Raw genomic sequence first — 56,934 nt, 5'->3', positions numbered from 1 at the left:
CTGCGGCGATGAAGGGAGCGCCTTCGCGCACGGGGACGTCGGGAAGCAAGATGCTGTCCGCGCCCGCTTCCGCAAACTCGGCGTAAAACCGGTCGAAACCGCGAGTGAAAGCCACATTGCCGTAGATGAGCATGCCGATGGGAAGCTCGGGAAATTCCGCGCGAATTGCTCGCACCTGTTCCAAAGCGGAATCTACGGTGGCGCCGCCATCAAGCGCCCGAAGGTGGGAGGCCTGAATGGTGGGGCCGTCGGCCACTGGGTCAGAAAATGGAACGCCGAGCTCCAATGCATTGGCTCCGGCCGCGACGACCGTTCGCACGATGGCCAGCGTGTACTCCGGCGTGGGATCGCCCAACATAAGGAACGGGACGAAAGCGCCCTCTCCCCTGTTGCGCAGTGAGCGGAATAGGTCTTCGTATCGGGTGCTCATTAGTTCTTCTCCTGGAGCTTAAATTCTGGGTGGTTCTCAAGGGTGTGGCGAACGTGGTCGATATCCTTATCGCCGCGGCCGGACAGGGAGACCAAGATGTTGATGTCCTCATCTTTCCGCTTCAAGGCGTAGGCCAACGCGTGAGAGGATTCGAGAGCGGGAATGATGCCTTCCTTAGTGGAAAGAAGCTGGAATGCTTCCAGTGCTTCGGCGTCAGTAATGCCGACATAGTGCGCGCGGCCACTGGCGTGTAAGTGCGCGTGCTGTGGTCCTACACCCGGGTAGTCGAGCCCGGCGGAAATCGAATAGGATTCCTCCACTTGGCCGTCCGCGTTGCGCATGAGATAGCTGCGCGCGCCGTGGAGGATGCCAACCGTACCGTTGTTGATGGTGGCACCGTGCTTGCCGGAGTCTAGGCCTTCGCCGCCAGGTTCGGCGCCGACGAGTTCCACTTCCTCTTCTTCAATAAAATCTGCGAACATACCGATTGCATTAGACCCGCCGCCGACGCAAGCCACGACTACATCCGGTAGCCCACCGGTGCGCTCAAGCATCTGGGTCTTAGCCTCTTCAGAGATGACCTTGTGGAATTCTCGGACGATGGTTGGGAATGGATGCGGTCCGGCCGCGGTACCGAGGAGATAGTGGGAGTCATGGAAGGTGGCGGTCCAGTCACGGAGGGCTTCATTCACTGCGTCCTTAAGAGTTCCGGGTCCGGTGTCGACGGCGACGACCTTCGCGCCCATGAGCTCCATACGGAATACGTTTGGCTGCTGTCGGGCCACATCTTTCGCGCCCATATAGACCACACACTCCAGATCCAGTAGTGCGCAAGCAAGTGCAGTAGCGGTGCCGTGTTGTCCCGCTCCGGTCTCGGCAATAATGCGAGTCTTCCCCATCCGCTTAGCTAGCAGTGCCTGGCCCAGAACTTGGTTCGTCTTGTGTGCTCCACCGTGAACGAGGTCTTCCCGCTTGAGGAAAATGCGCGCTTTACCCCCGAGGTTCCTCGCCTCTGCAATTGGCGTGGGCCGGCCGAGATAGTCACGCAAAAGTGTGCTTAGCTCTTTGCGAAATGCGGGGTCGTTTTGTGCGTCGACCAAGGCCTCCTCAAGTTGGTCGAGCGCCGGGATGAGGGATTCGGGGACGAACTGTCCGCCGAATTCGCCAAAGTATGCCGGAAGGAGCGTTTCACGTGAAACTGTCATCGTTCTCTTCTTTCTATGGGTGTGTGTAGTTCCGGATGGTGCTAAAGGCTTGGGCGATCAGTGAGGAGTCCTTGCGCCCAGGTGCATATTCCAGACCTGAATTGAGGTCGAGTCCCGCCGTGCCGATTGACAGTGCCTCTTCGAGGTTGTCAAGCCGGAGCCCTCCGGCGAGGAGGGATTTCTCCTTCACTTCATCGGGGATCGTCCGCCATTCAAAAGTGGTTCCCGTCCCTCCACTGCCGGAGTCGAGGACGAGGGCCTCTACTTCTGGTACTAGGTCCGGCGTTAAGGCAGCGAATTCAGAGTTATTCATGTCGATGGCTCGCCAAAGGTGAAGACCGTCAGCGACGCCCCGAACATCGTGAAGGAATTCCAGCTCTGCTTCCCTACTCCCTTGGAATGGGGCGTGAAGCTGGAGAACTTTGAGGCCGGGGATCCTGGCTAGGCTTCCTAGCGTCTCCAAATCCGTAGACCGCGTCACGGCTACGTACTCCAACTCTGGTTCCGCGGAAATGATGCTTTGTGCGGTTTCACGTGAAACACTGCGGGGCGAATCCGGCGCGAAGATGAGTCCCCCGTAACGGGCTCCAGCAGCGCGGGCTGCTTGTGCGGAGGAGGCGGTGGTAAGGCCGCATACTTTATTGGCGCCAAAGACGAGGTCCCGCGCCGCCCGATCGATATCATCCTGGGAGGTCAGCTGGGAGCCTACAAGGAAGGCATGTGCGTGGGCTGCTAACCGGCGGACGGTGGCGTTATCGCGGATTCCAGATTCGGAAACTATCACCTTTCCGTCTGGAACATGGCGGGCTAGGCGTTCGGTGCGCCCTAGATCGATGCTGAGATCGTGGAGGTTGCGGTTGTTGATGCCGATGATATCGACACCGAAATTCACCGCGCGATCCACTTCGTCCTCGGTGATGGCTTCGGTCAAGACGTCTAGGCCGAGTTCTTCCGCCAGTGCCTTGAGCTCACCGTAGGTGTCATCGTCCACGATAGACATCATGAGCAAGATGGCATCGGCGCCGTAATACCGCGCGGCATAGACCTGGATGGGATCGACAATAAAGTCTTTGCACAGCACCGGCACATGGGTGGATAGCGCGACGGTCTGCAAGTGGTCGTAGTCGCCGCCAAACCGATCGGGCTCGCATAACACTGAGATGGCGGAGGCGTAACGGGAGTAGATCCGGGCGATATCACCGGGCCGATAGTCTTCACGGATCATGCCGAGCGACGGCGAGGCGGACTTGCACTCCATGATGAAGCGGTTGGTTCCACGGAGGGCGTCGGCAAGCGAACGCTCCGAGCGTGGCACGCGAGCCAAGTCCACGTGGGACAGCCGCTCCCGGAGTGCGGGCAGGTGAGTGCGGCGCTGGGCGACGATCTCCTCGAGCACCGTAGGCAAAGTATTCTCCGACATTAACTCTCCTCCCCTACTGCATAGTTGGCGTTCTCGTGAAGGGTGAGCCACTGTTCAACAGTTCCGCTGCCGATCAGCTCCTTTGCGTGAGTGACCCCCGCCGCGATAGTCTCCTTGGTCCCGTTGAGGTAAAACATGGCGCCAGCGGTGGCGGCGATGGCGTCGCAATGGGCGGGCTCGCCGCGCCCGGCAAAGACCGCACGAAGGGCTCGGGCATTCGCGGCTCCGTCGCCTCCGGTCAGGTCCGTCAGCTCGTGGCGCTTGATGCCAAGGTCTTCTGGGGTGAGCTCATAAGTGACAGTCTCGCCGTCGTTGAGCTCCCAGGCCTGCGTAGTGCCGTGGGTAGCAATCTCATCGGTGCCAGCACCGTGGACTACCAAGGCGCGCTTTCGGCCGAGCTCCCGGAAGACTTCCGCGATGAGTTGGCCTTGGGCTGGGTTGGCGATGCCCATGATTTGGAGAGAGGGGCGTCCTGGGGACAGGAGCGGTCCCAGCGTATTGAAGATGGTGGGGATGCCTAGCGCCTTGCGCACCGGTTGTACGTGGGCGACGGCTGGGTTGTAGGCCGGGGCGAATAGGAACGTGAAGTTGGAAGCTTTAAATTGGCGCACTGCTCGGGCGGCGTCTAGGTCCAGTGGAATATTCAGGGCTTCGAGGACATCGGCCGATCCGGACTTGGAAGAGACCGAGCGGTTGCCATGCTTGATCATCTTCACTCCCCCGGCGGCGGCAACGAGGGAGGCGCCGGTAGTGATATTGATGGTATTCGCGCCATCGCCACCAGTTCCGGCCGAATCCATGAGTCCTTCTCCGGTGATGGGGAATGGATAGCCCACCTTCAAAAATGCTTTGGCCGCGCCGGCAATATCTGCGAAGGTCTCGCCGCGGGTGCGGATATGGGTAAGTAGCGCCGCGATATGAATATCGTCGTAGTCGCCCACGGCCAAAGGAGTAAATACTTCCATGGCTTCTTCGATGGTGGGCTGAGGGTTATTCAGGAAGGCTTGCAATGTACGTAGGGGTGCGTGATTCATTTTTAGTGCTCCGTATCCATAGTGGTGTGCGTAAATAGTTGATTAACGCAACGCTCGAGCATGAGCGGGCCGCGGGGCGTGAGGATGGACTCGGGGTGGAACTGGACTCCGAGGGCCCTACCGTCATCCGTCTCGGCCGCCATGGCTACCTCTCCGATGTCCGTGGACGTACGCGCGAGACAACGCATCCCCTGAGGGAGGTCCGTACATCCAAGGGAGTGATAGCGCGCCACCGGAACTTGCGTACCAAGGTGATCCGGTTGGTCCGGCTCGGTGTCGGTGGCAAGGCCTTGAAAGACGGGGTGCATTACCCCGGCCTCGGTAAGAGTCATCGGGACGGATTTCCCGTGTACGGGCCCGCACGGTTCGACTGCGCCGCCGTGGTGCTCGAGTAGCGCTTGGAAGCCGAGGCACACGCCGAGGATGGGGATGGTGCCTAGGGTGGCGTCGATAAGCTCCATCATGCAGCCAGCGTCCCGTGGGTGGCCGGGGCCCGGGGAAAGCACAATAATGTCGGGCTGCGCGCGCAGCACGTCGTGCACCGCAACGGTATTGCGAAACACGGTGGTATCGAAGCCCGCGAGGGCATCGACCAGGTTGTAGACAAAAGAATCGTGGTTACCCAAAAGAACAATATGCGGCGAACTCATCGCTGTACCTCCAATTCGGCTCCGTGTGCCATGGCAATGGCATGGAGCACGGCGTAGGCCTTATGTACCGTTTCATCGGCCTCGGCTTGCGGCATGGAATCCTTGACCACGCCGGCACCGGCCTGCACCACTGCGGTGCCGTCCTGGACGTAGGCCGAGCGGATGACGATGCAGTTATCCATGGCTCCATCGCCGCGCAGGTATCCCACCGCCCCGCCATAGGATCCGCGGCGCTTTCCCTCCGTGCGGCGCACCAGTTCGGTGGCGCGCAGTTTGGGTGCTCCCGTAAGCGTTCCCATGTTCATGCACGCACGGTAGGCATCGAGCGCATCGAAGTCCGGGTGGAGCGTCGCCGTGACGCGGGAGACCAAGTGCATCACTCGCGAGTAGCGGTCAACGTGCAGGAGTTCGGCCATCTGCCGGCTGCGGGGCACGGCCACGCGAGCGAGGTCATTGCGCGCTAGGTCTACCAGCATCGTGTGTTCCGCAATCTCCTTGTGGTCTGTGCGCATGTCCAGCTCGTTGCGAATATCCAGTTCATGGTTGATGCTGCCATCCGGGTTGAGCCCGCGCGGCCGAGTTCCGGCGATGGGATAGAGCTGGACCTGCCTATCTTCCGGCGTGAATTTGAGGTTCGATTCTGGCGAGGTGCCAAAGAGCTCATAGTCGGCACCGCGGACGTAGAACATATAGGGCGAGGGGTTGGTCTCGCGCAGCGCCCGGTAGGCAGCCAGGGCGTTGGGGCATTCCACGGTGAAGGCGCGCGCGGGCACTACTTGGTAGATATCGCCGGCGTGAATATTGCCTTTAAGCTTGTCGACGTCCGCCCGAAACCCCGCATCATTCACATCGGCCACCGCCCGGATCCTTTCCCTTTGCGGCGCCGTGGGACGAGCGGCGGCCGGCAGTGAGGCAAGATAATCCAACTCTTTCCGCAGGCGCTTGTCGTCGATGCCCCAGCCTTCTAGGTGCGCAGTCCCTTGTAGGTGGTCCACTGCGAGGACCGTTTGGGCTACCAAGAATTCATAGTCCGGGTAGGTGTTGGCCCCGGGCTTAACCTCGGGCAGTTCCTCAAAAGTAGCGAGGTAGTCATAGGCGAATCCGCCCCCAAGGAATGGCAATAAAGGAGAGGAATAGTTGGCTTCTAATTGCAAGAACCGCAAAATATCAGCGGTAGATTCGGCAAGGAGCCGCTCCCGCTCGTCTGGATGGGTGGACTGCGAGAACTCGAAAACCGCCGCGGTAGTTTCACGTGAAACTAGGCGATGGTGGAACCGGTCCTCGAGGGAAGGGAGGAGCGTCTCCCCTGCTTCCGTGAGAGCGCGTACCTCGATCCTCTGACCGTGGCACGTTACTTTCAGGGCCGCTTGGAGTACGGCGAGGCAATTGAGATTCTTCTTGGTCTCAATGTCCGCGCTTTCAAGAAGTAGGGAGTCGTGCGGTTGTGCGAGGGCGTCAAAGATTGCGGCTGCATCGCTGCCGTAGGAGATATCGCGAGTGGCGGTGAATGGCATTGCAGTGCCCTTTCGATGGGTGTGGGGAACGGGGAAACGGATAGTGAGCTTCCGCGAGCAGAGGCACTAAAACGCCAAAAGGCCCGCAGAATGCGAGCCTAAAAATGGGAGGTGGAATAAGGCCCGCGGGTTACGCGCGCCACCACCAAGCAGTAGTCATCTTCTTCATAACGGTCATACTAACCTAGATTTCTATAGTCTGGAAGGTAATCGATAAAAATATTCATCCTCTCCCCACCCTATGCGTTTGTGCCAGGCGCAGGACCAAGAAAGCCAGCTAAGAAATCGCGGTACTGTGGGGTGCATTCACGTAATGGAGAAAGGTGATGAATATGAGCATCGACCAAAAGGAACTACTAGCGAAGGTTCCCACTCAGCTTTTGATTGGCGGACAGTGGCGCGACGCGTCTTCCGGTGAGACCTTTGATGTAGAAAATCCGGCGACGGGCGCGACGATCGCCACGCTGTCGTCGGCGAATTCTAATGATGCGGTGGCTGCCCTCGATGCTGCCTGTGCGGCCCAAGATGAGTGGGCGCACACCACCCCGCGCGAGCGCGCAGATATTCTCCGCCGCGCCTTTGAATTGGTACACGAGCGTGCCGATGAGTTCGCTACCCTGATGACCCTTGAAATGGGAAAGCCCTTTGCCGAGTCCCAAGGTGAGGTCACCTATGGCGCGGAATATTTGCGGTGGTTTAGTGAAGAAGCCACGCGTGATTATGGCCGCTACTCCCCTGTCCCGGAAGGCACCTTGCGCATGGTTACCCGCCGTAAGCCCGTGGGTCCGTGCCTATTGATTACTCCGTGGAACTTCCCCCTCGCCATGGCCATCCGAAAGGTTGCCCCCGCCGTTGCAGCGGGCTGCACCATGGTCCTGAAGCCGGCCAAGCTGACGCCGCTCACCGCGCAGTACTTCGCGCAAACCATGCTCGATGCCGGCCTGCCACAGGGCGTGCTCAATGTTGTCTCCGGCAGCTCCGCGTCGGCCATTTCAGAGCCCTTGCTTGCCGACGCCCGCTTGCGCAAGCTCTCCTTCACCGGTTCTACCCCAGTGGGCAAAACCCTCCTGAAGGGTGCCGCGGACAATGTCTTGCGCACCTCTATGGAATTAGGCGGTAATGCACCGTTCATTGTTTTCGAGGATGCGGATATTGACCAAGCGGTTGCGGGAGCTATGGGCGCCAAGATGCGCAATATCGGCGAGGCCTGCACCGCGGCCAATCGCTTCTTGGTGCACGAGTCCGTGGCGGAGGAGTTTACGCAGAAGCTGGCAACAGAGTTTGAGAAGCTCGTCGTCGGCAATGGCATGGACGAAGGCGTGACGTGTGGTCCGCTGATTGAGGCTAAGGCGCTCGACAACGTCGCAGCGCTGGTTGAGGATGCGGTGGACAAGGGCGCGACCGTTGTCACCGGTGGCACCCGCGGCGAGGGCGCGGGCCACTTCTATGCGCCCACTATCCTGAGCAATGTTTCACGTGAAACTCGCGTGGCTCAGGAAGAAATTTTTGGACCGGTCGCGCCCATCCTTACCTTCAAGGATGAATCGGAAGCGCTAGAGATTGCGAACGATACGGAGTACGGACTTGCCTCCTATGTATTTACGGAGGACTCCGATCGCCTCTGGCGCGTTGCCGACGGCCTCGAGTTTGGCTTGATGGGATTCAATGCCGGCGTCATTTCCAATGCCGCTGCCCCATTCGGTGGAGTCAAGCAATCTGGTTTAGGACGCGAAGGCGGCGCCGAAGGTATTGAGGAATATACCTCGGTGCAGTACTTGGGTATCCGTGATCCTTATGCCGGTGCCTAGAGATTTGAGCGCTTAACAAAGCGGGGGAACCAGCCGGGTCTCCTTTTCGCGACCCGGCTCAAGTTACGGCGATTGCCGGTAGCCATCTGCACGAGGGCGGCGTCGATAAGAGTCTGGAAAGCTTTTCAATTAACTTTTGCAGGCTGCGGGGCGTATAGTGCCTCTCCGTATAATTCAATTTCTATTTCCTTCGTCTGCGATGCGCGGCCTTATGGCCAGCGCGTGGAGAAGGAATTTTCTTTTTGTTATTTGGAGTGAGTATATGACGCCTACAGAATCTGCAGCGGCTAAGCCGCCGCTGATTACGCCTACGTTTGTCCTCGCGTGGGTGGCTAATTTTTGTCAGTTCTTGGTCTTTTACCTGTTCGTAACCACCATGGCCCTCTACGCGGTAGAGAGCTTCGGGGCATCGGATACCGTGGGTGGTTTCGCCTCCAGTGCCTTTGTTTTGGGCGCGACGTGCATGCGCGTGTTCTCCGGCTGGATCGTGGACCGCGTGGGCCACAAAAAGGCGGCCTTGACTTCCCTGGCCTTCGTCACACTTGTAGCTGTGGCGTACTTTTTTGCGCATAATGTTGCGGTCTTGATTATCGTGCGAATGGTGCACGGCGCGGCCTATGCCTTGACCTCCACCGCACTTATGGCCGTGGCGCAGTCCGTTATCCCACACGAACGCCGTGCGGAAGGCACCGGATACTTCGCCCTGGGCACTACCCTGGCAACCGCGTTTGGTCCAGCTGTCGGCCTGTTATTGGCTAATAACATTGGCTACACCACGCTTTTTGCTGTCGCCCTTGGTGCAAATATTGTTTCCCTGATCCTGGCCTTGGTGCTGCGCTATCCGGCCGAGGTTTCCTCCGAAAAGCCGGCCTTTAGTCTGCGCAATGCCGTGCACCCCAACGTGGTTCCTATCGGTCTATTCATGCTCCTAGTCGGCATCGCCTACTCCGGCGTGGTGACCTACCTCAACGCCTACGCCCGCAAGGAAGACCTGGCCACCGGCGCAGGGCTCTTCTTTATCGGCTATGCGGTCACGATGCTCATCATGCGCTTCTTTTTGGGCCGTATCCAGGACCATAAGGGTGATAATGCCGTAATGTACCTCGGCTTGGCCGCCTTTGTCGTGGCCCTGCTGATCATGGGCTTCCCCACCAATGACGTCATGCTGGTGGTCGCGGGCGCCTGCACCGGCTTGGGGTTCGGCACCCTCAGCCCTGCTTGCCAAGCCATCTCCGTGCGCTCGGTGTCTGCCGCGCAGTTGGGCGCCGGTATCTCCACCATGTTCCTGCTCATGGACCTCGGCATTGGCCTGGCCCCGTTTGGCTTGGGCCCCATCGTTGCGGCAACTGGCTTTGACACGATGTATCTCATTCTCGCGGGTCTCGTGGTCATCGCCGCTATCTACTACTTCTTCGTGCACGGCCGCTTCCCTAAGGCGAAGGGGCACCATCTGAGCTTTGAAGCGGGCAAGTAACACAGCCACTGCCCCTCCTTCGCACTCAGCATGAAGAGCACGCCAGCGCTAAGCGCTGGCGTGCTTTTGTTTTGTCCGCACAACGGGCAAAAAGAGTGTGCTGGCCTCGCCGGTAAGCTAAAGGCGCTGACACAGCCTGCGGTTCCGGAAGTAGAGTATGCGTCGACATCCGCTGCGCATGGATGTGCTGATTAACGGTCCCATTCCCCTATTGGATGTTTGGGCTCATCGACTGCGGGTGCGACAACGGGACATTGCTGAGCTCGACATGGCGGGCTAAGAGCGCTTGTGTAACTAGGTGCGAAGCGAGTTCTGTTGGTGTGCGGGCAGGCAGCCAGCATCGATAACGCGTCGGGCAAGGGCGCGGTCGCCCATCTTGGCGGCAAAGGCCATGCGCATGGTGATGCCGTGGCTGGGCGGGGTCTCCAGCTCAATGGCGTCGCCGGGGCGAATGCGGCCGGGGGAAATGATGCGCAGGTAGGTGCCGCAGTCGCCACGCGCGGTCCAGCGCTTGAGCCAGCCGCGCTCCCCTAGCCAGCCGGCGAAGGTGGCACACGGTTGGCGGGGCACGGATACCTCAAGCACGGCGGTGCCAATGCACACGCGCTGATTGATGAGCAGAGCAGACAGATCGATGCCCTGCGTGGTGAGATTTTCGCCAAAGCCGCCGGAGGCCAGCGGGCGGGAAAGTTCGGATTGCCAGTAATCCAGTTCCTCACGGGAGTAGGCATAGACGGCCTTATCGTTGCCGCCGTGATGTTGGGTGTCACCAATTATATCGCCGCGCACGCCGGACCCATCGCCATAATGGGGTCCGGGTGCTGCCAGATCGATAAAGTCTTGCGGCTTTTTGTCGATGCCCGAGAACTCATGCCGCCCGCTCGGGTCCGGCCGGCGGACGGCGACATTGGTGGAGACGACCTGCATGCCTGTCACCCTAGCTGAGCGTGAGCGCCTCCGCGGTGAGAATATCGCGGTAGAAAAGCTGCGGGGCGAGGGAGACGGCCTCGGCGAGCTGCGGGAGGGCGTCGTCAAGCGTGGCGGCGAAAGCAGGGTCCGCCAGCTTGCCATTGGCCACACCGCGCGCCGTGATGGCAAAGACATAGGAAATAAACGGCATCCACGCGGAATCACCGAGCTCCGAATTGCCATCGCCAAAGGCGTCCAGCGCGAGCAGGGTATGTAGGACGGACTTATCGACGCCCAGCTGTTGCAGCGTCACCCGCAGCTGCATTGCGGTGCTACGCAGATTGGAAATGGTGCCCAGGCGGGTGAGTGCAAGGTCATTGGCAAAGCACTCGCGCAGTGCGGCGATGCGGTGGGCATCATCGCAGAGCTGGTCGCTGTCCGTTGCCGGCGTAGGTGCCTCGCCCGTGGCGCTCATCAACAGCATGGGGCGGGTGACATCGTCGACTCCGGTGGACGGCACGCGCGCGAGGGAGGCGGAGCCGTGGGCTTCGACATAGTCATAGGCGGCGTCGGCAAGCGCGGCCAAGAGCGAGGAAGGCTCGCCGGCCGGCTCCTCGCGGCGGAAGGTGCGGGAGACCAAGCCGGTGCGGACAAAGGCGCGCATGCGCTGCCCCGGCTCAAAGTCCGCGGCCATAAGGGCATCCATGCTGGCGCGCGGATCCGCCTCAATCTCCTTGATGATTCCCTCGAAGGTTTCTTTGGCCTTGGGTGCGAGGCGGCGCATGGCCGCGTAAGTGGGCCACATACCCTCGGTGTTTTCGGTTTCGCCGTCCTGGAAGATGATGAGGGCGCTAGCCGGCGGGTACTGCGGCGCGGCCAAGTCGCTGGCCGGCTCATCCTCGCGGAAGTCAACGATGAGGTGGCCGGCGTCCAGCAGCTCCTCGGGCAGCTCAAAGCCTTCTTCAGTCGGCTCTAGCGGCAGCCGCTCGCCCGCAGGGTTGCCCAGCGGCCACGCCCAAGCCAATAGCTCTACCTCTTCCTCGTGTGCCTGCTCGGGGATGAGGATGCCGTCCTCAATGGTTGCGCGGGCGACCAACGGTGCCTTGCGCACGGTGGCGATGGCGGCATAAATGAGGTCGCTGGCCGCGGTGGCCTCATATTCCATGACGCGACGCTCAAAGCTGCGCTTTTGGTGCGCTGCGCGCTCCTTTTCCGGCAGTCCTTCGAGGTATTCCTCATAGGACAACGTGGACCACAGGAGGTAGAGCTCCAGCGAGGTCTTCTTCGTCAGCGCCGACTTCAGCGCGCGGTTTGGTACGGACAGGCTGGTGGCCGCTTCCGTCGAGCCATTGGCGGTGACCAGGTCCCTAATCTTCTGGTTCTTGTCAATGACCACGAACTTTGCCAGCGGCAGTGGCTCCGGTGAGTGGATGGTAAAAAGTGCATCCGCATCGAGCTGGTCCGCCAGGATGACCTGCTTATCCAGGTAATCCACGGGCTCGGCCGCGGTACGTTTCACGCGGGTCCGAATCGTCGCCGGTTCCACCTGGAAGGTCAGCTCATAGCCGGCTTCACTGCCGACGGTCTCCTCGCGCACGCTCTCGTCCTCGCCAAAGACGCGCTGGCCCTTTTCCATCTGGATAGCCTTGCCCGGCGCAGAAGCCAAGGCATAGCTAAACGGCGAAAGGTTGCCCAGGGCATCGATAAAGCGGAAATTGGTGCCGCGCGGGCCCTCGTTCTTGGCACGCATGTGCAGCGACTCCGCAAAATTGAGGTACTGGATATCCACCAGTTCCTCGTCCTTGTACAGGGTGAAGCGGTAGCGGCCTACCCAGGGATCCTCGAAGGCGTCTGCGGGGAGCACCTCGTGGATGCCCTCCGGTAGTTCATCCTCCAGCACGGCCTCCTCTTCCCCACCAATGGGGACATAGGTCAGCTCCATGCTGAGATCCGTATTGGCGATGACCCGCGGGGACTGGGTATAGACCAGTTCGCCATCCAGGCCATGGGCATTGGGTAGCGTCTTTACAGCCATGTCCCAAGCAAAATCAGGGCTGCCGGAGACCTTGATGGTTGCGGATTCCTGGCGCGGGACCTCCACGGTGAAAGACTGGCTGACCTCTACCGGGGCGATAGTCCAGCCCTCCCATGCACCGTGTGGGCGAGCTTCACCGGCTTTAGCCTTGGCGATCTCGGTACCAGTGGGGGCGATGAAGGTATACGAGCCCTTAGATACCGCTGCGGTGGTATCGACCGGCCGATGGGTGGAATCGAGCAGCAATCCGCCATTGGCCACGCCGGCGAATTCCACGGTGTGCTCCTCAAAGGAGACGCTGAGGTGGCTAAAGGCACGTGGCATGCTGATCCACAAGCCGGGTTCCTCGCCCTCCACGTAGTAGAACTTGCGGGTGTCCTCGCCGCCGTCGAGCAGCTGTGCGGTCACGGTCCATTGGGGATCTTCTGGCTCATAACCTGCGGTTACGGCCGGTAGGTACAGCTCCAATGTGTCGGTAGCTGGGGAGAGGCGCAGGTGCGGGATCCCCTGAAATGCCGCTGCGTCTGCAAAAGATGATAGCTGGCTGCGAAACTTCTCCTGGCTCATTTACCCCAGCCTAGAACATTTTCATGCAGATCTGCATTTTGGCTGCGAGCGGCGGAAATGACGCGAAAACCGGGGGCGATTACGGCGGGGATTTTGGGTGTGCGTGCCCTGCGGAACGCGGAAAGCGTAGTGAACTACCCCGCTCCGGGATGCGGCTATTACACTGTGTGATTATGACTACCCAGAGCGATTCCACTTCGTACCGCTATACCCCGGAGCTGGCGAACCAGATCGAGAAGACCTGGCAGCAGTACTGGAAAGACAATGGCACCTTTAATGCCCCGAACCCGGTAGGCGAGCTCGCCACCGATGCGGGCGAGTTGCCTAAGGAAAAGCTCAATGTGCAGGATATGTTCCCCTACCCTTCCGGTGCGGGCCTGCACGTGGGACACCCACTGGGATATATCGCCACCGATACTTACGCCCGCTATAACCGCATGCTGGGCAAGAACGTGCTGCACACCTTGGGCTACGACGCCTTCGGACTGCCGGCCGAGCAGTACGCCATCCAGACCGGTACCCACCCGCGCACCACCACTGAGGCGAATATTGAAAACATGCGCCGCCAGCTGGGCATGTTGGGCCTGGGCCATGATCCGCGCCGCTCTGTGGAATCAACCGATCCGGAGTTCTTCAAGTGGACGCAGTGGATCTTCCTGCAGATCTATAACTCTTGGTTCGATGAGGAGCAGCAGAAGGCGCGCCCGATTGCAGAGCTCATCAAGGAGCTAGAGGCCAATAAGCGCACCACTAAGGACGGCCGCTACTACGAGGACCTCACCGAAGAGGAAAAGGCCGCGGCCATCGATGAATTCCGCCTAGTCTACCTGTCTAATTCCACGGTGAACTGGTGCCCGGGCCTGGGTACCGTGTTGGCAAACGAGGAGGTCACTGCTGAGGGTAAGTCCGAGCGCGGCAATTTCCCGGTCTTCCGCAAGAACCTCTCGCAGTGGATGATGCGCATTACCGCCTACTCCGATCGCTTGCTGGATGACCTGGAGCTTTTGGATTGGCCGGACAAGGTCAAGTCCATGCAGCGCAATTGGATCGGCCGTTCCCGCGGTGCAGAGGTTTCCTTCCCCGCCGAGGGCTACGAGATCGAGGTCTTTACCACCCGCCCGGACACCCTCTTCGGCGCCGAGTACGTGGTGCTGGCGCCAGAGCATGAGCTTGTCGACGCCCTCCTCTCCCCCATCCCTTATGACGATGACGTGGATGAGCGTTGGACCTATGGCCACGATGATCCGAAGGAGGCCGTGGAGTCCTACCGCACCGATATTGCTGCCAAGTCCGACCTGGAGCGTCAGGAGAACAAGGAAAAGACCGGCGTTTTCCTGGGTACTTATGCCACCAACCCGGTCTCTGGCAAGAAGGTCCCGATCTTCATCGCCGACTATGTACTGACCGGCTACGGCACCGGCGCCATCATGGCAGTTCCGGCGCATGACACCCGTGACTACGAGTTTGCGCAGGCCTTCGGCCTACCAATTACGGAGGTTGTCTCTGGCGGAAACGTGGAGGAAGAAGCCTGGACTGAGGACGGCGCGCTGGTTAATTCCTCCAACGACAAGGGCCTGGATCTCAACGGCCTGAACAAGGCTGAGGCCATTGCCACGGCCATTGAATGGCTGGAAAAGGACGGCTCTGGCCGGGAAAAGGTGCAGTATAAGCTGCGGGATTGGCTCTTCGCCCGCCAGCGCTACTGGGGCGAGCCCTTCCCCATCGTCTATGACAAGGATGGCTTTGCCCACGCCCTGCCAGAATCCATGCTGCCAGTGGAGCTTCCAGAGGTAGAAGATTATAAGCCGGTTTCTTTTGATCCAGAGGATAAGGATTCCGAACCACAACCACCGCTGGCAAAGGTGCGCGATTGGGTCGAGGTAGAACTCGATTTGGGCGACGGTCCACAGACCTATTTCCGCGATACCAACGTTATGCCGCAGTGGGCGGGTTCTTCTTGGTACCAGCTGCGCTATATCGACCCCCGCAATAATGAGGCATTCTGCGATATCGAGAACGAGCGCTACTGGACCGGCCCGCGTCCGGAGCAGCATGGCCGGCAGGACCCGGGCGGTGTGGACCTCTACGTCGGCGGCGTCGAGCACGCGGTGCTGCATCTGCTCTACTCCCGCTTCTGGCACAAGGTGCTCTTTGACCTGGGCTTTGTTAGCTCCCAAGAGCCCTACCGCCGCCTGTATAACCAGGGCTATATCCAGGCCTATGCCTATACGGATTCCCGCGGCGTGTACGTTCCGGCCGCTGAAGTAGAGGAAAAGGACGGCAAGTTCTACTACAACGGCGAAGAGGTCAATCAGGAGTACGGCAAGATGGGCAAGTCCCTCAAGAATGCCGTGGCTCCGGACGATATTTGCCGCGACTTCGGTGCCGATACCCTGCGCGTTTATGAGATGTCCATGGGTCCGCTGGATACGTCTCGCCCGTGGGCTACCAAGGACGTCGTAGGCTCCCAGCGATTCTTGCAGCGCCTGTGGCGCCTAGCCGTCAACGAGGACACCGGCGAGTTGGCGACTACCGACGCCGCCTTGAGCGAGGATGACCTCAAGCAGCTTCACCGCACCATTGCCGGCGTGCGCGATGATTACGAGAACCTGCGGCTTAATACCGTGGTGGCCAAGCTCATTGAGTACGTCAATTACCTGACCAAGACCTACCGCACCGAGGCCCCACGCGCCGCCGTGGAGCCGATCGCACAGTTGGTCTCCCCCATTGCCCCGCATATCGCGGAGGAACTGTGGCAGCGCTTCGGCCATGACGAGACCATCACCTACCAGCCCTTCCCCACTTTTGAGGAAAAGTACCTGGTAGATGATGAGATTGAGGTGCCGGTTCAGATCAATGGCAAGGTCAAGGCCCGCATCAACGTTGCCGCGGACGCGGACCAGGACGCGGTCTTTGACGTTGCTCTCGCTGACGCGAAGATTGCTGATTTGACCAGCGGAAAGGACGTGGTGAAGAAGATCTACGTTCCGGGCCGCATGGTCAACCTCGTGGTCAAGTAGTTACTCGTCCCAAAATTCCGTGGCGCACAGCGCAATGCCGTGCGCCCGGATTCCTTGGCCGACCTCCAGCTTTTCGTTCACAATCAGCGGTAGGCCGTCGAGGTCGCATACCCAAAACTCCCCCATGCCTAGCTCGTTGCTGTGCTTGGCGACGCCCCCAATAGTCCCCGCCACCTCCACCTGCGGGTTCAACATGCTGGGCTTTAAGTTCCGGTAAAAGCGTTCGGTAGCGGGCGAAGTGAAGGAAAACTCCTCTGGCTCCCCTACTTCGTAATTCAACGCCGCCACCGTCGGCCGCAATGTCCCCTCTAGCTTTTCTCCGCCGACCGGGTTGCCCGCCGGCAGCGCAAACGGTGCATCCGTAAGGGCCGCGAACCGCAAATCCCCCGTTTCTACAATGCCGATATAGGGCGTTGCCCGGTATATGGTCCCCGGCGTCTCTTCCCCACCGCGATACGAAGGAACAGCAGCCCATTCCCCTTCGTATTCCATCCCTGTGACCGCCATGCCGGACGGGTCCGCGTAGAAAATCACCCGATCGAATCCTGGCGCATCCCACAGTTCGTGTTCTGTCGGCAGCTCCGCAATGAGTTCATCTATATCTAAAAAGTCGAATCCGCACGTGCCAAATAGCTTATCCATGACCGCAATTCTAAACGCTTCGCTCCATTTGGCCGGTCGCGCTTAGTGCCCTTGCGGGCCAACTTTAATCGGCAAACCTCATCACCCATTCAATTTCTAACCTAAGACTATCCCGTTCTACATAGTGGAATATCTCTAGAGATAGCTATACAAAAGGAAACAAAATATGTTTTTCTAGCCAAATATGTTGGCTGATGAAATTGTTGTCTATGTATACCCACCCCGCAGGGAAGTAGTAGGAGTTGTCATATCAACCCATATGGCAACGATGAGTTGCTAGATCAACCTTGCTGTATAAACTGTTAAATACAACCGACTCTAGGAGGACGCGATGCGCTTGGAGCAGAGTGCAGCATGGGGCGACTTTGTCGCCATGCAAGAGGCGTTGCATGCGCGGCTGTCTGGACAGCTCCAGAGCGGCTCTAACCTGAGTGAAGCGGACTACGCGGTTTTGGCGGTGTTGCAGCGCCGTCGAAAAATTCATACGAGACCGCATGAATTGGCGGTGGAGCTCGGGTGGGAGAAGTCGCGATTGCATCGTCAGCTGTTGCGCATGGAGTCCCGAAAATTGGTTTCCAGGCGGGACGCGCCGGAGTTGGGAACTCGAGCTATTGAAGTCACAGTGACGGAAAAGGGAAGTGCCGCTTTCAGTGCAGCCATCGCGCGCCATACCGCCGCAGTCGATGAAATAGTAGTGAGCACCCTTAGTGACGAGGACCTACATACTTTGGGCAGGATCTCCCGTAAATTGTTGAGAGGGGTTGCTAAAAGCGGGGCTTCGGAAAGCTAGCTGTCCGCGCTGACCGGTGCATGTAAAAAGGCACCCGCCATAACAGCAGGTGCCTTACAAGATTGGCTAGGCGGGATCTAGGAAATCTTAAGAACGGTGCGTCCGTGGTGGGTGCCCTCGAGGAGGGACTTGGATTCTTCGACGACGTCCGACAATGGAATCGTATTGGTCAGGGACTCAAGGATGGACCGGTCCAGCTTGCGTGCGAGCAGCTGCCATGCGTTCTGGCGGTAGTGCAGCGGGGCGTCGACAGAGTTAACGCCGGCCAGGTGTACGTTGCGCAGAATGAAAGGCAAGACGGTGGTGGGCAGGTCTGGGCCGGCGGCCATACCGGTGGAAGCGACGGTGCCGCCCCACACGGTGCGGGCCAATACATTGGCTAGGACGTGGGAGCCGGAGGTGTCGACGGCACCGGCATAGCTAGCCTTTTGTAGTGGCTTTCCGGCCTCGGCGAACTCGGCGCGGTCCACAATGGTGTGGGCGCCAAGCTCGTGGAGGTACTGGGAGTAGTCATCCGGGCGGCCGGTCATCGCGTGAACCTCGTAGCCGGCATTGGAAAGGAGGTTTACGGCGATGGAGCCCACGCCACCGGTGGCGCCGGTGACCAGGACCGGACCATCGGGCAGCCCGCGCAGAGAATTAACACACAGTGCGGCAGTGTAGCCCGCGGTGCCAACGGCGGCCGCCTGCTCTGCGGTGAAGTCCGCGGGCAGGGCGACGGTTGCTTGGGAGTTGACGCGCTGCTTCGGGGTGTAGCCGCCGTGGCGGAATTCGCCGAGTCCATCGCCGAAGGAAGCTACCAAGGTGCCAACTGGGAGGCGCTCGACGCTGGATTCGGAAACCGTGCCGACCACGTCGATGCCCGGAACCAGCGGGCTGGTGCGCATGACGCCGCGGTCACCTGCGATAGCCATGGCGTCCTTGTAGTTCAGGGAAGAATAAGAAACATCAACGGTAAGGTCGCCCTCGCCGAGGAACTCCCCCTCTTCGAAGGAGGTCGTAACGGACTTATCTTCGTTGCGAGTTACTAGTAGCGTGCTCATGCTCACCATCGTACGTTAAATGTGATGCAGGGATTTAACAGCGAATATCACGGCGATTTTTCAGGCTTGCTTGTTAACTTGAACAACATGACGATGACTACGACATCCACCCGCATCTCGCGCCAGGTTGGGGCGCCGGGCGTGCCTGCCCGACCCACCCTGTGGCGCAATGCAGGTGTCGCCTGTGTGGTCGTTTTGATGGCAATCGCCGTAGCTACGGTGGGTAAGCCATTTATTGATATCCCCGGCGTGATCGATGCCAGTGCGCATGCTCGCCGCAGCCTCGATCTGCAGATGTTCAACGGCTTTAATAACCCTCATCCGTGGTGGGGTCCGTGGACCAATACCTTTGGCAATATCGCGCTGTTTATGCCGCTCGGGGCGTGCCTAGTGGTGCTGGGACAGAATTCACGGCGCATTCGCTTTGGCCGCGGTGGAACCATCCTCCTGGCAATGGTGCTCAGCCTGGGTATCGAAATTACCCAATACGTATTCTCGTTGGGATTTAGCGACGTCGATGACCTCGTTTTCAACACCCTCGGTGCGTCTGTGGGCGCGTTCTTGGTAAGCCGCAGTAGCGCGAAGGTCCAGCTGCGGACTGTACGCGTCATCGGGTGGTTTACGGCATTGAGCTTGGGTGCATTACTGCTTGCCGTTATGGCCGGGGTAGTTCTCTAGAAACTAGGCCTCGAGCGGTGGGCCTTAGGCTGGTTGGCGTTGCGACTACGCGCAACGTGATTCTCGTTCCCTATGTGCGGGAGAAAACCATCGATGAGCTCGCAGAAATCTATGCAGCGGCATGCGAGGCGATGTTGGCGGCGCGGCCTTAGGCAGATAATTCCACTCGGTGGCCCCAGTCAAACATGGTGGTGCCGGCATCGGTACCACTTAAGCCCTCGAACATAGCCAGGGGAGAGGTTGGGACCATTCCGGTGACCTGCGATACGCCGTAGTCTTCAACCAGTACCGGGGCTAAGGGAGTTGACGGACCCAATACGACATTGAAGGACTCGCGGGAGAGCTCGAGCAGGCGGGGCGCGGTTTTATTGACAAAGGCAGAGCCGGTAATAAAGACATAATCGCACTCGGGCAGGATGTATTCGGCGGCGGAATCGGGATAGTCGCCCTCATTGAGCGAGCGCTCTAGCATATAAAAATCCGCAGCCTGGTTGAGTGCCTTGGGCGCAAAAGGGAAGTGGCCGATGACCGCGACCTTCTTCCCGGCGACGGCGTTGCGGAAGGGATCGAAGATGTGGGGCCAGGGGGCGTCGGCAAGCGCAAAGCCATGCTCGTCGGCCACAGAAGGTGTGGCGTAGTAGGAATTTAGCGCGGCCATGCCGAAGGAAGCCTCCGAGAAATTCCAGCTCTTGGCCAGCTGGGCGATGGCGCGTAAAGGAACGCCGGAGTACTCGGCGCGCATCTGGGCCGGGCGAGAAGTTGCTGACATGGTCATGGCCATGCCGCAGCTAGGGCTTTCGTTGTATACCCGGGTCCACCGCGGGCCTTGGGCGGCGCGGGAGACCATTATGTCACGGGGAATGGCATCGATGAGGTCATCGTAGAGATCCCAGGCAGACATGTATAAACCAGCTTTCCCTAATCGTTTCGCACTCTCTGCGTGAAGGCAGTGTAGTCGAATTAGCTGAGACTAACCTATAGCTTTAGTCACATATATTCGCAACGTCGTGCGCGGTCTGCCTGGCAAAGGGGCTTACCCCGGTAATGGTTGCGGAGCCGGGGCCGGTCCACGTGCCGTAACCCACGAGGAAGAGGCCGTCGATGGTGGGGGAGGTGCCATCAAGGAGCCCGCGGATAGGCCGGAGGGCAGGCCGGAAACCGGTGCACCAGATGAGGTGGTCTGCGGTGACTTCTTCAAGCGAAGAAAACATGGGGGTGGCCTGCAAAAGTCCGGAATCCCGTGTGCGTAGGACCGGCGGAACCATCACAATATCGCCCAGGTTGGAATCCGCGCCGGGGTCTGGTTCGCCGCGCAGCATGGCGTTGAGGCGGGCGCGATTGCGCTGAAAGAGCACGCGGCCGTCAACGTCGTCGGGCATCCACCGCGGGGAGCTGCGGGTATACCAGGTGGTCTCCACGCCGGACAGCAGGAGCTCGGCCGCGATCTGGGCACCGGAATTGGCCGCGCCCACGACCGCCACGGTGGACCCTGCAAAGTCCTCCGGGCCCGGGTAGAAAGCCGAATGCCATTGCTGTCCGCCAAAATCGCCGGGGTAGTAGGGGATAAAGGGCGCGGACCACGTGCCCGTGGCCGCCACGACCGTGCGCGCGGTCAGATGCTCTGTACCGGCAAAGACGTGGAAGCACGCGCCATCATGGGTTACCGCATCCACTCTGACCGGCCGGCGGATGGGCAGTTCATAGCGCTTCTCATAACGCGCAAAATAATCAATAACGTGGCTGGCCGGCGGAAAGCCCTCGTGGTGGGGCATGGGCCATCCCGGCAGGTTAGAGGAGGCGGAATTGCTAAAGAGCGTAAGCGAAGGCCAGGTGTGGCGCCAGGCCGCGCCGGGGCCGGATTCGGCGTCCAGAATGACAAAATTCAGCCCCTTCTTGCGCAGGTAATAGCCCACCGCAAGACCCGCCTGACCGGCGCCAATGACTATGCAGTCCAGCATTAAATGAGCTTCCTCTCCCGCGCCACGGTCACCGCGGCGGTGCGAGTTTCCACGCCCAGCTTCTGAAAAATGTGAATGAGGTGGGTTTTGACCGTGGCCTCAGAGATGAAAAGCTGCTTGGCCAGCTCCTTATTGGAGGAACCGGTGGACAGCGCCCGGAGGATTTCTAGCTCGCGGGTGGACAGCGATTCCTGCGGTCGGCCCACGCGCTGGGCTAGGAGGTCCACTACCTCCGGTGCCAGGGTGCGGCGGTGCGCGGCGGTATTGAGCACGGCCTCGTGCAGCGCCTGCTCGGGGGAATCTTTAAGCAGATAGCCCATCGCGCCGGCCTCCACCGCGGCAAGGATATCGGCCTGCGTGTCATAGGTGGTCAGGATGAGCACGGGTGGGCCGCCGGCCTCCACTACCCGCTTGGTGGCCGCGATGCCATCCATGCCGGGCATCTGAATATCGCAGACCACGGCGTCTACCTGCGGGGCGTCGTCCGTAAAGAGCTTATCTACATCCGCGCCGGTGGAACCTTCCATGACTACCTCGACATCGGAGAAGGCATTAAGGATGGCACGCAGGCCGGCCCGGACCACTGGGTGATCATCAATCAGCATGACATTAACCATTGCTTTTCTCCTTCAGCGGGATACGGACGGCCAGGGCGGTGCCTTCGCCGGATTCCAGGTTCATGGTGCCGCCCACAGCTTCCACGCGGTCGCGCAGGCCGGTAAGCCCGAAACCATGATCCCCGCCGCTGGGGCGAGGGGAGGCGGATAGTCCGCATCCATTATCAACGACGTCCAAGGTCACCGCATCCTCGAAAAGGCCGAGCGTGACCACGGCGCGCGAGGCGTGGGCGTGTTTGATGACGTTATTTAGGCCCTCTTGCGCGGCGCGCACGATGACCTCTTTGATGCATTCGGGCACCTTGCCGCTGCCGGAAACCACCAGCTCAAAGGTGGTCTCTTTCCCCAAGGCTTTCACGCGGCTGCGCATCTGGGACAGCAGGGAAGTGAGCTGGGTTTCCAGTCGCTCATCGGGGCCAGCGAGTTCGCGGACAAAGCGGCGGGCCTCAGCCAGGTTCTCGCTCGCGACATCCTCGATAACCGCCAGCTGCTCCTCTTTAGTCGCTGGATCATCGGTGCCGCGGGCCGCGCGGGAGAGCAACAAGATGGAGCTGAGGCCTTGCGCAACGGTGTCATGGATCTCGCGGGAGAGGCGCTCACGCTCCTCTAGTCGGCCGGCTTGGTGCTCGCTGGCGGCCAGCTCGGCTTGGGTTTCGCGCAGCTGCTTGGCGATGTCCCTGTGGTGCGCCGCCTCTGCCTGCAGCCGCCGCTGGATGAAAAAGACCGTGGCCGCAAAGGCGGTACCGATAAGCGGTCCCACGGCCGCAGCGATGGACCAGCCCTCGGGGTGCAGCCAGGCGGGAATGAATGCCGCTGCTGCCCACAGCACGGCGATGGAAACCAACCCAGGCACGGTGGGCAGGGCACGCAGAAAGACAAAAATGAGCGGGAATTCCAGCCACATGAAATCCTGCGCATGCACCATCAGGCCCAGCCACAGGAGGCATAGTCCGCCCAGCCATAACCACGTGGGCAGCCAACGCTGTGCGGCATACACCACGGCGAGGGCGATGGCTAAGCCGATTACCCGGGCATCGAGCCGGCCATCCACATAGGCGCGCGCCACGCCGAAGACCAGCAGAAACGCGAACATGGCGTGGAGGCCATAGACCCATAATTTTTGTCCTTTAAACACAACCACCCAGGATATCCGCGCACCGGTGGACCGTGAATCAACCACTTGGTTGACTCGAGGTTCAGCGAGCTGGCCGATTACTTCTGACCTGCATAAAGCGAATATAGAACTATGTTCCTAGCAATCAGAGAAATCACCACAGCGCGCGGCCGCTTCGCGCTCATCGGCGGCACGGTTGCGCTCATTACCCTTCTGCTCGTGATGCTCTCCGGCCTCACGGAGGGCCTGTCCAAGCAAAATACTTCCGCGTTGGAGTCCCTAGAAGAGGAGTACCCATATATTTCCTTTTCCACCGAGGACCCTTCCTTTAGCGAATCCGAGATGCACGCCGGCGATGTCGCCAGCGATGGCATTCCCTTCGGTGCGGCCCAGACCAAGCTGGAGGGCCACGGCGGCGTTGCTGTCCTCAGCCTGCCGGCCGGAACTCAGGTTCCGGGTACCGATAAGACCATCCCGGAGCAGGGTGTGCTCCTGCCAGAGTCCATCGACGCGGCCGGTACCGTCACCCTAGGCGGCGCCGACTTCTCGGTGGAGGGCACCGTTCCGGAGACCATGTACTCCCACTCCGAGGTGGTGTGGGCCTCCACCGAGTCCTGGCAGCAGATTAGCCATGCTCCAGAAGGCGTTATCGGTACTGCAGCGCTGTATAAGTACGAGGTTCCAGGCTCCGTGAAGGTGTCCACGTCCTTTTCCGGCCTAGCGGCCTATCAGTCTGAGCGCGGCTCGCTGCTTACCATGCAGGGCTTCTTGTACGGCATCTCCGCGCTGGTCACCGTCGCTTTCTTGACCGTATGGACCATTCAACGCACCCGCGACCTGTCCATCCTGCGGGCGCTCGGTGCCACCGTGCGCTACCTCTTGCGCGATGCCCTGGCACAAGCCGCCATCATCTTGGCGGCCGGCACCATTGCGGGTGCTGTCGTTGGTTGGGTGCTCGGCACGCTTGCTTCCGGCACCGTGCCCTTCGATGTTTCCCTGCGCACCATCGCCGTTCCCGCGGTTGGCATCTGGGCCCTCGGCATGGCCGGCGCCCTTATTGCTACCCGCCGCGTAGCTAAAGCCAACCCACTCGATGCTCTTGGAGGAAATGCTTAACATGTCCACCATTCTTGATATCCGCAACGCCACCGTGACCTACCAGGACGGTGAGACTACTACCACCGCGCTTGCCGACGCCTCCCTCATCGCCGAATCCAACACCCTTACCGCCATCGTGGGTGAGTCCGGGTCCGGCAAGTCCACGTTGCTGTCCGTAGCCGCAGGCCTCATCACTCCAGACTCCGGGTCCGTGCACGTGGACGGTACCCGCTCCATCATCTTCCAGCAGGCCAACCTGCTGTCTTCGCTCAATGTGCGCGACCAATTGGTGATCATGGACCATATCGCTGGCCGCAAGCTGCGCCCACAGCGCGCCGATGAGCTATTGGAGTTTGTTGGCCTAGCGGGGATGGGAAACCGCCGCATGGGTCAGTTATCCGGTGGCCAGCGCCAGCGCGTCAATATCGCCCGAGCGCTCATGGAGCAGCCGGACCTGCTCTTGGCCGATGAGCCTACCTCTGCGCTTGATTCCCACCTCTCGCAGGAAATCATCCGCCTCTTGCGCGATGTCACCCAGGAGATGAACACCGCCACCGTACTGGTGACCCACGACCGCTCCCTGCTGAACTTCGCTGACCGCGTGGTGGAGGTCAAGGACGGCCATGTCTCCGAGCAGGAGAAGGTTTCTGCGCTCAGCTAGCCTCAGCTAGCGCTGCATGAGGAGTAGCCGGGCAATTGCCTGCGGCACCCGTGCCGCAATCTGGGAGGCGGAGCAAATCCCATAGCCGTCTGGGGTGTGGGCGGCAATGGCCGCCGCGTGTTGGTGGATGGCCGCGGCGTGCAGGATTTCCATAATGATCGCCTCCGCACCAACTTCAGCGATATCTAATTGCGCGAGCGTCGCGCCGAGGATGCCGGAGAGCACGTCACCAGAACCGGCGGTGGCCGCGTAAGAATGCCCAGCGTTCATGCCGTAAATCCTCTGGCCTGGGGCCGTGACCGTGGTGATCCGGCCCTTGTGCAGGATGAAGCAGTCGAGCGCATCGGAAAGCTCGCGCAGGCGCACCCCGAGGCCTTCTGAAAGATTAAGTTCGCGGCCGAGAGTTGCCGCGTAGAGCCGCTCAAACTCCCCGGCATGCGGGGTCAGGACGGCGCAGGGATGATCGCGTACGAGTTCGCGCAGATCCCCACAAGTAGAAAGTATGGTCAGCGCATCGGCGTCGATAATCGTGGGCAGCCGGCGTTCCAGCACGGCGCGCAATTCCGCCGCCACCTCCGGTCCGGTGCCTCGCCCTGGGCCTACGACCCAGGCTTGGGCGTGGACTTTTTCTTGGGCGCTGGCATGGGGCACTACCTCTGGCAGGTTTGCGACCACGGAGTCATTGCCCACGACGCGAACCATGGACGGCGTGGCGCGCACCGCGCCCGTGGCGGCGAGGATGCCCGCGCCGGGAAAGGTGTTGCTGCCAGCACATACCGCGGTCACCCCGCCGGTGTATTTGGTGCTTTTCGCCCCCGGAGTCGGATCCAGAATTGGCCCCGTGCAGCCCACCGGCTTCGGGGCGGTGACCAGGCCTTGTTCTCCCGAAAGCACCGGCTCAGTCGGCCACTGGTAGGGCAAGGCGATAGTGGGTTCATTGGCGATATAGCCCACCGGCTCCGCGGTAGCGGAAAGCTCTTCTGCAAAGGAGCGCGGGGCACCGGGCAGGCGCAGATCGCAGAGCACCACCGCGCCGCATTCCGGGGCAAAGATATGTCCGGCGCGGGCCCAGCCAAAGCTAATGGTCACCTCAGCCTTTACGGCATCGGCTGCGGCCACGCCGGTATCGGCGTTAATGCCCGAAGGAATGTCCACCGCTAATACCGGGACCCCGCGCTCCTTGGCCTCGGTATAGGCCCTTAGTGGGGCACCGGAAAGGCCGCGGGTGGAGGCGAGGCCGGCGACGGCGTCGATAAGCAGATCGGCGTTTCCTAGGTCGCGCGCAATGGTTCCGCCGGCCGCGGTAAATGCCTTCAGTGCGGGTTCGTGGGCGCTATCCGCTGCAAGGATGGCCTCCACTGAGTAGCCCTCTTCTGCCAGGAAAGCGCCAGCATAGAGGCCATCGCCACCGTTGCCGCCTGGCCCGGCAAGGATAGTTACGTGCCGTCCAGAGTCGAGCATGCTTGTAGCCGTGGCTGCTACGCCTCGTGCGGCCAAGCGCATGAGCTCATCGTCAAAGTTCTGCTGGGCGAGAAGGGAATGCTCCGCCGCGCGGACGGCGGCAACGCTATAGGCATGTCGCATGCCCGCCAGGATAGGCCTTTAAGAAGCCGGTTGGCAGGTCGGGCACCAAAATAGGTTGCGTCCCTCCATGACTTTTTCTGCCACTGGGGTGCCGCAGATATAGCAAGGTAGGCCGGCGCGGCGGTAGACGTAGACCTCGCCGCCATGGTCGTCTTTACGCGGTTCGCGCCCCATGGCTTCGGGGGAATGCTCGGGCCGCACGGTATCGATGCGGCCGTGCTCCACCCCGTACTCCATCAGATCCACCAAGTCCGCCCACGTGGCGTCAAAGGTTTCACGGGAAACATCTCGGCCCGGCAGGAAAGGGGAGAGGCCGTGGCGAAAGAGGGTCTCGGCCCGGTAGATATTGCCCACGCCGGCAAAAAGGTGCTGATCCATCATGAGTGAGCCGATGCTGCGCCGCGATTTATGCACTTTGGCCCAGAGCGCCTCCACATCGGCATCCGTGCGCAGCGGGTCTTGGCCTACCTTGGCTAGCTGTGCGCGGTACTCCTCTTCAGTGAGCAGGCGGCAAAACTGCGGTCCGCGCAGGTTAGCGGCCTCGGCGCCATTATCGATGCGCACTCGGATCTGTCCCCCGGTTTCCTCGCGGGGCTCGAAGCGCAGTTTGCCAATCAGGCCTAGGTGAATATAGAGGATATGGCGCGGATCCTGGGCGCTAAAGTGCACGAAAAGGTGCTTGCCGTAGGTCTCTGCCAGCTCAATGCGCTCGCCATCGAGAAGCTCCGCCTCCGCCGCGAAGCGACCCTGCGGACTGGTCACGTGCAGTGGCATGCCGCGATAATCGGCGTTGAATTTATTAGCTAGGCGGTGGATGACGTGACCTTCAGGCATGAAATCCAGTTTAATCGGGAAGAATTTTCGGCCAAACCGGGCGCTAACCAGCTCACTTATTTGCGGGGAGACAATAGCGTAAACTCGAAATGCGGAATGATTTAACTCAGGGGAAGGCTTTCAAATCATGACGCAAAAAATCGGCTTTGACCGCGAGAAATACATTGAGCTGCAGTCGAAGCACATCCACGCCCGCCGCGAGGAAATCGGCGGCAAGCTCTACCTAGAGATGGGCGGCAAGCTTTTTGACGATATGCACGCCTCCCGCGTGCTGCCCGGCTTCACTCCGGACAATAAAATCGCGATGCTGGAGCGCATCAAAGAGGACGTAGAGATCCTCATCTGCATCAACGCGAAGGATATCTCCCGCCAGAAGGTACGCGCGGACCTGGGCATCCTTTATGAAGATGACCTGCTGCGCCTGGTGGATGTATTCCGCAGCCGCGGATTCTTGGTAGAAAACATCGTCATGACCCAGCTGGAGGAAGGCAACTCCCAGGCGGAGGCCTTCATCGACAAGGCAGAGCGCCTCGGCCTCAAGGTGGCGCGCCACCGCGTTATCCCTGGTTACCCCACCAATACGGACCTCATCGTGTCCGAAGAGGGCTTTGGGCGCAATGAGTTTGCGGAAACCTCCCGCGACCTCGTCGTTGTCACCGCGCCGGGCCCTGGCTCCGGCAAACTGGCCACCGCGCTCTCGCAGGTCTACCACGAGCACCAGCGCGGCAATAATGCCGGCTACGCCAAGTTTGAAACCTTCCCTATCTGGAATCTCCCCCTGGAACACCCCGTGAACCTGGCCTATGAGGCCGCCACGGTGGACCTCAATGATTCCAATATTATTGACCACTTCCACCTGTCCGCCCACGGCGAATCCACCGTGAACTACAACCGCGATGTGGAAGCATTCCCGCTGCTGCGCACACTTTTGGAAAAGCTCACCGGCACCACCCCATACCAGTCTCCGACGGATATGGGCGTGAACATGGCGGGCTTCTGCATTACTGACGACGCCGTATGCCGCGCCGCCGCCCAGCAAGAAATCATCCGCCGTTACTTCAAGGCGCAGGTGGAAGAGGCTCGTGCGGGCTTGGGCACCGAGCAATCCGAGCGCGCCGCGGTCATCATGGCCAAGGCCGGCATCAAGGTAGAAGACCGCCCCGTGGTGGCACCTGCTCGCCAGCGCGCGGAAGAAACCGGCGAGCCCGCCTCCGCTATGCAGCTGCACGACGGCACCATGATCACCGGCCGCACCGCGCCCCTGTTGGGATGCTCAGCGGCGATGCTGCTCAACGCGCTGAAGCACCTGGCGGGCATCGATGACGATATTCATCTGCTGTCGCCCGAGTCCATCGAGCCGATTCAAACACTCAAGACCAAGCATTTGGGTTCCAAGAATCCACGCCTGCATACCGACGAGGTGCTCATCGCCTTGTCCGTGTCTGCGGCGAAGGATGACAATGCCCGCAAGGCGCTGGAGCAGATCAAGGAGCTTGCTGGTTGCGACGTCCACACCACCACCATCCTGGGTTCTGTGGATGAGGGAATCTTCCGCAACCTCGGTGTGCTCGTGACCTCTGATCCCGTCTTCGCCCGCAAGAAGGCGCTGTACCAGAAGCGCTAGATTCCGCATGCTCAAGATTCGGCCCTTTCAGCTTGTGCTGGAGGGGCCGCGGTCTTATAAGGGAGAGCTACAAGATTGGGGATCTGCGCAGCTGCGGGCCTAAGATTGGGGCGTGACTATTGGCAAAGTTCTCCTGTACTACTGCTTTACCCCCATCGAAGATCCCACCGCGATCATGCTGTGGCAGCGCACCCTGTGCGAGTCCCTGGGGCTCAAGGGGCGCATCCTTATTTCCGAGCACGGCATCAACGGCACCGTTGGCGGCGATATGGAAGCCTGTAAGCGCTACGTCCGCCAGACCAAGGAATACCCCGGCTTTAAGCGCATGCAGTTTAAGTGGTCCGAGGGCGGCGCGGATGACTTCCCGCGCCTTTCGGTCAAGGTGCGCGATGAAATCGTGGCCTTTGGCGCGCCGGGTGAGCTGAAGGTGGATGAAAACGGCGTCGTCGGCGGCGGCGTGCACCTCAAGCCAGAAGAGGTAAATAAGCTGGTAGAAGAACGTGGCGAGGAGGTCGTCTTCTTTGACGGCCGCAACGCCATGGAGGCAGAGATTGGCAAGTTTAAAAATGCCGTCGTGCCCGATGTGAAAACCACGCATGACTTCATCGAGGAAATCGAATCCGGCAAGTATGACTGGATGAAGGATAAGCCGGTGGTGTCCTACTGCACCGGTGGCATTCGCTGCGAGATCCTGTCCTCGTTGATGAAGAACCGTGGCTTCCAAGAGGTCTACCAGATCGATGGCGGCATCGTGCGCTACGGCGAGAAGTACGGCAATGATGGCCTGTGGGAAGGCTCCATGTATGTCTTTGACAAGCGCATGCACCACGAGTTTGGCCAAGGACTCCAAGACCCCGGCTTCATCCAGCTGGGCCACTGCGTGCACTGCGGCAAGGGCACGAATACCTTCCACAATTGCATCAATGAAGACACCTGCCGCCAGCAGGTACTCATCTGTGATGATTGCATCCAGCACGTAGAAACCCAGCACTGCGGCCGGCCGGATTGCGCCGAAGTGGCAGCGCAGCTAGCCAAGCAGGAGAGCTAGTCGCGCGCCGTTTCCTTGCGGAAGCAGCCCCACCACCAGTGCTGCCACGCGGTGGTATGCGGGCTGCGCGGCGGATAGATGACGCCGGTGCCGGTGGGGGCGTGTAGCTCGCTGACCGGGCTAATGCCGTGGAGCGAGTTGAGGAACCACAGGGGGCACTCGGCGGCGAGTTCGGCGGTGATGGGGCGCGTTTCGGTGTGAATTCCAAGGTCCGCAGCGCGCCGGATGACCTGGCGCAGCGTGATGCTGGGTAGCGCCTGACCGGTGGGGAGGATGAGCGTCTCCCCATCCCAGGCGACGAGCGCGCCGGTGGTGGTCTCCACCATGGCACCGGAGGCATCCACGATGGCGGTGTCATCGGTGCCGTCTGCCTGATGCTTGTTACGGTAGCGTGCCAGCGCTGGGAAGTCGGGGCCCTTGACTAAAGGCTGCATGCGCGGGTCGGGGGCTTGCACATAGGTCACCCGGGTGACCGGGCGCGCAGGGGGCGCAGGGCGAATATCGAGGCGCAGTTGTCCGCCGGCTAGCGAGATGCGGGGGAAGAGATCGCCGGGGCCCATAAGCTGCAGCATCGCGGGGACGAAGCCGGCGGGAAGCGGTCCGGCCACCGACTCGAAGCGCTGGAGGTGCAGGGGGAGGGCGTTGGAGTGGGCGTCGGCAAGCATCCGCCAAGAATCCGCAACGTCAAAGGGGCCGGGGTGGGGCTGGCTTGGAATGAAGCTGCCCTCGTGCCAGAGGTAGGTGCTCATTGCCACGCCCCCAACACGGATTGGGCCTTGAGGTTGCGCTCTTCTAACTCGGCGGCCGGATCCGAATCTAGGACGATGGCCCCGCCGGCGCCGATGGTGACCTCACCGGCCGCCCGCACGGCCGTGCGGATGACCACGCTGAGATCGGATTGACCGTCAAACCCCAGGTAGCCCACCACGCCGGAGTACACGCCGCGCGGTCCCGTTTCGAGCTGGTCAATGATCTCGCAGGTGCGCAGCTTCGGCGCGCCCGTCATCGATCCGGGAGGGAAGATGGCGCGGAGGGCATCGATCGCGGTGGCACTGGCGCGCAGCTGCCCGGTAATGGTGGAGACCAATTGATGCACGGTGGCATAGCTTTCTACCTGCATCAACTTCGGCACGCGCACGGTGCCGGGTTCGCATACCCGGGAGAGATCATTGCGCAGTAGATCAACGATCATGAGGTTTTCGGCCCGTGTCTTCGGGTCCGTGGTCAGCAGCGCGGGATCCTGATCGGCCGAGATGGTGCCCTTAATCGGCTTGGCCTCTACCTCGCGGCCGCGCACGGTGAGGAAGCGCTCGGGCGAGGCACTGCAGACCTCGACGCCGTCGAAGACGAGGTGCGCGGCATAGGGAGCGGGATTGTGCGAGCGCAATTGGCGATAGAGCTCACCCTCGGCCGCGGCCGTGTAGGTATCGGTCAGGCAGACCTCGTAGCTCTCGCCGGCGTGCAGGAATTCCTGGGCGCGCTTAATCCGCTCCAGGTAGCCAGGGCTGCGCCAGGAGCCCCCGCTTAGCGACGCCCCACCGTCCTCCCCCGTGGGCCGTGGTTCCTCTGCATCCAAGGCGGTCTCCAGGCGGTTTAGCAATTCCTCGGCGCCGTCACCGGCAAGGCAGCACAGGTGCGCGGTTTCTGTGTGATGGTCGTAGACGATGAAGGACTGCGGCCGCACAAAGTAGGCATCTGGGTAAGGGGAGCGGTGGCGTAGCTCAATGGGCAGGGTGAGCTGGGCGCATTCATAGCCCAAATACCCGATGACCCCGCCGGTAAACGGGAGGGCCGGTGCGTCGATGATACGGGTGGCAAGCTCGCGGTCGAGGAGGGTGAGGATATCGGGGGCGTCGCCAAGCCGGTAGCGGAAAGAGCGACTCAATGCGCCGGCGGTATCGCCGAGGATGGAATAGCGCCCGCGGGGATCTGCGGAGTCGAGGAAGAAGGCATCGTTGCCCTCGGCGCGCAGGGTGGCAAAGACCTGTGGGCAGTTCACCGCGCCGGGGACTTCGCGGTGGAGCAGGCGGAACCCGCCCAGAAAGTTGCGCATAATCTCCCGGCCGTACTGGGTAAGCACCGACTCCGGGTGAAATTGCACGCCCCAGTGCGGCAAGCCGTCGACCTTAAGCGCTTGGATGACGCCATCCTCGCTGCGGGCATGCACGGTAATGCCGGGGGTCTCCTCTATATGCAGGGAGTGGTAGCGCACCACTTCGAAGTCTTGCGGGATTCCGGCGAAGATGCCTTCGCCCGAGTGACTGATGGTAGAGACAAAACCGTGGCGCGGCTGCGGCGCGCGCGACACCTGGGCACCGGCCAGCAGACCTAGCCCCTGGTGACCAAGGCATACACCCAGTACCGGAATCTCGGCCGCGGCTGCGGCGGCGATAATGCCCCGGGCAGCACCGAAATCCTCCTCGCGTTCCGGCGTGCCCGGGCCAGGAGAAATCACCACATGTGAAAATTCGCCGGCACGGACGCGCTCGGCCAGCCCTTCCGCTTCACCGGCGGCGACGACGAGTGGTTCGCGTCCGGCTACCTCCGCGATGAGGTGGGCAAGGTTGAAGGTATAAGAATCGTAATTATCAAGCAGGAGGATCATAGGGAGGCGGAAAGTTTCTATGTGGCGGCCGAGTCCATGAGGAACAGCTGGATATCGGTAATGGTCCACAGCATGAAATTGCAGGCCATTACCCAGAAAATGGCCATCCAACTGCGCCACCGCAGATAGCGGTGCAGCTTGCGCACCATGATGATGGCACAGCCGATCATGCCGAAGAAGGGAATGATCGGGGTGGTCAGGCTAAAGAAGGTGCGCTGCCCGTCGGTGCAGAGCCACGTGGCGGTGCCATCCTCACACAAGGGACCACCGGAGAGCCGGGTGACGAGTGCGACCGCGAAACCATAGAGCGCGGAGAGCACAAGAACGCCGATCATGTACCAGACGGCCTGGCGGGTGGAGCGGCGGTTAGCAGCGGCAATCTCTAAAGGGTCCGGCTCATCGGCCAGCTCATCAAAGCTCCGCGGTTCCGGGCGGCGCAGATTGGCATAGTCCGCATCGGAAGTCAGATCGTTTTCGGGATGCTCTGGTCGCTGGCTCATGCCCCAATCCTAACCGCAGGATGGGTGGACCAAGATAGGCACCCGAATATGCGGCAGCAGCTCCGTGGCGGTAGATCCCAAGAACACGCGGGCGATGGGGCCCTGCGGGGTGGAGGCCATGAGCATCAGATCGCCCTTTTTCCACTTGAGCGAATCCACCGCCCCGCCCCAGCCTGCACCGGAACCGATTTCTGAGGTGACATCCAGATCGGGGAATTTTTCTTGGATGCTATCGCGGGCGCGGTCCAGCATGGCGAGGGAATCCTCGAGCCACTCGGCCGTCAGCTTAAGCGCCATATCGTGCTTATCCTTGGACGGCGTATTGAGCAGTCCCTTTGCTGAGAAGGCAAGCAGGCGCAGCGGCAGGTTCCAGCGGTTGGCGAGCTCCGCTGCGGCGAGCATCTCATGATCTTCGCGCGGGCTGCGTTCGGTAATGGCAAAGTTGAAGCGGGTGACGCCGTGTTTGGACAGCTTCACCTTGCGGGGCACCAAGCCCAATGGTTGAGGGGAATAATGCAGCAGGGTATCGGCCGTAGAACCAGCGAAGAAACGGCCCTTCGGCGCCGCCTGGTTGGGGCCTAAGATGATGAGGTCTGCCTCGAACTTCTTGGCCATCTCCGTCAGCAGATGGGGGCGCGAAGGCCCATCGACCAAGAGGGAAGGCTTGTCATCCCAGCAGCTGCGGGGTACGCCGGCTTCATCGAGGGCGGCATGGGTCGCGGCCGCGCAGGCCTCCTTTTGTGCTTTAAACCATTTCTTATATTTTCCGCCCAGCTTGGTGAGGGAAGTAGTAGTCCACGGCTGAAACACGGTCGAGATGACGCGCACCTGGGTAGCGGCGGTACGGGAAAGCCACGCGGCACAATCTAGAGCCTCGGTGCCGGAGGAAGAAGGGCTCCAAGAAATAAGAATGCGAAGGGGTTTATCGGCCGAGCCCTTGCTCAAGGCCGGCAGATGCCCATCGGAAGAATCAGTTGCCATACGGAGTGAACTAGTGAGAGATTACGGTTTTCGTTTTCTCAATTATCACGTTAAGCCCACGAAAAATGAAATCACCGCGGGCAAAACTAGCGCTGTTCGCCGTGCATTGTGGGGCGATAGACATCAGCCAGCTTGGAGATAACGGTGGCTACTTCGTTGGCGGTCTCCAAATCCTTCGGCTCGAGCCACCGCATGATCTCTGCTAGGGCGGAGGCGCGCTGCTGCGAGACGATGGCTAGTTCGGATTCGCCTAGTTGCGTCAGCGCTACCAAGACGCCGCGGCGATCCTCTTCATCGCGGTGGCGTTCCACGTATCCGCGGCGCTCTAGCTGATAGAGCGCGTTGGAGGCGGTGGGCATGCGGATAAGCTCTGCCTGCGCGATGGTGGAAACGCGGGACGGTCCGCGCATACGCAGCTGGTTCATGATGGACACCTGGGAGGTGGTCAATGAAGAGCCCTCCGCCGTGCGCTGGAAAATAAGAATGAGCTTATTGAGCGACGGCTGGATGGAACGCGCGACCTCGACGGCATCCTCGTACGTAGACGGGGATTGAGCGGGGCCCTTCTCCTCATGTTGCTGCGTCATAGAAAACGATTGTATAGCCCGTTTTCCCTGCGCGGTAGTTCGGAAGTCAAAAAATTAGTTTCCGGCAATAAAGCCTTCTAGCTCGGCGCGCGCCACGTCATCAGCCTTTTGTACCGGCGGGGATTTCATCAGGTAGGACGAGGCAGCCAGTACCGGGCCCGCCACCCCGCGGTCGAGGGCAATCTTGGCGGCGCGTACGGCGTCAATGATGATGCCGGCGGAGTTAGGCGAGTCCCAGACCTCCAGCTTGTACTCCAAGTTCAGCGGTACTTCGCCAAAGGCGGAGCCCTCTAAGCGGACATAGGCCCACTTACGGTCATCGAGCCATTCCACGTAATCGGAAGGCCCGATGTGGACGTTGCGGTCTTCGCGCTTGCCGGCGATGGGCGAGTTATGCAGGTTAGAGGTTACGGCCTGCGTCTTGGAGATCTTTTTGGATTCGAGGCGCTCGCGCTCGAGCATATTCTTGAAATCCATATTGCCGCCCACATTGAGCTGCATGGTGCGCTCCAAGCGCACGCCGCGGTCTTCAAAGAGCTTCGCCATGACGCGGTGAGTAATGGTGGCGCCCACCTGGGACTTAATATCATCGCCCACGATGGGCAGCCCGGCATCTTCGAACTTCTTCGCCCATACCGGATCAGAGGCAATAAAGACCGGCAAGGCATTGACAAAGGCGCAGCCTGCATCGATGGCCGCCTGGGCGTAGAACTTATCCGCTTCCTCAGAGCCCACCGGCAGGTAGGAGACTACGACGTCGGCGCCGGACTGGCGGAGTATGGCGGGGACGTCGGCAAGCGGGGCTTCCGATTCCGCGATGGATTCTTGGTAGTACCGGCCGAGGCCGTCCAGGGTAGGGCCGCGCTGCACGGTAACGCCCAGCTCAGGGACGTCGGTAATGGAAATGGTGCAATTGCGGGAGCTGCGCGTAGCCTCCGCCAGATCCTTGCCCACCTTGTCCGCATCCACGTCGAAAGCGGCAACGAATTCCACATCGCCTACGTGGTACGGGCCAAATTGGGCGTGCATCAAACCGGGAATATCTGCGTCGGCCGCGGCGTTGCGATAAAATTCCACGCCTTCAATGAGGGACGTGGCGCAGTTGCCGACGCCCACGATGGCGACCTTTACTTTTTCGGACACGGTCTACTCCTTTAACTCCATGAGTTGTGGCTGTCAGTGACTGCGCAAGAGTAAGCCGAAAACTATGCCCTACGGTGGCATAACGCCATGTGGATCGATCAAGAAGAGGTAATTAGGATGATCCGGGTGAATTCCGTTGCCTATAAGCACGTGCTCTCCCATGAGTGGGAGCGCGCCCACCACCTGCGCGAATTTCGCGCCGGGCAGCTCACGCGGGAGGACGTGTGCGATGCTGATTTTTTGCTGCGCGCCGCAGCTGAGCACCATGGGCGCACCATGGATAAGGAATGCCCCGTGTGCGGCGAGCCTTTGCGGCTCACGCGCTGGGTCTATGGCGAGAACCTCGGCCGCCGCGCCGGAAGCGCCCGCAGTGAGAAAGAAATAGCGGAGTTTGTGGCCGAGGGCTTGGAGTTTACGGTGCACGAGGTGGAGGTATGCCGCCAGTGCCGGTGGAACCACTTGTTGCGTTCTGCTACTGCATTTAACGCGTGTTAGTTTCCAGCGCACCGCCTTAGGCAGTAAGCTGCAATTATTTAGTTTGTGATCAGGGATGAATGAGGACACGAATCAGTGACCGAGAAGGAATCTACCGGCAAGTCCACTAAGGTGGCTCGCCCCAGCAAAAAGCAGGCGACAAAGAAGCGCCGCATCTGGCCGTGGGTCGTTTTGGCGTTCCTACTGGTCTTTGTAGCACTGCCCGCAGGACTTTTTGCCTACGCATACTCGCAATACTCCGTTCCGGAGCCCAAGGACCTGGCCAATAACCAGGTCTCCACCATCTACGCGGGTGATAATCAGACCCAGCTCGCCCGCCTGGTGCCGCCGGAAGGCAACCGCACCCACGTGAAGCTGGATGAAATCCCGGAATACGTGCAGGACTCCGTGCTGGCCGCGGAGGACCGTGACTTTTGGGATAACTCCGGCTTCTCCTTCACCGGCCTCGGCCGCGCCGTGGTTGGTAAGGTAACCGGCAATGAAGATGCTGGCGGCGGTTCCACCATTACCCAGCAGTATGTGAAAAACACGCTGGTGGGCAACGAATACTCCTACGTGCGCAAGATTCGCGAGCTCATCTACTCGGTGAAGATGACCAATGAGTGGGATAAGGAGGATATTCTCAACGCCTACCTCAACACCGTGTACTTCGGCCGCAATGCCTACGGCATCCAGGCGGCATCCAATGCCTACTTTGATAAGGACGCCAAGGACCTCACTCCGGAGGAAGGCGCCATGCTCGCCGGCCTCATTCAGTCCCCGTCCGGCCTCGACCCGCGCGTGAACCAGGAGGGCTCCGAGGACCGCTGGAACTACGTCCTTGATGGCTTGGTAGACATGGGTGACCTCACCCAGGAACAGCGCGATGGCATGGTCTTCCCAGAGACCCGCGACCCAGCTGAGTACTCTGCCTACACCGAAGCCCCAGGCGCTAATGGCCACATCAAGGATCAGGTCATCCGCGAACTGGAAGAGGTAGGCATCACCGAAAACGAGGTGTCCACCGGCGGCCTGCGCATCACCACCACCATCGACATGAATGTGCAAAACAACACCATTCAGGCAGTCGATGACCAGATGGCTCCGCTGCAAGAGGACGCGCGTGCGGCTTCCGTGACCATCGATCCGAAGACCGGTGCGGTCCGTGGATACTTTGGCGGCCACGATTCCAATGGTTGGGACTACGCCAACTCCCCGCTGCAGACCGGTTCTACTTTCAAGATCATGACCCTTGCGGCCGCCTTGCAGCAGGGCATCAGTCTAGATACCAATTACTCTTCCGCTCCGTACCAGCTGCCTGGCTCGGATGTTGTCACCAACGTGGGCGGCGGCTGCGGCGTATGCAACCTGCGCGAGGCTACCAAGCAATCCCTGAATACCTCCTTCCTTCGCCTGCAGGAGGACCTCAAGAACGGCACGCAGGACACCGCAGATATGGCGCACGCCCTTGGCGTGGCTAAGTCCCTGCCGGGCATTGAAAAGACGCTGACGGAAAAGGGCAAGCAGCCATTCGAAGGCATTGTTCTGGGCCAGTACCAGTCCCGCCCGCTCGATATGGCCACCGCAATGTCCACCCTGGCTAACCAGGGCGTGTGGCATAACCCGCACTTTGTGCAGCGCGTAGAAAACGCTGCCGGCGAAGTGCTGTACGAGCACCCCGAAGACGAGGGCGAGCGCCGCGTATCGTCCAACGTGGCTAATAACGTCATCGAAGCCATGGAGCCGGTGGCCGCATGGTCTAATGGCGCTCTTGCCGGTGGCCGTGTTTCCGCCTCAAAGACCGGCACCACTCAGATGGGCGATACCGGAAATAACAAGGATGCCTGGATGGTCGGTGCTACCCCGCAGCTGGCTACCGCCGTGTGGGTAGGTACCGCGGATAACACCTCCGCCATCTTCGATCAGTACGGCGGCATCATGTACGGCGCGGGCGCGCCAACCAAGATTTGGAAGGCCGTGCTGGACAACTCCCTGGCCAACTCCGAATTCCAAAACTTCCCGGCTGCCTATCCGCTGGGATTCGGCAACATGGGCGCCGGAACGGCCGCTCCGGCCTATGACCCGAGCTGGGATAGCGGCGCTGGCGATACCCAGGACTACGAGGCCCCTGCCGAGCAAGCAGCTCCGGAAGAGGAGACCAAACCGGTTCAGCCGGAGAATAAGCCGGAGAGTCCGAAGCCTGCCCCGAAACCGCAACGCGGTAATGGCAATAGCGGCAATGGTGGCAATAGCGGTAATAGCAACCAGGCTCCGGCCCAGCCAGAGGCGCCGTCGTTGGATGACCTCATCGGCCCCGATAGCGACTTGGCAGATCTCCTAGGGTAGGCGGCAGTGACAGCGAATCCGCACCAGCGCATTCCCGCCTCCTCAGAACCCTTGGCCCGCGGGGTAATTGAATTCCTCGGCGGGCCAAGGGGCCGTTTTGCCGGTGTACGCCGCACCCAGTGGTGGACCCCGCTGCGCGCCATAATCGCCGTCGGCTGGGTTTTCCTGGCGTGCGGATTCCTCTCGAAGGCTAATTGCGCCGGCGGCACCCGCGGTGATGACGGGGTCATTAACCTAAATTGGGCGGGCAACCGCCAGTACACCTCTTTTTGCTATAACGACATCATCCCGCTCTACGGTGGCCGTGGCCTCGACGAAGGCGGCTTCCCCTATGCCTATTCTTGGCAAGAGGGTGACCTGACCCGCTATATGGAGTACCCAGTCCTCGCGGGCCTATTCCAGGGGTTGATGGGCTGGATTGCCCGCAATACGTACTCTCTGGTTGAGTGGGTTGGCATCCCGGAGGCCGGATGGTACTTCGGCCTGACCGCCTTGGTCATGGCGTGCATCTGGGTAGGCGTGCTCTACATGGTCTACCTGCTGGTGGGCAACCGCACCTGGGACACCATCCTCGTCGCCGCCAGCCCCCTTGTCATCATCCACGCCTTCAGCAACTGGGATATCCCCTCCATTGCCTTTGCCGTAGGTGCGCTCTTGGCCGCCGCGCGCAAGCGCCCTGTCGTTGCGGGTGTCCTCATCGGCCTTGGCACTTCCTTTAAGCTGTGGCCGCTCTTTCTCTTGGGGGCGTTCCTGGTCTTGGCGGTGCGCAATCGTCGCTTGCCGCAGTTTTTCTACGCCTTGCTCGGCGCGGCCGTGACCTGGATTGTGGTCAACGCGCCGGTGGCACTGAAGTACCCGGAGGCATGGCGCGAATTTTTCCGCCTCAACCAAGAGCGCGGTGCGGAGTGGACCACCATCTACTCGGTGCTCAGCCGCAATACTGGGATTAGCTTTAGTCCTGAGTTCCTCAATACCTTCAGCCTGGTGGCGTTTTTGGCTCTCTGTGCGGCGATTGCGGTGTTGGGCCTGCGCAGCGCGCGGACCCCGCGCATGGCCGAGCTGGTTTACCTCATCGTGGCAGCCTTCTTACTATTCAACAAGGTATGGTCGCCCCAGTATTCTCTGTGGCTGGTAGTGCCCGCGGCCCTAGCCCTGCCACGCTGGCGCTTGGTCTTTAGCTGGGCGCTTGTCGACGCCCTCGTGTGGCCCCTACTCATGTGGCACATGCTGGGTACAGACAATAAGGGTATTCCGCACGAGCTGCTTGACGTTGCGATTATCTCCCGCGACGCCCTCATTATCGCCATGGCTGTCCTCGTCATTCGCCAGATGTGCGGAAAGACCCCGGATAAGGTGCGCGATGCGCACGCCGGCCGCGACCCCTTGGCAGGAGCATTCGCATGATCATTACCTATATCGGAATGGCATCCATCATCTTGGGATTCCTCTGCGTGATGGGGGCCTTCTGGCTCTTCCACAATCGTGAAGATCGCCGCGGGCCCATCGTGCTGGGGCTTTTGGCCATTCTTTTCCTCACCATCATTCCGGCGACTGCTGCTGTGTTTTTCGCCGCAACGACCACTGGTTAGATTTCTTTTCGCCGGTCATTTGCGGTACTGTAGTGGGGTTGCTTGACGCAACGTACCCTCCTGCTGCATCCGCAAAGGTGATGCAGCCGAAAACTACTAGACCATAGGAGGTGATGAGGTCCGTGCGTCACTACGAAGTCATGATCATTCTGGATCCTAATCAGGATGAGCGCACCGTAACCCCGTCCCTGGATAAGTTCCTCGAAATCGTCCGCCAGGAAGGCGGCAAGGTTGAGAACCTTGATGTATGGGGCAAGCGTCGTCTTGCATACCCCATCAACAAGAAGGAAGAGGGCATTTATGCCGTCGTCAACCTGGAGTGCGAGCACACTTCGGTTGCCGAGCTCGACCGCCGTCTGAACCTGAACGACACCATCCTGCGTACCAAGGTTCTGCGCACCGACAGCAAGTAGCGGATACTGGGATCAAGCACAATCCACGTAACCGATAAGGAGTAAAGACATGGCACAGGGAGATACCAATATCACGGTGGTAGGCAACATCGTTGCTGACCCCGAGCTGCGCTTCACCCCGGCGGGTGCGGCAGTAGCTAACTTCCGCGTCGCCTCCACCCCTCGTCGCTATAACTCGCAGACGAATCAGTGGGAAGACGGCGAAGCTATGTTCCTGACCTGCAACGTATGGCGTCAGGCAGCGGAAAACGTTGCCGAGACCATGTCTAAGGGCATGCGCGTCATCGTTACCGGCCGCTTGAAGCAGCGTTCCTTCCAGACCCGTGAGGGCGATAACCGCACCGTATTCGAGATTGACGTCGACGAAGTCGGTCCGTCTCTGCGCTACGCCACCGCTCAGGTAAACCGCAATCCGCGTGAGGGCGGCAATAACTTTGGCGGCGGCGGCCAACAGCGCTCGAATAACAATAATCAGGGCGGTTTTGGAGGCGGCCAGCAACAGCAGCCGCAGCAGAACCAGGCTCCTTCTGAGGATCCGTGGAACTCCGCACCACCTGCAGGTGGTTTCGGAGGCGCTGATTCTGAACCTCCGTTCTAAGTCTGTCACCCGCAACTATTCAACTAACTCAATTGAAAGGCAGGGATCATGAAGCTGATCCTCACCGCTGCCGTTGAGAACCTCGGCGCCGCTGGCGAAATTGTTGAGGTTAAGGACGGCTACGGACGTAACTACCTGCTTCCTCGCGGCCTGGCCATCGTGGCTACCCGCGGCGCAGAGAAGCAGATTGAGGGCATCAAGCGCGCCCAGGAAGCTCGCGAGATTCGCGACCTGGATCACGCACGTGAGGTCCGCAACCAGCTCGAGCAGCTGACGGATGTCAAGGTAGAGGTTAAGACCTCCGAATCCGGTAAGCTCTTCGGTTCCGTTCAAGCAGAAGACATTGTCAACGCCGTCTCCAAGGCTGGTGGCCCTAAGCTGGATAAGCGCATCGTTGTGCTTCCTAAGGGCCTGGTCAAGAAGACCGGCAACTACCAGGTCGAGCTGAAGCTGCACGCTGATGTTATCGGCAAGGTGAACTTCTCGGTCGTTGCTGCCTAACTAGGCGCACGACGGTCCATATAGACCCAAAGACAACAGCAACGCTTTAGGCCTCAAGTTCCTGCTATGTGAGGTGGCAGGAACTTGGGGCCTTTAGCGCGTTTTCACCGGCCTGTGGATAACTGTGGAATTCTGTGGATAACTCTTTGGCCGTTTAACTTTCTGTTTACGCGGGGGCCGCTTTATTAACCCGCAGGTCAGGCCGCTTATCCACGAAGGGTGTGCCTATTTTCACACCGATAAAAACATGCTCTGAGCTGGGAGTTTGATTTATGCAGGTCATGGGCTTTTGGAGTTATCCACAGGCTTATGCAGGGCAAATATGGGCGAAGGCTACCGCGACCTGCGATTTTCCCAGCACCCTGTGGATAACTGTGGAAGTTATGCCCAGGGGGTGGTGTCCGGGCACTAGACTACACTGAGATTCCGATACGCTCGGACGCTCAAATAGCCACAAGGGGGAGAAGTCATGACCAACGCCAGCTTTGATGATGAACACCTACCACCGGAGCCGCCGCCGGAGGAGGAACCGGCCCCACGCCGCCGCTATCAGCAGGAAGAGCCAAAGCGCTATGGCGAATTCCGCCAGCCTCCCGCAGACCGCGAAGCGGAGCAAGGCGTCCTGGGCGCTATGCTGCTGAGCCCCCATACGGTGATGGAAGTCATCGAGGAGCTAGAGCCGGAGGATTTCTACTATCCGGCGCACACGTTGATTTACCGCGCCATGCTGGATCTATATTCCGAGGGCAAGGACGTCGACGCCGTCATTTTGGCCTCCCAGCTCGACCGCTTTAATAACCTCGAGCGCGTCGGCGGCGCCCCCTATCTCCACACGCTGCTCGCCACGGTGCCCACGGCTGCGAACGCACGCTACTACGCCGAAATCGTCGCGGAAAAGGCAGTGCTGCGCAAGCTTGTTGATGCCGGTACGCGCGTAGTACAGCTCGGATTTTCCGGCACCGAAGATGCAGAAATCGAGTCCGTGCTGGACCGTGCGCAGCAGGAAGTTTTCGCCGTCGCCCAGCGCAAGACGGCAGAAGATTACCGAGTCCTGGGGGATCTCATTGACCCCACCATTGATGAGCTCGCCGCCCTGCAGCAAGCCGGCGGCGTGGAGCTAGGTGTGCCTACTGGCTTCATCGACCTCGATAAGTTAACCAATGGCCTTCACGCGGGCCAGATGGTCATCGTTGCTGCCCGCCCTGGTGTGGGTAAATCGACCCTAGCCATGGACTTTATGCGTTCCTGCTCCTTGCAGCACGGCAAGTCCTCGGTGATTTTCTCGCTCGAGATGTCAGCTTCTGAAATCGTCATGCGCCTGCTCTCGGCGGAGTCAGAGGTAAAGCTGGCCGATATGCGCGGTGGCCGAGTTTCCACCGAAGACTGGGCAAAAATCGATGAGACCCTCAACCGAGTGCAAGATGCCCCGCTTTTTATCGATGACTCACCGAACCTCACGATGATGGAAATTCGGTCCAAGGCCCGCCGCCTCAAGCAGCAGCACGGCTTGGACCTCATCGTCTTGGACTACCTGCAGCTGATGTCTTCGGGTAAAAAGGTCGAGTCTCGCCAGCAAGAGGTCTCTGAGTTCTCCCGCCAGCTGAAGCTCTTGGCCAAGGAGCTGGAGGTTCCCCTCATCGCGATCTCGCAGCTGAACCGTGGACCTGAGGCGCGTACGGATAAAAAGCCGCAGCTTGCGGATCTCCGTGAGTCTGGCTCGCTGGAGCAGGACGCCGATATGGTCATGCTGCTCTACCGCCCCGATTCCCAGGACCGCGATAATGAGCGCGCCGGCGAGGCGGATATTATCCTAGCCAAGCACCGTGGCGGTCCGATCGATACCGTGCAGGTGGCGCACCAGCTGCACTACTCCAAGTTTGTCAATATGGCGCACGGATAAATTACAGGTCCACCACCGCGTTGGGGTCTCCCAATCGTGGGCCAAGGATGACCAGTACCAAGAAAACCGCAGCTGCGGCGAGCGCCGCGCCGATGAGAGCGCCCAGGGTATTGAAGAGAAGATCATCGATATCCGTGCGCCCCAGGGCGAAAGCATATTGGCACACTTCTAGTACGAGGCTGAGGCCAAATCCCCACGCAGCTGTCTTCTTAACGGAGCGGCAGAGGCTAAAGACCAGCATTCCGAAGGGGATGAAGAATGCGGTATTGCCCGCGTACTCAAATAGCGGGCCAAACCAGCTGCCGCCGGAAAATTCATCGAAAGGAACCCAGCGCAAATCCCGGGCGCGCTGATTTTCCGGTTTCCACAAATAGCCAATCTGGTAGAAGGGCTTGAGCGTGGTTAACGCGACCATAACCGCGGTCCACGCGGTGAGGGATACCCTGCTGAGCACGCGCTAGTCCTTTCTTTCGTGGCGGGGGAGTGTACGCCCCGCCAATGCTAGCCTGCTTAGGGGTGCTCGGCGGCTTTACCTAGCGCCGGACGGAAAAGCTACGCAGCCGCAGCGAGTTAGTAACCACGAAAACCGAGCTCAGCGCCATGGCCAGGCCGGCCAGCAGGGGGTTGAGCCAGCCGAGCGCGGCCACGGGAATGAGTACGACGTTATAGGCAAAGGCCCAGAAAAGGTTGCCCTTAATAATTGCTAGTGTGCGGCGCGAGAGCCGAATAGCATCAGCGGCACACCGCAGATCGCCATTCATGAGGGTGATATCGGAGGCTTCAATAGCAACATCGGTACCCGCGCCCATGGCAAGGCCGAGGTCGGCTTGGGCCAGCGCGGCGGCGTCGTTAATGCCATCGCCCACCATCGCCACGGTGTGCCCCGCGGCCTGCAGCTTCTTTATGTGGTTCACCTTGTCCTCGGGCAGGACCTCGGCGCTGACGTGATCGATACCTACCTCGGCAGCCACGGCGCGGGCGGCCCCGGCATTATCGCCGGTCAGCAGGTAAGGGGTAAGCCCTAGCTCCTTCATCTGTGCCACAGCGGCGGACGAGCTCGGCTTGAGGGTATCGCGTACCTCAATGATGCCTGCAGGCTGCCCGTTGACGGTGACGACCACCGGCGTGGCACCAGCATCCTGTGCGGCGCGGAACGGCGCTTCTAGGTCGCCCAACGGGCCTTGGCGCTTGCCGACGCCCACCCGGAACCCCTCCACAGTTCCTTCCACGCCACCCGGAACCACTGCGAAGTCGGTAGCCGGCTTAACGTCGCGCTCTTTGGCTATGGCGCGAGCGATGGGATGCTCGGAGTTGTGTTCCACGGCTGCGGCTAAGTCGAGGACGTCGCCGTGTACGGCGGTAACGGACATCTCTCCGGCCGTGACCGTTCCGGTCTTATCCATGACGATGGTATCGATTTGCCGCGTAGATTCCAGGATCTCTGGGCCTTTAATGACAAGCCCCAGTTGCGCTCCGCGGCCGGTGCCGACGAGGATCGCTGTGGGCGTCGCCAAGCCCATGGCGCAAGGGCAGGCCACAATGAGGACGGCGACCGCGGCAATAAACGCTGGGGCCACCCCGCCGAAGAAGAGATGGGCAAGGAGCGTCAGCACTGCTACGGCGATGACCGCGGGGACGAAGACTTGCGCAATGCGGTCCACGAGGCGCTGTACTGGTGCCTTGGACGTTTGTGCATCCGTGACCAGCTGGGCCATTTGGGCCAGTACCGTATCTTCGCCCACCTTGGTCGCTCGAACCTCAAGCTTGCCAGAGGCATTAATGGTCGCACCGGTCACCGCATCGCCGGAGCCGACCTCAACGGGCACGGGCTCGCCGGTAATCATGGAGGCGTCGACCGCCGAATTGCCGGCAACGACGATGCCGTCGGTGGCGATCTTTTCGCCCGGGCGCACTACGAAGACATCGCCTACCTGCAACTGGGCGATTGGAATGCGCTGCTCGCCTCCCTCGCGCAGCACCGAAGCTTCCTTAGCTCCTAGGGAGAGCAGCTCCCGCAGCGCCTCAGAGGACTGGCCTTTGGCCCGTGCCTCGAACCACCGGCCGAGCAGAAGGAAGGTAATGACCATACCCACGGACTCGAAATAGATGTGATCCATCTGCGCCGCGTTCGCGTCCAGCGTCATGTGCATTTTCATGCCCGGTTCGCCCGCGTTGCCGAAAAACAGCGCCCACAGCGACCAAAAATAGGCCGCGGAGGTTCCCATGGTGATAAGCGTGTCCATGGTAAAAGAACCGTGCTTGAGGTTCGTCCACGTAGCGGTGTGGAAAGGCGCGCCACCAAAGATATAAACGATGGTTGCCACGATGGCGCAGGCCCACTGCCAATTGGGAAATTGCAGTGCCGGCCACATCGATACCACCATGAGCGGTAGCGATAGAGCACCGGAGATAACGGTGCGGCGCAGCAATCCCCCGTCACTGCTCTTCTCGGCTTCGGGCTCCTCCGTCTTCGCCGCCGCCATATCGAAGGCGCCGTAGCCTGCGCCCTCTACCACCGAAATGAGCTCTTGTGGACTTACTGTCTGGGAGTCATACTCGATGGCCGCCGCCTCGGTAGCGAAATTGACGCTGGCGCTTACACCCTCGAGCTTGTTTAGCTTGCGCTCGACGCGGGAGGAGCAGGAGGTGCACGTCATTCCCGTTACGCCAAGGTCCAAGTGGGACATGGTGGTGCCTACTTCAGCGTGTAGCCGGCCTCTGCCACGGCGGCCGCTACCTGTTCGTCGGTGAAATCGGTGCCAGTAACCGTGACGGCGCCGGTGGTATGGTCCGCAGTGACCTCGCTAACGCCGGAAATTTCACCGACCTCTTCCTTTACCGACATTTCGCAATGTCCGCAGGTCATGCCCTCTACGGTGTAGTTCTTGGTGCTCATGATGATCCTTTCTTAGAGTTGGTTTCTGGGCTCATTCTATACCCCCTAGGGGTATATGACAAGGATTTTTCATGTACGTTGGGAAATAAAGCAATCCGCAAAGGAGTTAGAATAACCATGGCTACTATCGATGTCACCGAAGAAAACTTTGAAGAAACCGTTACCGGCGAGGGCATTACGCTCGTAGACGCTTGGGCCGATTGGTGCGGCCCCTGCAAGCGCTTTGCGCCGGTTTTTGAAAAGGCCTCCGAAGAGCACACGGATGCTACCTTTGCCAAGCTCGATACCGAGGCTAACCAGGGCCTCGCATCCGCGCTGGAGATTCAGTCCATTCCTACGCTGATGATCTTCCGCGATGGCATTTTGGTCTTCCGCGAGGCTGGCGCGCTGCCACCTGCAGCATTGGAAGACCTGCTGAAGCAGGTGAAGGAGCTCGATATGGCGGAGGTTCGCCGCCAGGTAGAAGAGCAGAACGCGCAGGGTTAATCCCCGCTAGCTTCCTGGGCGCTTTCTGGTGAGTATCGCTAAACTCGCTAGAAAGCGTCTTTTTATGTCCAAAGGAGAAGATAATGGCTAACCCCTTCAGCAAGGGCTGGAAGTACATGATGAGTTCTTTCGATCAGAAGATTGATGAGAACGCTGATCCGAAGGTGCAGATCCAGCAGGCCGTCCAGGCTGCGAAGGAGCAGCACCAGCAGATTTCTGATCACGCTGCAGAAATCATTGGCCATAAATCCCAGCTGGAGATGCAGATGAACCGCCTGGTTAAGTCTCAGCAGGACTACCAGTCTCAAACCCAGCGTGCATTGGAGCTGGCGGACTCTGCAGAGGACCCGCAAAAGGCCTCCGAATATAACCAGGCTGCGGAAGTGGTTGCCTCCCAGCTGGTAGCGGTGGAGCAGGAGCTGGAAGACGTTAAGCAGCAGTACGCCGCCGCAGAGCAGGCTGCCGCGCAGGCCAAGAGCCAGCAGCAGCAGTCTGAGGCGCGCTTGAAGGAACAACTAGCGCAAGTTAGCCAGCTGGAGGCTCAGGCGGACCAGGCGGCTATGCAAGAAAAGAACGCCCAGGCTATTGATTCCATGAATCAGCTCAACCCGGACGATTCCGTACCTACTCTTGATTCCGTGCGTGCCAAGATTGAAAAGCGCTACGCCGATGCCCTTGGTGCACAGGAATTGCAGCACGCCACCGGCGGCGATCGCATTAATGAGATCCAAGCCGCCGGCAATGACATGAAGGCGTCTGCGCGCCTCGATGCCATCCGGGCGGATCTTAAAAAGAAGAAAGAACTCGAATCCGGCGATTAATTCTGCCGGCGAACATTAATCAGAACCCCACGAATCCCTGAGTGGAATCCATCGCGCAGGTTCACGCGCTGGGTTTCGGTCAGGGTGTATTCGTGCAGGGTCTCGCAGGCAAACTGCAACAGCGGGCGGTCGATCTCCGGGGGAAGCCCGCCGCCGGAAAGTAGATGTGCCTGATCGCGCTGCTCGGTGCTAGCAGCGTTATCGAACCACCACGAGGCGTATTGTTGGCCGACATCAAAGGGGGATTGGAACCCAGCAGAGCTCCATACTTCTTCCGGCAGCGGCACATACTTGGAGCGCAGCTTGCGGCGTGGCGCCATCATGGATGGCTTGGGCGCCGGCTTCTCCGCGGGAGAGTCCTCCTCGGCGGGGGAATCCTCTGCAGCATCCACCTTGGGCGGAGCCGGCTTGGGCGTCGGGGCCGGGGTGGGCTTTTCTGTGGCGCCGAAGGCTGCCTCCACCTCTGAGGGCTCGCCGCATTCATCCGGTTCGGGCATTTCCTCGCCATCTTTATGCGCATTTTCGCGCACCACTGGAGGAAGCGGGCCTTCTAGGACCTGCAATTCCATAGCGTCTGCAAAGTCCTCGCGAGGGTCCAAGATGGTGGTGGAATCGCAGGCATGGCGCAGTGCGGAGGACATGGAGTCCCAGCCAAACCCATAAAGATGGACGCGGATGCCGTTATCGACGGCCGCTTGAGCGCCGGGAATCATGTCCGCATCGCCACTGACGAGCACAAAGTCAGTGAATTGGCCCTTCATGGCGGCGATGACCATGTCTGCCACGAGGCGGGTATCTACGGCCTTCTGGGTGCGGCGCTCGCCCCATTCGATGAGTTGACCGGTGCGCAGTTGCACGCCTTCGCAGGTGCGTAGTGCACGCTGGTAGCGGTGTGGGCCGGTGTCGGGAATGCCGTCATACCAGTATTGGCGCTGGATGGGGGTCCCAAGTTGGTTCTCGATCATCCCGCCCATAGTGCTGACCACCTCGGGCAGATCAATTTCTAGTTGTGCGCGGGCACCCGTTTCCCACGAGTTATAAAAGCTAGCGAGCAAGTATGAGGTATCGACAAAGACGAGTGTGCGTTCAAGCATGGCTCCTAAGTTCCGTTCTAATTGTTCTAAATAAAAATCTTTGTGGTTTCCAGTGTGCCCCATTAGTCACAAAACGTCGATAACCTTGGGCAAAATCCCAGCGCAGTGGCAGCAAAAAAGTTTTCTCTTTGGAAGTATTGCAGGGGTGGGGTGTTGCCGTTATGGTTGGTTACACAAGTAACTAACCAACGAACCGAGGGTCAATGGATAATTCCACGCAACCACTCTTCCGCCAGATTGCTTCCTTGGTGGAGGACGCCATCGTGGACGGAACCTTGGGTGAGGGGGATAGGGCCCCTTCCACTAATGAGCTTGCTGATTTTCACAACATCAACCCGGCCACGGCCCGCAAGGGCATCAGCCTCCTGGTGGATATCGGGGTGCTGGATAAGCGCCGTGGCATCGGCATGTTTGTGGCGGAAGGGGCCCTGGCGACTATCCGCGAGCGCCGTCGGGCCGATTTCGCAGCAGAATACATGGCCCCGCTTGTGGATGAAGCTGTGCGACTGGGATACCACCGCGCCCAACTCCACGACCTATTTGATCGCGTTGCAGAAAGTCGAGGAATGTACTCATGATTAAGACACGAGACTTCAGTTTTGCCGACGGCCTCACACACGGCTTAGTTGGCCCCAACGGCATTGGCAAAACCACGCTCCTGCGCAAAATCGCTGGCCAAATCCAATCTGGCGGTATTACGGTCTTCGGGGAAGAGCCCTTTGACAAGCAATCGGTCCTTAACCGGGTTATTTTGATGGGGATTGATAACCCACTGCCGGATTCTTGGGGCATCGGAAAGCTGGGCGTCATTGGTAAGGCGCGCTGGCCGCGTTGGGATGAGGAGCGTTTCAATGAGCTGTTGGTTCGCTTCGACGTACCGGCCAAGGCCTATTCTTCCTTGTCCCGCGGGCAAAAGTCTGCGGTGGGATTCATCTTTGCCGTAGCTTCCGGCTGCGAGGTCATGCTTCTCGACGAACCCTATCTCGGCCTTGATACACAGCGCCGCGAGCTCTTTTATCAGGTGCTGCGCGAGGAGCACGGTCGTACCATTGTCATCTCCACCCATCACCTCAATGAGGTGGCGGGCCTCCTCGATACCGTCTCGCTGATGGGGGATAACCCCATTTCCGGTCCCATCGATGACTTCATCGAGGGAATTCTGGAGCTCACCGGCCCTTCTGAGGCCCTCACAGCAGCGGTCACAGAGCTCGACCTCCGCGTGCTCAGTAGGGAAACCACAGGCTTGGGGGACCGCGTGCTTATCGACGCCCGCTCTACCTCCACCGACCCCATCTTCCGCACTGCTCAGGCCTACGGTCTGCGCGCCAACGAGGTTTCTTTGGAGCGCGCGGTCTTGGCATTGGAGGAGAAAGCATGAAACTCCTGTGGTACCTAGGTGATTGGTGGAGCTGGTCCTTTTTCTTTTTTGCTTTGCTGGTCATGCCCGTCATGGCGCAGGGAACGTGGAACGTGTTCCCGGTGATATTTTCCTTGTCGCTAATACTTACCCTGGCACCAGACTTTAAGAAGTACCAGCTGGTGGGTCTGGGCTCGAAAATCTGGAATGAGCATCGCCGCAGTCTTGTTGCCCTGTGTGCATTGGCGGCAGCTATTGGCGCCCTCACCGTGCAGTTGTGGTGGGCATTGCCCATTTATGCTGTCGCAGCGGCGTTGTCGATGTACCGCAGGCCTGCTCCTACGCGGACCGGCTACACCACCAGCGGTACCCAACCCTCAAGCGGCTTCGGATGGTTCCCTCGCACCTTGGCTGGGCAAGCGATATACCGCCCGCAGGTCAAGGCATGGGGTGCAGCGTGTCTGGCGCAAGCGATCGGTTATGTGCTTAACCGGTATAAGGAGGAAGTCCCGCTGCTTGGTTTCCTCGGCATCTTCATCTGGGTACTGACTGTTGTTCTGCTCGCCGCGGTCTTAGGTAGCTTAAGAAAATCCCTCCGCGAATACACGGTAATGGGAGGAAGTCGTAGGGGTTGGTCCCGGCATACTGCAGCGCTCGGCCTGATACCTGTCCTCGCAGCCATCAGTTTCAGCGCCGGACTGACGAATGACAGTGAACTCGTTACGGCCATCGTATTGCTCGGTGCGACCTGTGCCCCGGTTTTGGTCACTCTGGAATTTCTGGGAAAGAAGAACTGGTACCTATTCCTCCTGTATGCGGTCCTCATAGCCGGGATAGTCGTCGTATATGTCCAAACCCCCATCCCCACAATTGCCAAGTTCATCTTGGCGATGGTCTTCTATGCAGTCTGGGCATTGACGCTGCCCAGCTACATTCGCCGAGCAAATGCACACCGTGGCGGAATGAGTGCTTGGATGGGCATATCTTAAACCACTCAAAAGGAGCGTTGGCCTGGGGATTTGTGTTTGTTTAAGTCGCTGTGTAACTTAATACGAGTCAGCGCGATCGACAGCGCCCCACAGGAACAGAAAATTTCCTGGCTGAAGCGGCGATAGGAAAACAGGCCCTGACAAAACAAAATTCTTTTTGCTCACAATGAGCTGCACGCCATAACGTGTGGTTATTGTGTGGTGATGATGTTTGAGAACTCAATAGTGTGCCAATGTACTTTTTATTTTTTGTGTGCATGGTTGTGTGTTGATTGGTTTGTCTGCCAATGAGCCTTTAGGTGGTTTGTTGGTTGGTGTGTGCCGGTTGGGTATGTGGAACACGTACCTTTTTGAATGCTGTTTGGTGTTTCGGCTGCATTGAGATGGATTGGTTGGCATGTGATTGTGTTCAACTTTTGTGGTTTCCTCTTTTTGACCCCGTCGGGTTGAGGGAACTGTATTTTTTCTTTGTAGTAATTTTTTGGACGCCAGCACAGGCTGCATTGTTGTGTGGTTTGTGGTGGTTTGTTCTTTTGTTGGGTTTCGGGCTTTTCACGGCCTGTTTCGGATGTTGTTCTGAAATTTTTTTGTGGAGAGTTTGATCCTGGCTCAGGACGAACGCTGGCGGCGTGCTTAACACATGCAAGTCGAACGGAAAGGCCCTGCTTGCAGGGTACTCGAGTGGCGAACGGGTGAGTAACACGTGGGTGATCTGCCCTGCACTTCGGGATAAGCCTGGGAAACTGGGTCTAATACCGGATAGGAGCCATTTTTAGTGTGATGGTTGGAAAGTTTTTTCGGTGTAGGATGAGCTCGCGGCCTATCAGCTTGTTGGTGGGGTAATGGCCTACCAAGGCGGCGACGGGTAGCCGGCCTGAGAGGGTGGACGGCCACATTGGGACTGAGATACGGCCCAGACTCCTACGGGAGGCAGCAGTGGGGAATATTGCACAATGGGCGCAAGCCTGATGCAGCGACGCCGCGTGGGGGATGACGGCCTTCGGGTTGTAAACTCCTTTCGCTAGGGACGAAGCTTTTTGTGACGGTACCTAGATAAGAAGCACCGGCTAACTACGTGCCAGCAGCCGCGGTAATACGTAGGGTGCGAGCGTTGTCCGGAATTACTGGGCGTAAAGGGCTCGTAGGTGGTTTGTCGCGTCGTCTGTGAAATTCCGGGGCTTAACTCCGGGCGTGCAGGCGATACGGGCATAACTTGAGTACTGTAGGGGTAACTGGAATTCCTGGTGTAGCGGTGAAATGCGCAGATATCAGGAGGAACACCGATGGCGAAGGCAGGTTACTGGGCAGTTACTGACGCTGAGGAGCGAAAGCATGGGTAGCGAACAGGATTAGATACCCTGGTAGTCCATGCCGTAAACGGTGGGCGCTAGGTGTGAGGGTCTTTTCACGACTTTCGTGCCGTAGCTAACGCATTAAGCGCCCCGCCTGGGGAGTACGGCCGCAAGGCTAAAACTCAAAGGAATTGACGGGGGCCCGCACAAGCGGCGGAGCATGTGGATTAATTCGATGCAACGCGAAGAACCTTACCTGGGCTTGACATACACCGGATCGGGCTAGAGATAGTCTTTCCCTTTGTGGCTGGTGTACAGGTGGTGCATGGTTGTCGTCAGCTCGTGTCGTGAGATGTTGGGTTAAGTCCCGCAACGAGCGCAACCCTTGTCTTATGTTGCCAGCATTTGGTTGGGGACTCATGAGAGACTGCCGGGGTCAACTCGGAGGAAGGTGGGGATGACGTCAAATCATCATGCCCCTTATGTCCAGGGCTTCACACATGCTACAATGGTCGGTACAACGCGCAGCGACACTGTGAGGTGGAGCGAATCGCTGAAAGCCGGCCTTAGTTCGGATTGGGGTCTGCAACTCGACCCCATGAAGTCGGAGTCGCTAGTAATCGCAGATCAGCAATGCTGCGGTGAATACGTTCCCGGGCCTTGTACACACCGCCCGTCACGTCATGAAAGTTGGTAACACCCGAAGCCGGTGGCCCAAACTTGTTAGGGAGCCGTCGAAGGTGGGATCGGCGATTGGGACGAAGTCGTAACAAGGTACCCGTACCGGAAGGTGCGGGTGGATCACCTCCTTTCTAAGGAGCTTTTATTTTGATTGGGTGCAGTTGCACCCTTGGTTGGTTGAGTATGCGAGTGTCATGCTGCCAACCCTTTTGTTTAGTAAAAATTGTCCGGGTGGAACACACACCTGATAAGACAAGGCCAAGTGTTTGAATGGCGCTTTGTGATACATAAGCCGTGCACAGTTTAAAAAAGTAAGTTGTTTGTATGTTGGTGCATTGTTGGGTGTCTGGGGCATTATCCCCCTTTTTGTGTGCCTGACCATTATTCTTGTTGACACTGTTGGTGTTGGTGGGGTGTGGTTGGGGTGTTGTGTGAGAACTGTATAGTGGACGCGAGCATTAAACACACCAGATGGATTGCTTTTTTGTGGTTTGTTTGTGTGTGTTTGTGTGATTTCTTTTTTCTTTAATCAATTTTTTGTCAAGTTCACTTGTGTGGCCACCCGCATGTTTGTGTGTGTGGTGGTTTGTGTGTTCGTTATTAAGGGCGCATGGTGGATGCCTTGGCATGCTGAGCCGATGAAGGACGTGAAAGGCTGCGTTAAGCCTCGGGGAGTTGTCAATTGAGCGTTGATCCGAGGATGTCCGAATGGGGAAACCTGGCCCTGGTTATGTGGGGTTACCCTTCAGTGAATTCATAGCTGTTGTGGGGGTTTACGCGGGGAAGTGAAACATCTCAGTACCCGTAGGAGGAGAAAATAATAATGATTCTGCTAGTAGTGGCGAACGAACGTGGATGAGGCTAAACCGTGTGCATGTGATACCTGGTAGGGGTTGTGTGTGCGGTGTTGTGGGCCCCAATTTACGGTGACTACCATCATCGTGCTCGTGTGTTGTTGTTAGGTGAAGTGGTTTGGAATGGCCTGCCGGAGAAGGTGAGAGTCCTGTAGTTGAAGACAATGGCATGTGGGTTGTTGGGTTGCCCGAGTAGCAGCGGGCTCGTGGAATCTGCTGTGAATCTGCCGGGACCACCCGGTAAGCCTAAATACTCAGTGTGACCGATAGTGTATGAGTACCGTGAGGGAATGGTGAAAAGTACCCCGGGAGGGGAGTGAAATAGTTCCTGAAACCATGTGCTTACAATCCGTCAGAGCACCGTTTGTGTGTGATGGCGTGCCTTTTGAAGAATGAGCCTGCGAGTCAGCGGCATGTCGCGAGGTTAACCCGTGTGGGGTAGCCGTAGGGAAACCGAATCCTAATGGGGTGTATAGTGGCATGTCCTGGACCCGAAGCGGGGTGATCTACCCATGGCCAGTGTGAAGCAGCTGTAAGAGGTTGTGGAGGCGCGAACCCACGTAGGTTGAAAACTGCGGGGATGAGCTGTGGGTAGGGGTGAAAGGCCAATCAAACTCCGTGATAGCTGGTTCTCCCCGAAATGCATTTAGGTGCAGCGTCGTATTATAGCTTGGTGGAGGTAGAGCGACTGGTTGGTTGAGCGGGACTACAATCTTAGCAATGTCAGCCAAACTCCGAATGCCACTAATTGTGTTGTACGGCAGTGAGACTGTGGGGGATAAGCTTCATAGTCGAGAGGGAAACAGCCCAGATCGCCGGTTAAGGCCCCTAAGGGTGTACTAAGTGGAAAAGGATGTGGGATCGCGAAGACAGCCAGGAGGTTGGCTTAGAAGCAGCCATCCTTGAAAGAGTGCGTAATAGCTCACTGGTCGAGTGGTTCTGCGCCGACAATGTAGTGGGGCTCAAGTACACCGCCGAAGCCGCGGCAAACATTTTGTTTGGGTAGGGGAGCGTCGTGCATGGGTTGAAGCGTTACCGTAAGGAGGCGTGGACTGTGTGCGAGTGAGAATGCAGGCATGAGTAACGAATTGATAGGTGAGAATCCTATCCGCCGGATGACTAAGGGTTCCTGGGTCAAGTTCGTCTTCCCAGGGTGAGTCGGGACCTAAGGCGAGGCCGACAGGCGTAGTCGATGGATAACCAGTTGATATTCTGGTACCCGTACATGCGCGCCCATGATGAAGCACTGATACTAACCACCGCGGATGCACTACTGGTCTTCTTTGAAGTCTGGTGGTGTTGATGTCGTGGGGCCTGATGTGTGGTTCAAGTGATGGGGTGACGCAGTGAGGTAGCCACGCCACTTATTGGATTGGTGGTGTAAGCGTGTAGATCGTGTGGTAGGTAAATCCGCCGCACATTGTGGTTGAGACGTGATGCGTAGACCCTTTAGGGTTGATGGTGGTGATCCTGTACTGTCGAGAAAAGCCTCTAGCGATGTGTGTGTATGGCCCGTACCCTAAACCGACACAGGTAGTCAGGTTGAAAATACTAAGGCGTTCGGGTGAACTGTGGTTAAGGAATTCGGCAAAATGCCCCCGTAACTTCGGGAGAAGGGGGGCCCCACGACGTGAGCATCCTTGCGGTGTTAAGCGTTGTGGGGTCGCAGAGAATAGAGGGAAGCGACTGTTTATCAAAAACACAGGTCCATGCGAAGACGTTAAGTTGATGTATATGGACTGACGCCTGCCCGGTGCTGGAAGGTTAAGAGGACCGGTTAGTAGTCTTTGACTGCGAAGCTGAGAATTTAAGCCCCAGTAAACGGCGGTGGTAACTATAACCATCCTAAGGTAGCGAAATTCCTTGTCGGGTAAGTTCCGACCTGCACGAATGGCGTAACGACTTCTCTGCTGTCTCAACCACAGGCCCGGTGAAATTGCACTACGAGTAAAGATGCTCGTTACGCGCGGCAGGACGAAAAGACCCCGGGACCTTCACTATAGCTTGGTATTGGTGTTTGGTTCGGTTTGTGTAGGATAGGTGGGAGACTATGAAGCCGTCACGCTAGTGGTGGTGGAGTCGTTGTTGAAATACCACTCTGATCGGATTGAGCATCTAACCTTGGCCCATGATCTGGGTTGGGGACAGTGCCTGGTGGGTAGTTTAACTGGGGCGGTTGCCTCCCAAAATGTAACGGAGGCGCCCAAAGGTTCCCTCAGCCTGGTTGGCAATCAGGTGGTGAGTGTAAGTGCACAAGGGAGCTTGACTGTGAGACAGACATGTCGAGCAGGGACGAAAGTCGGGACTAGTGATCCGGCACCTACTTGTGGATGTGGTGTCGCTCAACGGATAAAAGGTACCCCGGGGATAACAGGCTGATCTTCCCCAAGAGTCCATATCGACGGGATGGTTTGGCACCTCGATGTCGGCTCGTCGCATCCTGGGGCTGGAGTAGGTCCCAAGGGTTGGGCTGTTCGCCCATTAAAGCGGCACGCGAGCTGGGTTCAGAACGTCGTGAGACAGTTCGGTCTCTATCCGCCGCGCGCGTTGAAACTTGAAGAAAGCTGTCCCTAGTACGAGAGGACCGGGACGGACGTACCTCTAGTGTGCCAGTTATCCCGCCAGGGGTATCGCTGGTTGGCTACGTACGGAAGGGATAACCGCTGAAAGCATCTAAGCGGGAAGCCTGTTTTAAGATGAGGTTTCGTTAAGGTCCCCTAAAGACGATAGGGTAGATAGGCCAGACCTGGAAGCACTGTAAGGTGTGAAGGCTACTGGTACTAATTGACCACAACAAACACCAACACCAAGAAAATAACTTGGCAAAAGGTAAGAAAGAAGAATAATAGTCACTGTCGTGACCGCGTCCACTATGCAGTATCTGACACAACACCCACCCCATAGGTGGGCACCCAAAAAGATGGGTATGTGCTTCGCATGTTTGTCGGTGGTCAATAGCTGCAGGGAAACGCCCGGTCCCATTCCGAACCCGGAAGCTAAGCCTGCACACGCTGATGGTACTGCAACCGGGAGGTTGTGGGAGAGTAAGTCACCGCCGACACCAAACAAC

General features: G+C 59.3%; 48 protein-coding genes and 3 rRNA genes (1 of these 51 only partly in view). 25 read left to right on the top strand and 26 right to left on the bottom strand.

The genetic code is table 11. The features are described from left to right. The 6 genes in view from trpA to ACKFRX_RS00230 are tightly spaced (at most 13 nt apart) and all read right to left on the bottom strand, a layout consistent with a single transcriptional unit that may run on beyond the window. On the bottom strand, positions 1-430 hold the 5' portion of the coding sequence (trpA, locus tag ACKFRX_RS00255) for a tryptophan synthase subunit alpha (protein ID WP_408919457.1). Its footprint begins 437 nt before the window's first position; the window shows 430 of its 867 coding nt (coding positions 1-430); the start codon lies at positions 428-430; the stop codon falls past the left edge of the window. Then, the gene (gene trpB, locus ACKFRX_RS00250; protein WP_408919458.1) at positions 430-1,635 is read right to left on the bottom strand and encodes a tryptophan synthase subunit beta; all 1,206 of its coding nucleotides are present in this window, start codon (positions 1,633-1,635) and stop codon (positions 430-432) included. The genes trpA and trpB overlap by 1 nt, the downstream gene beginning before the upstream one ends. Before the next feature lie 13 nt (positions 1,636-1,648). Beyond that, the gene (gene trpCF, locus ACKFRX_RS00245; RefSeq protein WP_408919459.1) at positions 1,649-3,055 is read right to left on the bottom strand and encodes a bifunctional indole-3-glycerol-phosphate synthase TrpC/phosphoribosylanthranilate isomerase TrpF; all 1,407 of its coding nucleotides are present in this window, start codon (positions 3,053-3,055) and stop codon (positions 1,649-1,651) included. Then, positions 3,055-4,089, bottom strand: a complete 1,035-nt coding sequence (gene trpD, locus ACKFRX_RS00240) for an anthranilate phosphoribosyltransferase (protein ID WP_408919460.1) — start codon at positions 4,087-4,089, stop codon at positions 3,055-3,057. Before trpD ends, trpCF begins: the two co-directional genes overlap by 1 nt. Before the next feature lie 2 nt (positions 4,090-4,091). Beyond that, positions 4,092-4,739, bottom strand: a complete 648-nt coding sequence (locus ACKFRX_RS00235) for an anthranilate synthase component II (protein WP_408919461.1) — start codon at positions 4,737-4,739, stop codon at positions 4,092-4,094. Beyond that, positions 4,736-6,253: an anthranilate synthase component 1 gene (locus ACKFRX_RS00230; protein WP_408919462.1), complete on the bottom strand. Its 1,518-nt coding sequence runs from the start codon at positions 6,251-6,253 to the stop codon at positions 4,736-4,738. Before ACKFRX_RS00230 ends, ACKFRX_RS00235 begins: the two co-directional genes overlap by 4 nt. Positions 6,254-6,579: 326 nt before the next feature. Between ACKFRX_RS00230 and ACKFRX_RS00225 the strand changes: the two genes are divergently transcribed. Both ACKFRX_RS00225 and ACKFRX_RS00220 read left to right on the top strand, forming a co-directional pair. After that, positions 6,580-8,061: an NAD-dependent succinate-semialdehyde dehydrogenase gene (locus ACKFRX_RS00225; RefSeq protein WP_408927955.1), complete on the top strand. Its 1,482-nt coding sequence runs from the start codon at positions 6,580-6,582 to the stop codon at positions 8,059-8,061. 262 nt (positions 8,062-8,323) lie between these two features. Next, positions 8,324-9,535 carry an MFS transporter gene (locus ACKFRX_RS00220; protein WP_408919464.1) on the top strand — a complete coding sequence of 404 codons (1,212 nt, stop codon included), beginning with the start codon at positions 8,324-8,326 and terminating at the stop codon, positions 9,533-9,535. Between the two features lie 294 nt (positions 9,536-9,829). On the opposite strand, the gene ACKFRX_RS00215 is transcribed toward ACKFRX_RS00220, so the two are convergent. Together ACKFRX_RS00215 and ACKFRX_RS00210 are read right to left on the bottom strand one after the other, a co-directional pair. Continuing rightward, positions 9,830-10,462, bottom strand: coding sequence for an MOSC domain-containing protein (locus ACKFRX_RS00215; protein ID WP_408919465.1), 633 nt, complete (start codon positions 10,460-10,462; stop codon positions 9,830-9,832). A gap of 10 nt (positions 10,463-10,472) precedes the next feature. Next, positions 10,473-13,046, bottom strand: coding sequence for a hypothetical protein (locus ACKFRX_RS00210; protein WP_408919466.1), 2,574 nt, complete (start codon positions 13,044-13,046; stop codon positions 10,473-10,475). Positions 13,047-13,219: 173 nt separating this feature from the next. On the opposite strand from ACKFRX_RS00210, the gene leuS reads away from it, so the two are divergent. Then, positions 13,220-16,066 carry a leucine--tRNA ligase gene (leuS, locus tag ACKFRX_RS00205; RefSeq protein WP_408919467.1) on the top strand — a complete coding sequence of 949 codons (2,847 nt, stop codon included), beginning with the start codon at positions 13,220-13,222 and terminating at the stop codon, positions 16,064-16,066. Here leuS and ACKFRX_RS00200 read toward each other — a convergent pair whose 3' ends face one another. Then, positions 16,067-16,708 (bottom strand): hypothetical protein, encoded by a 642-nt coding sequence (locus ACKFRX_RS00200; protein WP_408919468.1) that lies wholly within the window; start codon positions 16,706-16,708, stop codon positions 16,067-16,069. Positions 16,709-17,039: 331 nt separating this feature from the next. Between ACKFRX_RS00200 and ACKFRX_RS00195 the strand changes: the two genes are divergently transcribed. Continuing rightward, positions 17,040-17,498 (top strand): MarR family winged helix-turn-helix transcriptional regulator, encoded by a 459-nt coding sequence (locus tag ACKFRX_RS00195; protein ID WP_408919469.1) that lies wholly within the window; start codon positions 17,040-17,042, stop codon positions 17,496-17,498. 77 nt (positions 17,499-17,575) lie between these two features. Here the strand turns inward: ACKFRX_RS00195 and ACKFRX_RS00190 are convergent, their stop codons facing one another. Then, a complete protein-coding gene (locus ACKFRX_RS00190; protein ID WP_034667957.1) occupies positions 17,576-18,550 on the bottom strand; it encodes an MDR family oxidoreductase in 975 nt (324 codons plus the stop codon). Between the two features lie 84 nt (positions 18,551-18,634). On the opposite strand from ACKFRX_RS00190, the gene ACKFRX_RS00185 reads away from it, so the two are divergent. Continuing rightward, positions 18,635-19,219, top strand: coding sequence for a VanZ family protein (locus ACKFRX_RS00185; protein WP_408919470.1), 585 nt, complete (start codon positions 18,635-18,637; stop codon positions 19,217-19,219). A gap of 148 nt (positions 19,220-19,367) precedes the next feature. Here the strand turns inward: ACKFRX_RS00185 and ACKFRX_RS00180 are convergent, their stop codons facing one another. The 4 genes from ACKFRX_RS00180 to ACKFRX_RS00165 all read right to left on the bottom strand — a co-directional run bounded on the left by ACKFRX_RS00180 (position 19,368) and on the right by ACKFRX_RS00165 (position 22,887). Beyond that, on the bottom strand, positions 19,368-20,120 hold the full coding sequence (locus ACKFRX_RS00180; RefSeq protein ID WP_408919471.1) for a Rossmann-like domain-containing protein: 753 nt from the start codon (positions 20,118-20,120) through the stop codon (positions 19,368-19,370). An 82-nt stretch (positions 20,121-20,202) separates the two neighbouring features. Then, on the bottom strand, positions 20,203-21,177 hold the full coding sequence (locus ACKFRX_RS00175) for an NAD(P)-binding domain-containing protein (protein ID WP_239282607.1): 975 nt from the start codon (positions 21,175-21,177) through the stop codon (positions 20,203-20,205). After that, positions 21,177-21,794 carry a response regulator transcription factor gene (locus tag ACKFRX_RS00170; protein WP_005325921.1) on the bottom strand — a complete coding sequence of 206 codons (618 nt, stop codon included), beginning with the start codon at positions 21,792-21,794 and terminating at the stop codon, positions 21,177-21,179. Before ACKFRX_RS00170 ends, ACKFRX_RS00175 begins: the two co-directional genes overlap by 1 nt. Then, positions 21,787-22,887 (bottom strand): sensor histidine kinase, encoded by a 1,101-nt coding sequence (locus ACKFRX_RS00165; RefSeq protein WP_408920085.1) that lies wholly within the window; start codon positions 22,885-22,887, stop codon positions 21,787-21,789. The genes ACKFRX_RS00170 and ACKFRX_RS00165 overlap by 8 nt, the downstream gene beginning before the upstream one ends. A gap of 153 nt (positions 22,888-23,040) precedes the next feature. Between ACKFRX_RS00165 and ACKFRX_RS00160 the strand changes: the two genes are divergently transcribed. Both ACKFRX_RS00160 and ACKFRX_RS00155 read left to right on the top strand, forming a co-directional pair. Continuing rightward, the gene (locus ACKFRX_RS00160; RefSeq protein WP_250412803.1) at positions 23,041-24,024 is read left to right on the top strand and encodes an ABC transporter permease; all 984 of its coding nucleotides are present in this window, start codon (positions 23,041-23,043) and stop codon (positions 24,022-24,024) included. 1 nt (position 24,025) lies between these two features. Further along, complete coding sequence (locus ACKFRX_RS00155; RefSeq protein WP_005326966.1) at positions 24,026-24,667, top strand: ABC transporter ATP-binding protein; 642 nt, start codon at positions 24,026-24,028, stop codon at positions 24,665-24,667. 6 nt (positions 24,668-24,673) lie between these two features. Here the strand turns inward: ACKFRX_RS00155 and ACKFRX_RS00150 are convergent, their stop codons facing one another. Next, positions 24,674-26,251, bottom strand: coding sequence for an NAD(P)H-hydrate dehydratase (locus tag ACKFRX_RS00150; RefSeq protein ID WP_408919472.1), 1,578 nt, complete (start codon positions 26,249-26,251; stop codon positions 24,674-24,676). Between the two features lie 18 nt (positions 26,252-26,269). Then, positions 26,270-27,085, bottom strand: coding sequence for an Fpg/Nei family DNA glycosylase (locus ACKFRX_RS00145; RefSeq protein ID WP_408919473.1), 816 nt, complete (start codon positions 27,083-27,085; stop codon positions 26,270-26,272). Positions 27,086-27,212: 127 nt separating this feature from the next. On the opposite strand from ACKFRX_RS00145, the gene ACKFRX_RS00140 reads away from it, so the two are divergent. Then, positions 27,213-28,709, top strand: coding sequence for a DUF1846 domain-containing protein (locus ACKFRX_RS00140; protein ID WP_049359185.1), 1,497 nt, complete (start codon positions 27,213-27,215; stop codon positions 28,707-28,709). Between the two features lie 112 nt (positions 28,710-28,821). Next, on the top strand, positions 28,822-29,757 hold the full coding sequence (locus ACKFRX_RS00135; protein WP_005325928.1) for a rhodanese-related sulfurtransferase: 936 nt from the start codon (positions 28,822-28,824) through the stop codon (positions 29,755-29,757). Here ACKFRX_RS00135 and ACKFRX_RS00130 read toward each other — a convergent pair. The 6 genes from ACKFRX_RS00130 to ACKFRX_RS00105 form a co-directional block, all read right to left on the bottom strand. Further along, entirely contained in the window at positions 29,754-30,506 is a 753-nt protein-coding gene (locus ACKFRX_RS00130) for an aminotransferase (RefSeq protein WP_005325929.1), read from the bottom strand. The two genes, ACKFRX_RS00135 and ACKFRX_RS00130, sit on opposite strands and share 4 nt — an antisense overlap. Further along, on the bottom strand, positions 30,503-32,362 hold the full coding sequence (locus ACKFRX_RS00125) for a chorismate-binding protein (RefSeq protein WP_408927954.1): 1,860 nt from the start codon (positions 32,360-32,362) through the stop codon (positions 30,503-30,505). Before ACKFRX_RS00125 ends, ACKFRX_RS00130 begins: the two co-directional genes overlap by 4 nt. Positions 32,363-32,379: 17 nt before the next feature. Continuing rightward, positions 32,380-32,862: a hypothetical protein gene (locus ACKFRX_RS00120; RefSeq protein ID WP_408927953.1), complete on the bottom strand. Its 483-nt coding sequence runs from the start codon at positions 32,860-32,862 to the stop codon at positions 32,380-32,382. 9 nt (positions 32,863-32,871) lie between these two features. Beyond that, entirely contained in the window at positions 32,872-33,843 is a 972-nt protein-coding gene (locus tag ACKFRX_RS00115; protein WP_250412790.1) for a universal stress protein, read from the bottom strand. Between the two features lie 86 nt (positions 33,844-33,929). Continuing rightward, a complete protein-coding gene (locus tag ACKFRX_RS00110) occupies positions 33,930-34,430 on the bottom strand; it encodes a MarR family winged helix-turn-helix transcriptional regulator (RefSeq protein WP_005325935.1) in 501 nt (166 codons plus the stop codon). Positions 34,431-34,484: 54 nt separating this feature from the next. After that, positions 34,485-35,573, bottom strand: a complete 1,089-nt coding sequence (locus tag ACKFRX_RS00105; RefSeq protein WP_150851203.1) for an inositol-3-phosphate synthase — start codon at positions 35,571-35,573, stop codon at positions 34,485-34,487. 117 nt (positions 35,574-35,690) lie between these two features. On the opposite strand from ACKFRX_RS00105, the gene ACKFRX_RS00100 reads away from it, so the two are divergent. The 8 genes from ACKFRX_RS00100 (at position 35,691) to dnaB (ending at position 43,394) form a co-directional block, all read left to right on the top strand. Then, a complete protein-coding gene (locus ACKFRX_RS00100) occupies positions 35,691-36,068 on the top strand; it encodes a DUF5318 family protein (protein ID WP_034667960.1) in 378 nt (125 codons plus the stop codon). A gap of 75 nt (positions 36,069-36,143) precedes the next feature. Further along, positions 36,144-38,393: a transglycosylase domain-containing protein gene (locus ACKFRX_RS00095; RefSeq protein WP_408927952.1), complete on the top strand. Its 2,250-nt coding sequence runs from the start codon at positions 36,144-36,146 to the stop codon at positions 38,391-38,393. 6 nt (positions 38,394-38,399) lie between these two features. Next, entirely contained in the window at positions 38,400-39,797 is a 1,398-nt protein-coding gene (locus ACKFRX_RS00090) for a glycosyltransferase 87 family protein (RefSeq protein WP_200435873.1), read from the top strand. Next, positions 39,794-39,982 carry a hypothetical protein gene (locus tag ACKFRX_RS00085; RefSeq protein WP_005326995.1) on the top strand — a complete coding sequence of 63 codons (189 nt, stop codon included), beginning with the start codon at positions 39,794-39,796 and terminating at the stop codon, positions 39,980-39,982. Before ACKFRX_RS00090 ends, ACKFRX_RS00085 begins: the two co-directional genes overlap by 4 nt. A 122-nt stretch (positions 39,983-40,104) precedes the next feature. Continuing rightward, a complete protein-coding gene (gene rpsF, locus ACKFRX_RS00080; protein ID WP_005326996.1) occupies positions 40,105-40,395 on the top strand; it encodes a 30S ribosomal protein S6 in 291 nt (96 codons plus the stop codon). Positions 40,396-40,444: 49 nt separating this feature from the next. Beyond that, positions 40,445-40,993: a single-stranded DNA-binding protein gene (locus ACKFRX_RS00075; RefSeq protein WP_005326997.1), complete on the top strand. Its 549-nt coding sequence runs from the start codon at positions 40,445-40,447 to the stop codon at positions 40,991-40,993. Positions 40,994-41,041: 48 nt separating this feature from the next. After that, positions 41,042-41,494, top strand: a complete 453-nt coding sequence (gene rplI / locus ACKFRX_RS00070) for a 50S ribosomal protein L9 (protein WP_005325949.1) — start codon at positions 41,042-41,044, stop codon at positions 41,492-41,494. A 469-nt stretch (positions 41,495-41,963) separates the two neighbouring features. After that, complete coding sequence (dnaB, locus tag ACKFRX_RS00065) at positions 41,964-43,394, top strand: replicative DNA helicase (protein ID WP_005325950.1); 1,431 nt, start codon at positions 41,964-41,966, stop codon at positions 43,392-43,394. Position 43,395: 1 nt separating this feature from the next. Here the strand turns inward: dnaB and ACKFRX_RS00060 are convergent, their stop codons facing one another. The 3 genes from ACKFRX_RS00060 to ACKFRX_RS00050 form a co-directional block, all read right to left on the bottom strand. Continuing rightward, the gene (locus ACKFRX_RS00060) at positions 43,396-43,809 is read right to left on the bottom strand and encodes a VanZ family protein (RefSeq protein ID WP_408928259.1); all 414 of its coding nucleotides are present in this window, start codon (positions 43,807-43,809) and stop codon (positions 43,396-43,398) included. A 118-nt stretch (positions 43,810-43,927) separates the two neighbouring features. Continuing rightward, complete coding sequence (locus ACKFRX_RS00055) at positions 43,928-46,081, bottom strand: heavy metal translocating P-type ATPase (RefSeq protein ID WP_408927951.1); 2,154 nt, start codon at positions 46,079-46,081, stop codon at positions 43,928-43,930. 8 nt (positions 46,082-46,089) lie between these two features. Continuing rightward, the gene (locus ACKFRX_RS00050; protein ID WP_005325954.1) at positions 46,090-46,290 is read right to left on the bottom strand and encodes a heavy-metal-associated domain-containing protein; all 201 of its coding nucleotides are present in this window, start codon (positions 46,288-46,290) and stop codon (positions 46,090-46,092) included. A 117-nt stretch (positions 46,291-46,407) separates the two neighbouring features. On the opposite strand from ACKFRX_RS00050, the gene trxA reads away from it, so the two are divergent. Then, positions 46,408-46,776 carry a thioredoxin gene (gene trxA / locus ACKFRX_RS00045; protein WP_005325956.1) on the top strand — a complete coding sequence of 123 codons (369 nt, stop codon included), beginning with the start codon at positions 46,408-46,410 and terminating at the stop codon, positions 46,774-46,776. Between the two features lie 83 nt (positions 46,777-46,859). Further along, positions 46,860-47,597, top strand: coding sequence for a PspA/IM30 family protein (locus ACKFRX_RS00040; RefSeq protein WP_049359222.1), 738 nt, complete (start codon positions 46,860-46,862; stop codon positions 47,595-47,597). Here the strand turns inward: ACKFRX_RS00040 and ACKFRX_RS00035 are convergent. Further along, entirely contained in the window at positions 47,594-48,691 is a 1,098-nt protein-coding gene (locus tag ACKFRX_RS00035) for an NYN domain-containing protein (RefSeq protein WP_269953947.1), read from the bottom strand. The two genes, ACKFRX_RS00040 and ACKFRX_RS00035, sit on opposite strands and share 4 nt — an antisense overlap. Before the next feature lie 203 nt (positions 48,692-48,894). Between ACKFRX_RS00035 and ACKFRX_RS00030 the strand changes: the two genes are divergently transcribed. The 6 genes from ACKFRX_RS00030 to rrf all read left to right on the top strand — a co-directional run bounded on the left by ACKFRX_RS00030 (position 48,895) and on the right by rrf (position 56,925). Then, a complete protein-coding gene (locus ACKFRX_RS00030; protein WP_408927950.1) occupies positions 48,895-49,269 on the top strand; it encodes a GntR family transcriptional regulator in 375 nt (124 codons plus the stop codon). Continuing rightward, positions 49,266-50,069, top strand: a complete 804-nt coding sequence (locus tag ACKFRX_RS00025) for an AAA family ATPase (RefSeq protein ID WP_408927949.1) — start codon at positions 49,266-49,268, stop codon at positions 50,067-50,069. Before ACKFRX_RS00030 ends, ACKFRX_RS00025 begins: the two co-directional genes overlap by 4 nt. Then, entirely contained in the window at positions 50,066-51,037 is a 972-nt protein-coding gene (locus ACKFRX_RS00020) for a beta-carotene 15,15'-monooxygenase (RefSeq protein WP_408927948.1), read from the top strand. The genes ACKFRX_RS00025 and ACKFRX_RS00020 overlap by 4 nt, the downstream gene beginning before the upstream one ends. A 586-nt stretch (positions 51,038-51,623) precedes the next feature. After that, positions 51,624-53,141 (top strand): 16S ribosomal RNA (locus tag ACKFRX_RS00015). A 459-nt stretch (positions 53,142-53,600) separates the two neighbouring features. Next, positions 53,601-56,667 (top strand): 23S ribosomal RNA (locus tag ACKFRX_RS00010). Positions 56,668-56,807: 140 nt separating this feature from the next. Next, positions 56,808-56,925: ribosomal RNA gene (gene rrf, locus ACKFRX_RS00005) — 5S ribosomal RNA — on the top strand. The 16S, 23S and 5S rRNA genes sit together here, the layout of an rRNA operon. The last annotated feature ends 9 nt before the right edge of the window (positions 56,926-56,934 follow it).

Source organism: Corynebacterium tuberculostearicum (genome assembly GCF_046097465.1).
Classification (GTDB): Bacteria; Actinomycetota; Actinomycetes; order Mycobacteriales; family Mycobacteriaceae; genus Corynebacterium; species Corynebacterium tuberculostearicum_I.
The sequence above is the reverse complement of the archived record's forward strand: the minus strand, read 5'-3'. Positions and strand labels throughout refer to the sequence as shown.

What these genes read in the sequence shown, in the direction of transcription:
- trpB (WP_408919458.1), bottom strand. Translation starts at nt 1,635, where the DNA reads ATGACAGTTTCACGTGAAACGCTCCTTCCGGCATACTTTGGCGAATTC.
- trpCF (WP_408919459.1), bottom strand. Translation starts at nt 3,055, where the DNA reads ATGTCGGAGAATACTTTGCCTACGGTGCTCGAGGAGATCGTCGCCCAG.
- trpD (WP_408919460.1), bottom strand. Translation starts at nt 4,089, where the DNA reads ATGAATCACGCACCCCTACGTACATTGCAAGCCTTCCTGAATAACCCT.
- ACKFRX_RS00235 (WP_408919461.1), bottom strand. Translation starts at nt 4,739, where the DNA reads ATGAGTTCGCCGCATATTGTTCTTTTGGGTAACCACGATTCTTTTGTC.
- ACKFRX_RS00230 (WP_408919462.1), bottom strand. Translation starts at nt 6,253, where the DNA reads ATGCCATTCACCGCCACTCGCGATATCTCCTACGGCAGCGATGCAGCC.
- ACKFRX_RS00225 (WP_408927955.1), top strand. Translation starts at nt 6,580, where the DNA reads ATGAATATGAGCATCGACCAAAAGGAACTACTAGCGAAGGTTCCCACT.
- ACKFRX_RS00220 (WP_408919464.1), top strand. Translation starts at nt 8,324, where the DNA reads ATGACGCCTACAGAATCTGCAGCGGCTAAGCCGCCGCTGATTACGCCT.
- ACKFRX_RS00215 (WP_408919465.1), bottom strand. Translation starts at nt 10,462, where the DNA reads ATGCAGGTCGTCTCCACCAATGTCGCCGTCCGCCGGCCGGACCCGAGC.
- ACKFRX_RS00210 (WP_408919466.1), bottom strand. Translation starts at nt 13,046, where the DNA reads ATGAGCCAGGAGAAGTTTCGCAGCCAGCTATCATCTTTTGCAGACGCA.
- leuS (WP_408919467.1), top strand. Translation starts at nt 13,220, where the DNA reads ATGACTACCCAGAGCGATTCCACTTCGTACCGCTATACCCCGGAGCTG.
- ACKFRX_RS00200 (WP_408919468.1), bottom strand. Translation starts at nt 16,708, where the DNA reads ATGGATAAGCTATTTGGCACGTGCGGATTCGACTTTTTAGATATAGAT.
- ACKFRX_RS00195 (WP_408919469.1), top strand. Translation starts at nt 17,040, where the DNA reads ATGCGCTTGGAGCAGAGTGCAGCATGGGGCGACTTTGTCGCCATGCAA.
- ACKFRX_RS00190 (WP_034667957.1), bottom strand. Translation starts at nt 18,550, where the DNA reads ATGGTGAGCATGAGCACGCTACTAGTAACTCGCAACGAAGATAAGTCC.
- ACKFRX_RS00185 (WP_408919470.1), top strand. Translation starts at nt 18,635, where the DNA reads ATGACTACGACATCCACCCGCATCTCGCGCCAGGTTGGGGCGCCGGGC.
- ACKFRX_RS00180 (WP_408919471.1), bottom strand. Translation starts at nt 20,120, where the DNA reads ATGTCTGCCTGGGATCTCTACGATGACCTCATCGATGCCATTCCCCGT.
- ACKFRX_RS00175 (WP_239282607.1), bottom strand. Translation starts at nt 21,177, where the DNA reads ATGCTGGACTGCATAGTCATTGGCGCCGGTCAGGCGGGTCTTGCGGTG.
- ACKFRX_RS00170 (WP_005325921.1), bottom strand. Translation starts at nt 21,794, where the DNA reads ATGGTTAATGTCATGCTGATTGATGATCACCCAGTGGTCCGGGCCGGC.
- ACKFRX_RS00165 (WP_408920085.1), bottom strand. Translation starts at nt 22,887, where the DNA reads ATGTTCGCGTTTCTGCTGGTCTTCGGCGTGGCGCGCGCCTATGTGGAT.
- ACKFRX_RS00160 (WP_250412803.1), top strand. Translation starts at nt 23,041, where the DNA reads ATGTTCCTAGCAATCAGAGAAATCACCACAGCGCGCGGCCGCTTCGCG.
- ACKFRX_RS00155 (WP_005326966.1), top strand. Translation starts at nt 24,026, where the DNA reads ATGTCCACCATTCTTGATATCCGCAACGCCACCGTGACCTACCAGGAC.
- ACKFRX_RS00150 (WP_408919472.1), bottom strand. Translation starts at nt 26,251, where the DNA reads ATGCGACATGCCTATAGCGTTGCCGCCGTCCGCGCGGCGGAGCATTCC.
- ACKFRX_RS00145 (WP_408919473.1), bottom strand. Translation starts at nt 27,085, where the DNA reads ATGCCTGAAGGTCACGTCATCCACCGCCTAGCTAATAAATTCAACGCC.
- ACKFRX_RS00140 (WP_049359185.1), top strand. Translation starts at nt 27,213, where the DNA reads ATGACGCAAAAAATCGGCTTTGACCGCGAGAAATACATTGAGCTGCAG.
- ACKFRX_RS00130 (WP_005325929.1), bottom strand. Translation starts at nt 30,506, where the DNA reads ATGAGCACCTACCTCTGGCACGAGGGCAGCTTCATTCCAAGCCAGCCC.
- ACKFRX_RS00125 (WP_408927954.1), bottom strand. Translation starts at nt 32,362, where the DNA reads ATGATCCTCCTGCTTGATAATTACGATTCTTATACCTTCAACCTTGCC.
- ACKFRX_RS00120 (WP_408927953.1), bottom strand. Translation starts at nt 32,862, where the DNA reads ATGAGCCAGCGACCAGAGCATCCCGAAAACGATCTGACTTCCGATGCG.
- ACKFRX_RS00115 (WP_250412790.1), bottom strand. Translation starts at nt 33,843, where the DNA reads ATGGCAACTGATTCTTCCGATGGGCATCTGCCGGCCTTGAGCAAGGGC.
- ACKFRX_RS00110 (WP_005325935.1), bottom strand. Translation starts at nt 34,430, where the DNA reads ATGACGCAGCAACATGAGGAGAAGGGCCCCGCTCAATCCCCGTCTACG.
- ACKFRX_RS00100 (WP_034667960.1), top strand. Translation starts at nt 35,691, where the DNA reads ATGATCCGGGTGAATTCCGTTGCCTATAAGCACGTGCTCTCCCATGAG.
- ACKFRX_RS00085 (WP_005326995.1), top strand. Translation starts at nt 39,794, where the DNA reads ATGATCATTACCTATATCGGAATGGCATCCATCATCTTGGGATTCCTC.
- ACKFRX_RS00075 (WP_005326997.1), top strand. Translation starts at nt 40,445, where the DNA reads ATGGCACAGGGAGATACCAATATCACGGTGGTAGGCAACATCGTTGCT.
- rplI (WP_005325949.1), top strand. Translation starts at nt 41,042, where the DNA reads ATGAAGCTGATCCTCACCGCTGCCGTTGAGAACCTCGGCGCCGCTGGC.
- dnaB (WP_005325950.1), top strand. Translation starts at nt 41,964, where the DNA reads ATGACCAACGCCAGCTTTGATGATGAACACCTACCACCGGAGCCGCCG.
- ACKFRX_RS00060 (WP_408928259.1), bottom strand. Translation starts at nt 43,809, where the DNA reads ATGGTCGCGTTAACCACGCTCAAGCCCTTCTACCAGATTGGCTATTTG.
- ACKFRX_RS00055 (WP_408927951.1), bottom strand. Translation starts at nt 46,081, where the DNA reads ATGTCCCACTTGGACCTTGGCGTAACGGGAATGACGTGCACCTCCTGC.
- ACKFRX_RS00050 (WP_005325954.1), bottom strand. Translation starts at nt 46,290, where the DNA reads ATGAGCACCAAGAACTACACCGTAGAGGGCATGACCTGCGGACATTGC.
- trxA (WP_005325956.1), top strand. Translation starts at nt 46,408, where the DNA reads ATGGCTACTATCGATGTCACCGAAGAAAACTTTGAAGAAACCGTTACC.
- ACKFRX_RS00040 (WP_049359222.1), top strand. Translation starts at nt 46,860, where the DNA reads ATGGCTAACCCCTTCAGCAAGGGCTGGAAGTACATGATGAGTTCTTTC.
- ACKFRX_RS00035 (WP_269953947.1), bottom strand. Translation starts at nt 48,691, where the DNA reads ATGCTTGAACGCACACTCGTCTTTGTCGATACCTCATACTTGCTCGCT.
- ACKFRX_RS00030 (WP_408927950.1), top strand. Translation starts at nt 48,895, where the DNA reads ATGGATAATTCCACGCAACCACTCTTCCGCCAGATTGCTTCCTTGGTG.
- ACKFRX_RS00025 (WP_408927949.1), top strand. Translation starts at nt 49,266, where the DNA reads ATGATTAAGACACGAGACTTCAGTTTTGCCGACGGCCTCACACACGGC.
- ACKFRX_RS00020 (WP_408927948.1), top strand. Translation starts at nt 50,066, where the DNA reads ATGAAACTCCTGTGGTACCTAGGTGATTGGTGGAGCTGGTCCTTTTTC.